The 57671-nt window shown below is 72.1% G+C and carries 53 protein-coding genes (2 of these 53 only partly in view); 12 read left to right on the top strand and 41 right to left on the bottom strand.

Going from position 1 to position 57671, the window contains the following annotated elements:
• Together lspA and NE236_RS12740 are read right to left on the bottom strand one after the other, a co-directional pair.
• Positions 1–421, bottom strand: partial view of a signal peptidase II gene (gene lspA / locus NE236_RS12745; RefSeq protein ID WP_252842120.1) — the 5' portion only. It extends 404 nt beyond the left edge of the window; only the first 421 of its 825 coding nucleotides appear in the window; its start codon is at positions 419–421; its stop codon lies off the left edge, out of view.
• Positions 422–429: 8 nt separating this feature from the next.
• Complete coding sequence (locus tag NE236_RS12740) at positions 430–840, bottom strand: TraR/DksA family transcriptional regulator (RefSeq protein WP_252842204.1); 411 nt, start codon at positions 838–840, stop codon at positions 430–432.
• A gap of 610 nt (positions 841–1450) precedes the next feature.
• Between NE236_RS12740 and ileS the strand changes: the two genes are divergently transcribed.
• Positions 1451–4642, top strand: a complete 3192-nt coding sequence (gene ileS / locus NE236_RS12735) for an isoleucine--tRNA ligase (protein WP_252842119.1) — start codon at positions 1451–1453, stop codon at positions 4640–4642.
• A gap of 503 nt (positions 4643–5145) precedes the next feature.
• Positions 5146–5895, top strand: coding sequence for a DUF1707 SHOCT-like domain-containing protein (locus NE236_RS12730; protein ID WP_308209086.1), 750 nt, complete (start codon positions 5146–5148; stop codon positions 5893–5895).
• A gap of 204 nt (positions 5896–6099) precedes the next feature.
• On the opposite strand, the gene NE236_RS12725 is transcribed toward NE236_RS12730, so the two are convergent.
• From NE236_RS12725 to ftsZ, 6 genes are all read right to left on the bottom strand, one after another.
• Positions 6100–7815, bottom strand: a complete 1716-nt coding sequence (locus NE236_RS12725) for a hypothetical protein (protein ID WP_252842118.1) — start codon at positions 7813–7815, stop codon at positions 6100–6102.
• Positions 7816–7955: 140 nt separating this feature from the next.
• Positions 7956–8891, bottom strand: coding sequence for a DivIVA domain-containing protein (locus NE236_RS12720; protein WP_252842117.1), 936 nt, complete (start codon positions 8889–8891; stop codon positions 7956–7958).
• A 50-nt stretch (positions 8892–8941) separates the two neighbouring features.
• A complete protein-coding gene (locus tag NE236_RS12715) occupies positions 8942–9223 on the bottom strand; it encodes a YggT family protein (protein WP_252783080.1) in 282 nt (93 codons plus the stop codon).
• Positions 9224–9244: 21 nt separating this feature from the next.
• Positions 9245–9763, bottom strand: a complete 519-nt coding sequence (locus NE236_RS12710) for a cell division protein SepF (RefSeq protein ID WP_252842116.1) — start codon at positions 9761–9763, stop codon at positions 9245–9247.
• 100 nt (positions 9764–9863) lie between these two features.
• Positions 9864–10562, bottom strand: a complete 699-nt coding sequence (locus NE236_RS12705; RefSeq protein ID WP_252842115.1) for a YggS family pyridoxal phosphate-dependent enzyme — start codon at positions 10560–10562, stop codon at positions 9864–9866.
• 2 nt (positions 10563–10564) lie between these two features.
• Complete coding sequence (gene ftsZ, locus NE236_RS12700; protein WP_252842114.1) at positions 10565–12004, bottom strand: cell division protein FtsZ; 1440 nt, start codon at positions 12002–12004, stop codon at positions 10565–10567.
• Between the two features lie 447 nt (positions 12005–12451).
• Here ftsZ and NE236_RS12695 point away from each other — a divergent pair, with 447 nt between their 5' ends.
• Positions 12452–13684, top strand: a complete 1233-nt coding sequence (locus tag NE236_RS12695) for an RNA-guided endonuclease InsQ/TnpB family protein (protein WP_252842113.1) — start codon at positions 12452–12454, stop codon at positions 13682–13684.
• 44 nt (positions 13685–13728) lie between these two features.
• Here the strand turns inward: NE236_RS12695 and NE236_RS12690 are convergent, their stop codons facing one another.
• The 12 genes from NE236_RS12690 to mraZ all read right to left on the bottom strand — a co-directional run bounded on the left by NE236_RS12690 (position 13729) and on the right by mraZ (position 28923).
• Positions 13729–14514, bottom strand: coding sequence for a cell division protein FtsQ/DivIB (locus tag NE236_RS12690; RefSeq protein WP_252842112.1), 786 nt, complete (start codon positions 14512–14514; stop codon positions 13729–13731).
• 70 nt (positions 14515–14584) lie between these two features.
• The gene (murC, locus tag NE236_RS12685; RefSeq protein ID WP_252842111.1) at positions 14585–15982 is read right to left on the bottom strand and encodes a UDP-N-acetylmuramate--L-alanine ligase; all 1398 of its coding nucleotides are present in this window, start codon (positions 15980–15982) and stop codon (positions 14585–14587) included.
• Positions 15979–17076 carry an undecaprenyldiphospho-muramoylpentapeptide beta-N-acetylglucosaminyltransferase gene (gene murG, locus NE236_RS12680; protein WP_252842110.1) on the bottom strand — a complete coding sequence of 366 codons (1098 nt, stop codon included), beginning with the start codon at positions 17074–17076 and terminating at the stop codon, positions 15979–15981. The genes murC and murG overlap by 4 nt, the downstream gene beginning before the upstream one ends.
• Positions 17077–17124: 48 nt before the next feature.
• Entirely contained in the window at positions 17125–18375 is a 1251-nt protein-coding gene (gene ftsW / locus NE236_RS12675; protein ID WP_372494329.1) for a putative lipid II flippase FtsW, read from the bottom strand.
• A gap of 48 nt (positions 18376–18423) precedes the next feature.
• The gene (murD, locus tag NE236_RS12670; RefSeq protein WP_252842109.1) at positions 18424–19833 is read right to left on the bottom strand and encodes a UDP-N-acetylmuramoyl-L-alanine--D-glutamate ligase; all 1410 of its coding nucleotides are present in this window, start codon (positions 19831–19833) and stop codon (positions 18424–18426) included.
• Entirely contained in the window at positions 19818–20876 is a 1059-nt protein-coding gene (mraY, locus tag NE236_RS12665) for a phospho-N-acetylmuramoyl-pentapeptide-transferase (RefSeq protein ID WP_252842108.1), read from the bottom strand. The genes murD and mraY overlap by 16 nt, the downstream gene beginning before the upstream one ends.
• Positions 20873–22270 (bottom strand): UDP-N-acetylmuramoyl-tripeptide--D-alanyl-D-alanine ligase, encoded by a 1398-nt coding sequence (locus NE236_RS12660; protein ID WP_252842107.1) that lies wholly within the window; start codon positions 22268–22270, stop codon positions 20873–20875. The genes mraY and NE236_RS12660 overlap by 4 nt, the downstream gene beginning before the upstream one ends.
• 63 nt (positions 22271–22333) lie before the next feature.
• Positions 22334–23887 carry a UDP-N-acetylmuramoyl-L-alanyl-D-glutamate--2,6-diaminopimelate ligase gene (locus NE236_RS12655; RefSeq protein WP_252842202.1) on the bottom strand — a complete coding sequence of 518 codons (1554 nt, stop codon included), beginning with the start codon at positions 23885–23887 and terminating at the stop codon, positions 22334–22336.
• 47 nt (positions 23888–23934) lie between these two features.
• The gene (locus NE236_RS12650; RefSeq protein WP_504915077.1) at positions 23935–25692 is read right to left on the bottom strand and encodes a peptidoglycan D,D-transpeptidase FtsI family protein; all 1758 of its coding nucleotides are present in this window, start codon (positions 25690–25692) and stop codon (positions 23935–23937) included.
• A 221-nt stretch (positions 25693–25913) separates the two neighbouring features.
• Positions 25914–27098, bottom strand: coding sequence for a cell division protein FtsL (ftsL, locus tag NE236_RS12645; protein WP_252842105.1), 1185 nt, complete (start codon positions 27096–27098; stop codon positions 25914–25916).
• Positions 27095–28162 (bottom strand): 16S rRNA (cytosine(1402)-N(4))-methyltransferase RsmH, encoded by a 1068-nt coding sequence (gene rsmH / locus NE236_RS12640; protein WP_252842104.1) that lies wholly within the window; start codon positions 28160–28162, stop codon positions 27095–27097. The genes ftsL and rsmH overlap by 4 nt, the downstream gene beginning before the upstream one ends.
• Before the next feature lie 329 nt (positions 28163–28491).
• Positions 28492–28923 (bottom strand): division/cell wall cluster transcriptional repressor MraZ, encoded by a 432-nt coding sequence (mraZ, locus tag NE236_RS12635; protein ID WP_252842103.1) that lies wholly within the window; start codon positions 28921–28923, stop codon positions 28492–28494.
• Between the two features lie 521 nt (positions 28924–29444).
• Between mraZ and NE236_RS12630 the strand changes: the two genes are divergently transcribed.
• The 3 genes from NE236_RS12630 to NE236_RS12620 are packed head-to-tail and all read left to right on the top strand — an operon-like array spanning position 29445 to position 34022.
• Positions 29445–30401: an AAA family ATPase gene (locus NE236_RS12630; RefSeq protein ID WP_252842201.1), complete on the top strand. Its 957-nt coding sequence runs from the start codon at positions 29445–29447 to the stop codon at positions 30399–30401.
• A 1-nt stretch (position 30402) separates the two neighbouring features.
• Positions 30403–31638: a DUF58 domain-containing protein gene (locus NE236_RS12625; protein WP_252842102.1), complete on the top strand. Its 1236-nt coding sequence runs from the start codon at positions 30403–30405 to the stop codon at positions 31636–31638.
• Entirely contained in the window at positions 31635–34022 is a 2388-nt protein-coding gene (locus tag NE236_RS12620) for a transglutaminase TgpA family protein (protein WP_252842101.1), read from the top strand. Before NE236_RS12625 ends, NE236_RS12620 begins: the two co-directional genes overlap by 4 nt.
• A gap of 261 nt (positions 34023–34283) precedes the next feature.
• Here the strand turns inward: NE236_RS12620 and NE236_RS12615 are convergent, their stop codons facing one another.
• From NE236_RS12615 to NE236_RS12530, 18 genes are all read right to left on the bottom strand, one after another.
• A complete protein-coding gene (locus tag NE236_RS12615; protein WP_308209089.1) occupies positions 34284–34694 on the bottom strand; it encodes an SCO2097 family morphological protein in 411 nt (136 codons plus the stop codon).
• A 183-nt stretch (positions 34695–34877) separates the two neighbouring features.
• Positions 34878–36149, bottom strand: a complete 1272-nt coding sequence (locus NE236_RS12610) for a DNA polymerase IV (protein ID WP_252842099.1) — start codon at positions 36147–36149, stop codon at positions 34878–34880.
• A gap of 7 nt (positions 36150–36156) precedes the next feature.
• Positions 36157–36903: a methyltransferase domain-containing protein gene (locus tag NE236_RS12605; protein WP_308209085.1), complete on the bottom strand. Its 747-nt coding sequence runs from the start codon at positions 36901–36903 to the stop codon at positions 36157–36159.
• A gap of 38 nt (positions 36904–36941) precedes the next feature.
• On the bottom strand, positions 36942–37358 hold the full coding sequence (gene nusB, locus NE236_RS12600; protein ID WP_252842098.1) for a transcription antitermination factor NusB: 417 nt from the start codon (positions 37356–37358) through the stop codon (positions 36942–36944).
• A 3-nt stretch (positions 37359–37361) separates the two neighbouring features.
• The gene (gene efp / locus NE236_RS12595) at positions 37362–37919 is read right to left on the bottom strand and encodes an elongation factor P (protein ID WP_252842097.1); all 558 of its coding nucleotides are present in this window, start codon (positions 37917–37919) and stop codon (positions 37362–37364) included.
• A 36-nt stretch (positions 37920–37955) separates the two neighbouring features.
• Positions 37956–39023: a M24 family metallopeptidase gene (locus NE236_RS12590; protein ID WP_252842096.1), complete on the bottom strand. Its 1068-nt coding sequence runs from the start codon at positions 39021–39023 to the stop codon at positions 37956–37958.
• Positions 39024–39213: 190 nt separating this feature from the next.
• Positions 39214–40260, bottom strand: coding sequence for an LLM class F420-dependent oxidoreductase (locus NE236_RS12585; RefSeq protein WP_252842095.1), 1047 nt, complete (start codon positions 40258–40260; stop codon positions 39214–39216).
• A gap of 89 nt (positions 40261–40349) precedes the next feature.
• Positions 40350–40796 carry a type II 3-dehydroquinate dehydratase gene (aroQ, locus tag NE236_RS12580; RefSeq protein ID WP_252842094.1) on the bottom strand — a complete coding sequence of 149 codons (447 nt, stop codon included), beginning with the start codon at positions 40794–40796 and terminating at the stop codon, positions 40350–40352.
• 20 nt (positions 40797–40816) lie between these two features.
• A complete protein-coding gene (aroB, locus tag NE236_RS12575) occupies positions 40817–41884 on the bottom strand; it encodes a 3-dehydroquinate synthase (RefSeq protein ID WP_252842093.1) in 1068 nt (355 codons plus the stop codon).
• Positions 41881–42381, bottom strand: coding sequence for a shikimate kinase (locus tag NE236_RS12570; RefSeq protein ID WP_252842092.1), 501 nt, complete (start codon positions 42379–42381; stop codon positions 41881–41883). The genes aroB and NE236_RS12570 overlap by 4 nt, the downstream gene beginning before the upstream one ends.
• Entirely contained in the window at positions 42378–43556 is a 1179-nt protein-coding gene (aroC, locus tag NE236_RS12565) for a chorismate synthase (RefSeq protein ID WP_252842091.1), read from the bottom strand. Before aroC ends, NE236_RS12570 begins: the two co-directional genes overlap by 4 nt.
• Before the next feature lie 70 nt (positions 43557–43626).
• The gene (locus tag NE236_RS12560; protein ID WP_252842090.1) at positions 43627–43869 is read right to left on the bottom strand and encodes a hypothetical protein; all 243 of its coding nucleotides are present in this window, start codon (positions 43867–43869) and stop codon (positions 43627–43629) included.
• A gap of 96 nt (positions 43870–43965) precedes the next feature.
• Complete coding sequence (locus tag NE236_RS12555; RefSeq protein WP_252842089.1) at positions 43966–44439, bottom strand: hypothetical protein; 474 nt, start codon at positions 44437–44439, stop codon at positions 43966–43968.
• Positions 44440–44688: 249 nt separating this feature from the next.
• On the bottom strand, positions 44689–45252 hold the full coding sequence (locus NE236_RS12550) for a prepilin peptidase (protein WP_252842088.1): 564 nt from the start codon (positions 45250–45252) through the stop codon (positions 44689–44691).
• Between the two features lie 9 nt (positions 45253–45261).
• Entirely contained in the window at positions 45262–45948 is a 687-nt protein-coding gene (locus tag NE236_RS12545; protein ID WP_252842087.1) for an SseB family protein, read from the bottom strand.
• 86 nt (positions 45949–46034) lie between these two features.
• Positions 46035–47210 (bottom strand): pyridoxal phosphate-dependent aminotransferase, encoded by a 1176-nt coding sequence (locus NE236_RS12540; RefSeq protein WP_372494323.1) that lies wholly within the window; start codon positions 47208–47210, stop codon positions 46035–46037.
• An 85-nt stretch (positions 47211–47295) separates the two neighbouring features.
• Positions 47296–48705, bottom strand: a complete 1410-nt coding sequence (locus NE236_RS12535) for an APC family permease (RefSeq protein WP_252842086.1) — start codon at positions 48703–48705, stop codon at positions 47296–47298.
• Positions 48706–48868: 163 nt separating this feature from the next.
• Complete coding sequence (locus NE236_RS12530) at positions 48869–49486, bottom strand: DsbA family oxidoreductase (protein ID WP_252842085.1); 618 nt, start codon at positions 49484–49486, stop codon at positions 48869–48871.
• A 104-nt stretch (positions 49487–49590) separates the two neighbouring features.
• Here NE236_RS12530 and NE236_RS12525 point away from each other — a divergent pair, with 104 nt between their 5' ends.
• Positions 49591–49965, top strand: coding sequence for an FKBP-type peptidyl-prolyl cis-trans isomerase (locus NE236_RS12525; protein ID WP_252842084.1), 375 nt, complete (start codon positions 49591–49593; stop codon positions 49963–49965).
• A 229-nt stretch (positions 49966–50194) separates the two neighbouring features.
• Here NE236_RS12525 and NE236_RS12520 read toward each other — a convergent pair whose 3' ends face one another.
• On the bottom strand, positions 50195–50830 hold the full coding sequence (locus tag NE236_RS12520; RefSeq protein WP_252842083.1) for an NAD(P)-dependent oxidoreductase: 636 nt from the start codon (positions 50828–50830) through the stop codon (positions 50195–50197).
• Between the two features lie 77 nt (positions 50831–50907).
• Between NE236_RS12520 and NE236_RS12515 the strand changes: the two genes are divergently transcribed.
• Positions 50908–51492 carry a TetR/AcrR family transcriptional regulator gene (locus NE236_RS12515; protein ID WP_252842082.1) on the top strand — a complete coding sequence of 195 codons (585 nt, stop codon included), beginning with the start codon at positions 50908–50910 and terminating at the stop codon, positions 51490–51492.
• 80 nt (positions 51493–51572) lie between these two features.
• On the opposite strand, the gene NE236_RS12510 is transcribed toward NE236_RS12515, so the two are convergent.
• Positions 51573–53207 (bottom strand): protein kinase domain-containing protein, encoded by a 1635-nt coding sequence (locus tag NE236_RS12510; protein ID WP_252842081.1) that lies wholly within the window; start codon positions 53205–53207, stop codon positions 51573–51575.
• Positions 53208–53401: 194 nt separating this feature from the next.
• Between NE236_RS12510 and NE236_RS12505 the strand changes: the two genes are divergently transcribed.
• Entirely contained in the window at positions 53402–54232 is an 831-nt protein-coding gene (locus NE236_RS12505; protein ID WP_252842080.1) for a polysaccharide deacetylase family protein, read from the top strand.
• A 97-nt stretch (positions 54233–54329) separates the two neighbouring features.
• Entirely contained in the window at positions 54330–55193 is an 864-nt protein-coding gene (locus NE236_RS12500; RefSeq protein ID WP_252842079.1) for a polysaccharide deacetylase family protein, read from the top strand.
• 8 nt (positions 55194–55201) lie between these two features.
• On the opposite strand, the gene NE236_RS12495 is transcribed toward NE236_RS12500, so the two are convergent.
• On the bottom strand, positions 55202–56140 hold the full coding sequence (locus NE236_RS12495; protein WP_252842078.1) for an alpha/beta hydrolase: 939 nt from the start codon (positions 56138–56140) through the stop codon (positions 55202–55204).
• An 85-nt stretch (positions 56141–56225) separates the two neighbouring features.
• Between NE236_RS12495 and NE236_RS12490 the strand changes: the two genes are divergently transcribed.
• Positions 56226–56804 (top strand): PadR family transcriptional regulator, encoded by a 579-nt coding sequence (locus NE236_RS12490; protein ID WP_252842077.1) that lies wholly within the window; start codon positions 56226–56228, stop codon positions 56802–56804.
• Positions 56805–56882: 78 nt separating this feature from the next.
• Positions 56883–57671: the 5' portion of a hypothetical protein gene (locus tag NE236_RS12485; RefSeq protein WP_252842076.1), read on the top strand. It continues 213 nt past the right edge of the window; the window shows 789 of its 1002 coding nt (coding positions 1–789); its start codon is at positions 56883–56885; its stop codon lies beyond the right edge, outside the window.

Here is a 57671-nt window from a genome sequence, read left to right as displayed (position 1 = left end):
GGTTGAACACGGGCCAGTGCGGCAGCTCGATCCAGTCCACGACATGCCCGCGCAGCGGCCCCGGGGACCGCAGCATCCGGTCGGCGAGGTTGCCCAGGGCACCGCCGAGCAGGAGGCCGAGGGTGACGGCCCAGGGCAGGCTGCGCAACCGCCGGGCGTACCGCAGGATCGCCACGACGACCCCGGTCGCGATGACGGTGAAGACGTAGGTCATGCCGATACCGATGTTGAAGGCGGCACCGCTGTTCCGGATCACCCGCAGGGTCAGCAGCCCGCCGAGCAGCTCGACGGGCGAATGGTCCTGCAGCATCGCCACGACGATGACCTTGCTGATCGCGTCGACGGCGAGGGCGGCCGCCGCGACGGCGACGAGCACGCCGATGCGCCGTGGCCGTGCGGCGACTTCTTGCTCTGGGTTCATGGCGTCGCTCAGCGACGCTCCTCGCGCTGTTTGCATCTCACACATAGGGTCGCACGCGGAAAGGCCTGCAGGCGCGCCTTGCCGATCGCCTGGCCGCACGACTCGCACACCCCGTAGGTGCCCTGATCGATCCGGACGATCGCGCGTTCGTTCTGGGCGAGCAGGTCACGCGCGTTGTAGGTCAGCGCCATCGCCTGCTCACGCTCGAACGTCTTGGCCCCCGCGTCCGCCTGATCGTCGCCCGCGCCCTCGGCGGCGTCGTGGATGCGCTCGGCGATCTGCGACTCGGCCGTCGCGATCTCGGTGGTCAGCTCCCCCATCTCCACCTGCAACCGATCGCGGACCTCGGACAGCTCGGTGCTGGTCCAGCGGTCCTCCCCCTCGCGGACCGGGAGCCGTTGCGCCGTGGCCGTGGAGATCTGCTGAGCCTTGGCCGACCGGTGACGCGGCCCGGAGCGTGATGCGCGGGGCGCCTCGGCTGTGCGATTCTTATCTCCCGCACCAGTGGTACCGTCCATGTGGGCCCCCTCGCGCTGATCTTGTTTTTCGGCAGTGCGGGCAGCATAGGTCGCGGTTCGCCAGACGGCAAATGACCAGCGGTTGTCACACTCCGCATATCGCCCATCACGCCACCAGAGCGGCACTTTCCCCTGGCGTGTCATTGCCCGCGCTTGACCTCCCCGGGCCGACCGAAACCACCCCGTGGCCGCCTCCGCTCCCTGATCGGGAAGAAGTCACCCGCCCCTGTGCGTTATCGTCGCTATCGGCAAGGCGTTGATGGGGACACCTGCCGCCGTACGCAGCCATGAGCGACCCGGAGACGGTGCGAGTCCGGGGGCCGGCGTGGCGGTCTGATCACCCCGTAGCCGCCGGCAGAACGGCCATCAGGCCCAGTAGATCCGGCAGCCGACCGCAATGAGCGGGTCGTTCCCCTTCCCAGGAGCGGCCAAGGAGGGTGGTACCGCGGGGCTGCAACGCCTCGTCCCTCCGGTACACGTGCCAGTTCGTGAACGCCGGAGGTGCACCCGAATGCCTGACGAGCCGCAGGCCACGCCCGAGACGGGGCGCGGCAGGCTGCGTACCCTTCCCACCCAGGTCGACCTGCCCGCGCTGGAGCGCGAGGTCCTGACCCGGTGGCGGCAGGGCAAGGTCTTCCAGCGGTCCCTGGAGCAGACCGAGGCCGGCCCCCCGTGGGTCTTCTACGAGGGACCGCCGACCGCGAACGGCATGCCCGGCGTGCACCACGTCGAGGCGCGCGTGTTCAAGGACCTGTTCCCCCGTTTCAAGACGATGAAGGGCTACAGCGTCCGCCGCAAGGCCGGCTGGGACTGTCACGGCCTGCCCGTCGAGGTGGCCGTCGAGAAAGAGCTCGGCATCTCCGGCAAACGCGACATCGAGTCGTACGGCGTCGCGGAGTTCAACGCCCGCTGCCGCGAGTCCGTGCTGCGCCACGTCGACGCCTTCGAGTCGATGACCGAGCGCATGGGCTACTGGGTCGACCTCGCCCAGGCCTACCGCACCATGGACCCCGAGTACGTCGAGTCGGTCTGGTGGTCCCTCAAGGTCATCTTCGACAAGGGCCTGCTCGTCCGCGACCACCGCATCAGCCCGTACTGCCCGCGCTGCGGCACTCCCCTCTCCGACCACGAGCTCGGCCAGCCGGGCGGGTACGAGACCGTCACCGACCCGTCGGTGACCGTACGGTTCCCGATCGCCGGCGGGCCCCTCGAGGGCGCCGACCTCCTCGTCTGGACGACGACGCCCTGGACGCTGGTCTCCAACACCGCCGTCGCGGTGCACCCGGACGTCACGTACGTCGTCGCCGCCCGCTCCGGTGAGCCGGGCCGCGTCGTGGTCGCCGAGCCGCTGTTCGCCCGCGTCCTCGGCGAGGGCTGGCACATCGTCTCCCGCGTCGCGGGCTCCGACCTGGTCGGCACCTCCTACCGTCGGCCGTTCGACCTGGTGGAGATCCCCGACGCGCACCGCGTACTGGGCGCCGACTTCGTCACCACCGAGGACGGCACCGGCCTGGTGCACATGGCCCCCGCCTTCGGCGCCGACGACTTCGCGGCCTGCCGGGCGGCCGGCATGCCCATCGTGAACCCGATCAACCCGGACGGCCGGTTCGACCTGTCGGTGCCGCTCGTGGGCGGCGTGTTCTTCAAGGACGCCGACGCGCGCCTCGTCGAGAGCCTGCGGGAGCGCGGCCTGCTGTTCCGCGTGGAGCAGTACGAGCACAGCTACCCGCACTGCTGGCGGTGCCACACTCCGCTGCTCTACTACGCGCTGCCCGCCTGGTACATCAAGACCACGGCCATCAAGGACCGCCTCCTCGAGGAGAACCAGCACACCAACTGGTTCCCGGAAACGATCAAGGAGGGCCGCTACGGCGAGTGGCTGCGGAACAACGTCGACTGGTCGCTGTCCCGCAGCCGCTACTGGGGCACGCCGCTGCCGCTGTGGCTGTGCGAGGACGACCACGCGACCTGCGTCGGGTCCCTCAAGGAGCTCGGCGAGCTCGCCGGGCAGGACCTGAACACGCTCGACCCGCACCGTCCGTACGTCGACGACGTCGTCTTCGCCTGCCCGGAGTGCGGCAAGGAGGCCCGCCGCGTCCCGGACGTGATCGACGCCTGGTACGACTCCGGCTCCATGCCGTTCGCCCAGTGGGGCGCGCCGCACCGGCAGAACGAGACCTTCGAGGCGGCCTACCCCGCGCAGTACATCTGCGAGGCCATCGACCAGACCCGCGGCTGGTTCTACTCGCTGATGGCCGTCGGCACGCTCGTCTTCGACCGGTCGTCGTACGAGAACGTCGTCTGCCTCGGCCACATCCTCGCCGAGGACGGCCGGAAGATGAGCAAGCACATCGGCAACGTCCTGGAGCCCATCCCGCTCATGGACAAGCACGGCGCCGACGCCCTGCGCTGGTACATGGCGGCCGCCGGCCAGCCGTGGGCGGCCCGCCGCGTCGGTGACACCGCACTCGAGGAGATCGTCCGGAAGATCCTCCTGACCTACTGGAACACCGCGTCGTTCTTCGCGCTGTACGCCAACGCGTCGGGCTGGACACCGGGCGCGCCCGCCCCCGCGCACGCCGACCGGCCGCTGCTGGACCGGTGGATCCTGGCCGAGCTGCACCGTACGGTGCGCGAGGTGGACACCGCGCTGGAGGGCTTCGACACCGCCGCCGCGGGCCGCCGCCTCGCGGAGTTCGTCGACGACCTGTCCAACTGGTACGTCCGCCGCTCCCGGCGCCGCTTCTGGGAGGGGCCCGAGGACGGCGGGGACGGCGAGAACGCCGCGGCCTTCGCCACCCTGTACGAGTGCCTGGAGACGCTGACGCGGCTCATGGCACCGATCGCCCCGTTCGTCACCGACTACGTCTGGGACGTCCTGCGGCGCGACGGAGACCCCGACTCGGTCCACCTGACGACCTGGCCGGAGGTGAACGAGACGCTGCTCGACCCCGCGCTGTCCGCTCGGATGGCTCTCGTCCGGCGCCTCGTGGAGCTCGGCCGGTCCGCCCGGGCCGCCTCGGGCGTCCGCACCCGCCAGCCGCTCGGCCGCGCCCTCGTCGGCGCCGCGGGCTGGGCGTCGCTACCCGACGAGCTGCGCGGGCAGATCGCGGACGAGCTGAACGTCCAGGGCTTCGACACGCTCGCCTCGATCGGCGGCGAACTCGTCGAGTACCAGGTCAAGCCGAACTTCCGCGAGCTGGGCAAGCGGTTCGGCAAGCAGACCCCGAAGGTCGCGGCGGCCGTCACCTCGGCCGACGCGGCCGGGCTCGTCCACGCCCTGCGCGACGTCGGCACGTTCGCCGTCGAGGCGGCCGAGGTCGGGAAGGTGGACCTGACGCCGGACGACGTGATCGTCACCGAGCGGCCGCGAAGCGGCTGGGCGGTGGAGAGCGCCGCCGGCGAGACGGTCGCGCTGGACCTGACCGTCACGCCGGAGCTGCGCCGCGCCGGTCTCGTCCGCGAGGTGATCCGCCTCGTCCAGGACGCCCGCAAGAACAGCGGCCTGGACATCTCCGACCGGATCGACCTGTGGTGGCGGACCAGCGACGCCGACCTCGCCGCCGCGCTGCGCGAACACGGCGACGAGGTCGCCGGTGAGGTCCTCGCGGACACGTGGCAGGACGGCGAGCCCGAGTCGGACCTGCCGGCCGTCCGCGACGAGGACCTGCGCCTGACCTTCTGGCTCCGCCGCTCCGCCTGACCCTCCGGCCGGCCACCCCGAGGTCGGCGCCGATCCCCCGGGACCGGCGCCGATCCCCCGGGACCGGCGCCGACTCACCGGGACCGGCGCCGACGCGCCAGGATTGGCGCCCACGCGCCAGGATTGGCGCCGATCCCCCGGGACTCGTGCGACCCGTCGGGATCCATGCCGGCCCGCCAGGACCGGGGCCGACCCACCGAGACCAGCGCCGATCTCTCCTGCGACCCGTCGGGACCCGTGCCGACCCGCCAGGATCGGTGCCGGCCCATCGGAACCGGGGCCGACCCGCCGGGCCCTCCGAACGGCCTTGGAGATCAGCGTGGCCCGGTCGGCCGGATTCGTCCGGCCCACCGGCCGTACCCGGGCGCGACCTCCACCCCAGGGCCCGGGCGCGACCTTCCGCCCGGGCCCGGCCACTCCCGCCCCGGCCCGGGGGCATGGATCGGTCAGGGAGGGGATCGCGGCGGGTGGCCGCGGCCGGTCGGGTGCGGAATGATGCTGGCGTGGACCTTCCCGACAAGCCCGTTGAGGCCGATCCCGGGCGAATGCGCGCGTCGGACGCCGACCGCGACCGGATCGCCGACCAACTACGCGAGGCCCTCGCCGAGGGGCGACTCACGCCCGATGAGCACTCCGAACGCCTCGACGCCGTGTATCAGGCGAAGACCTACGCCGAGCTGGCGCCGATAGTCGCGGATCTCCCGGCGACCGGCGGGAGCAGGCCCGCGCCCGTGGTGCGCGACGACCTGCCCGCCCCGCAGGCGGGCTCACCCAACCTAGTGGCGATCTTCAGCGGTGCCGAGCGCAAGGGACGCTGGCTGGTCGAGCCGCAGACCAACGTCGTCTCCGTGCTCGGCGGCGTCGAACTCGACCTTCGCCAAGCGGTGCTGGCGCAACGCGAGGTGAACATCAACGTCGTCGCGATCCTCGGCGGCGTTTCGATCACCGTTCCCCCGGGAGTGCGGGTGGTCAGCTCCGTGGCCTCCATCCTGGGCGGCTGCTCACTGCCGCCTGACGACGCGGTGGGCGCGGACGCCCCGGTCATCCGGCTCACAGGGATGGCGTTGCTCAGCGGGATCGACGTCAAGCGCCTGGCCGCGGACGCGTCCGCGGGCTCGGGCGAGATCGGCGGGCGCGACTTCCACACGCGGCAGCGGCATCTCCACCGGGAGTTCCGGGAGAAGCAGCGCGCGGTCCACCGCGAGTTCCGGGAGCAGCAGCGCCAGCTACGGCGTCAGCAGCGAGACCGCTGAGCGCCGCTCTCCCCAAGGTCGCCGTCAGTAGCGAGCTCGCCGACCTCGTCCCCGGGTTCAACGTACGCAACCACGCACGCTCGGCGTGGGTATTCGTCAACATGCCCCGCCCCCACATAGCCGGGGCCGGTAGATGCGCCCCCGCTACCGCAGCCGGCAATCCCCGGGGAGCCTCAGGACCAGAGCCCAAAAACCCGGGGTCGGTCAGGGCCGAGTAGTCGACTCGTCGTCGGGCTGGCAGACCAGGCACGGGGTGCAGCCGCGCTCCCGTGCCTCCTCCCGTGACAGGGTCTCCAGGTCGTCGGCGTCGTCGGCGATGTCCTCGATCAAGGCGCAGTCGGGCCGGTGGTAGCGCTTGGTGCCGCTCAGGATGCGCACGGTCGTCGTGGCCGAGGCCGAGGCCGTGGCGTCGCCGGAGTCGGCCCCCGGCTGCGCCTTCTCCTCGGCGTCCGTGTCACCGGAGGACTCCGTCGACGACGTCGAGGCTTCGGCGTCACGGCCGTCGTCCGTGGCGTCCTCGGTGCCGGTGACGTCCTCCGTGTCGGTGGTGTCTTCCGTGCCGGTGGCGTCTTCCGTGCCGGTGATGTCCACGGCCGCCGACTCGGGGGCGGCCTCGTCTTCGAGGGGCTCCTCGTGGTGCTCGTCGTCCTCGCCACGCTCGTCGTGTGCGTCTGAGGAGAGGGGCTCGGCCTCGACGGCCTCGGGCTCGGATCCGGCGGCCTCGGCGTCGTCCGCCTCGGTGTCCCGCGCCTCGGTGTCCGCGAGCTCGGTCTCCGGGGCCTGGGAGGATTCACGCTCAGAACCCGCGCGCTCGGCGGTCTCGGGCGTCGCCGACCCGGCGTCCGCGGTCTCGGCGGTGCCACCGTGCGGGTCGCCCTGCGGCTCCGCGACCTCGATCTCGTCCTCGGCCTTCGCGGGCTCGTCGTCCGGGTGCCCAGTGTCCGGGGATGCGGCTTCGACCTTCTCGTCGTTCGCCTGCTCGGCGGGCTCCCGCTCGGACTCCGCGACGTCGTCGTCGGTCTTCTCCGCCGCGGCGTCGCTCTCCACGCGCTCCACTGGCTCGAACAGCGACCGGCTGCGCCGTCTCGATCGCTCGACGAGCGACTCGGTGGCGCCTTCGTCCGTGCGGTCCGAGCTCGTCGGCTCGGCCGGCTCGACGATCGTGGACTCGGCGTCGCCGCCGTCCGTCTCCGGCTGCCCGGTCGCCCCGCCTTCGCGGGTCGTGGCCGCACCGGCCGCAAGGGCGTCGCGCTCCTCGGCGGACGGCCGCTCGACGGTGGGCGCCTCCCGGGTGACGGGGATGTCGGTCCGGGTCACCTCGACCGGTTCGAGGGCCGCGCTCTGCGGCCTGGTGTCGGTGTCCGCGGCCGCGGGCGTCTCCGCGGGCCGGTCGTCGACGGGTTCGCTGTCGGTGAGGGCCGCGCGCGCGGCGAGGGCGGTGTCGGGCAGACACGCGGTGCAGGCGGTGAAGCCTTCCTCACGCGCCTCGACGAAGGTGAGCTCTTCCTTGTCCCGGCCCGCGAGCTGACGGCAGGTCTCCAGGTGGTACCTCTTGCGGCCCGGGACGACGTAGACGGTCGTCTCGGCGGGCACGTCGGTCGCGGTCGCGGACGCCGCCGGAACGATGGGCGCGTCCTCTCCCGCTCCGACCCTCGCCTTGGCCTTCACCGGCCTGGCGGTCGCCCTGCCAGCGGACGCCTTGGCGTTCGCCGGGGCCACGGTGGTGCCGAACAGCTCCTTGCGGCGGAGGAACACCCCGACGGCGAGGAAGAGGGCGGAGACGATGCTGACCCCGATGGACACGTAGATCAGCTTCAGCCCGTCAAGACCGAGAATCTCATGCCCGGTGTTGCCCGTGACGATGCCCGTCACAAGGAGAGCGATCGCCAGGACGACGAGCACGCCACTCAGGATGATCACACAGGTCTCCCTCTACCAACCAACCGTCGTACCGGAGATGCGCAGCAACGCTAGCGCAACTTCGGCCGGTTCGGCCGCCTCCAACCGGCTACCACTTGATTTCGGCCGCAAACCACCGGCCGGAAATCCCGTGGCCTGGATCAGCGCCGGTCGTGCGGGTTGTCGGCGGTGTGGAAGCTTCCGGTGGCGCCGTGCTGAGCGTGCTGCGGCTCGGCCTGCGGCGGCTGCGGGAAGGGGTTCGCTCCGGTGTTGCCCGGGCCGACGCTCGGCTGACCGTTGCGCTGCATCTCGGGGTGCGGCGGCGGAGGGGCGACGGCGGGCTGTGCCGGCTGCGGACCCGTGTTGCCCGGCCCGACGCCGAACGGCCCGGCGTGACTGCCGGCCTCCAGCTCGCGCAGCTGGCCCTCGAGGTAGGCCTTGAGACGGCTGCGGTATTCGCGCTCGAAGGCGTTCAGGTCGTCGACCATGCGCTCGAGCTCCTCGCGCTGCTGGACGAGCGAGCCCATGGCCTGGCGGTGGCGCTCCTGCGCGTCGCGCTCCAGCGACTCGGCGCGGGCGCGGGCCTCGCTGACGATCTGCTCGGACTGCCGGCGGGCCTTGCCGAGGATGTCCTCGGCCTCACGCCGGGCACGCCCCAACGTCTCGTCGGCCTCGCGGCGGGCGTCGGCGATCGCCTGGTCGGCGGTCTGCTGCGCCAGGGCGAGCACGCGGGCGGCGGTGTCCATGTTGTCCTCGCCGGGCGTGGCCATCGGCGGAGGGGGAGCCTGCGGGACGGGCGCCATGCCGAGGCCGCCCATCATCGGCTCGGGCTCGGGCTTCGGCTCCAGCGGCTTGGGCGGCTCGGGCAGATGCGCGATCTCCGGTTTGGGCTCGACGATGGGAGCGGCCATCGCCGGGACCTTGCCGCGCAGGCACTCGGCCAGCTTGGCGCGCAGCTCCTCGTTCTCCTGGATGAGCCGGTCGAGCTCAGCCTCGACTTCGTCGAGGAACGCGTCGACCTCCTCTTCGTCGTATCCCGGCCGGAGCCGGGTTGTACTGAACTGCTTGTTCCGCACATCCGCGGGTGTCAGCGGCATCTGGTCTCCTTGGCGCGCTTGGAGTCTGTCCCCGAACGGACGGTACCCGATCAGAGCGGCTGGACAATGATGATCAAGAACCAGACCACGAAGAAGAGAACCGTGAAGCTCAGGTCGAGTGCAACGTTACCCAGCCGGACGGACGGGATGAAACGGCGCAGGAGCTTGAGAGGCGGGTCGGTCACGGTGTATGTGGCCTCCGCCAGCACCAGCACCACCCCTCTGGGCCTCCACGACCGGGCGAACGCCTGGAGCGTCTCGAAGACCATCCTGCCGATGAGGAAGAGCAGGAAGAGGTACAGCGGGATGCTCAGATAATTTCCAAGATTCACGAACACTCTCGCTTGCGGCTGTCAGCTCTGATTGAAGAACCCTCGTTCTGCCATACGGGCCTTGTCCTCGGCGGTCACCTCGACATTGGCTGGGGACAACAGGAACACCTTGTTCGTAACACGCTCGATGCTTCCGTGCAGGCCGAATATGAGACCAGCGGCGAAGTCGACGAGACGCTTGGCGTCACTGTCGACCATCTCGGTGAGATTCATGATCACCGGGGTCCCCTCCCGGAAGTGCTCTCCGATCGTGCGGGCCTCGTTGTAGGTCCTGGGGTGAAGCGTAGTGATACGAGCGAGGTCGGACACGGTTGACTCCCCAACTGGGGGCCGCCGCTCAGGACCGAACGGCTTCTGCTCCTCCTCGGCGGGCGCCTGGACTCCGGTAGGCTGGCCTGCCGAGTCGTCGGTTCCGCGTTCAAGCCGACGCCGCTCGGCGGCCTCGTCGTCATAGACGTCGTAATCATCGTAATCGTCGTCGTAGCGGTCGTCCTCCACGAGGCCGAGGTAGACCGCCATCTTGCGCATCGCGCTGGCCATACGCCCCCTCCGTCGTCCGCCGACAGGAGATCCCTGCGGGAAGCTTCCGCTCGCTGATCGTTACGTTTGAACGCGGACGCCAAGGTCCACGCTGGGGACATTACCTGACGATTGCCCGTCGTCCTCCGAGCAACGCCGTACCGACACGGACGTGTGTCGCGCCACACGCGATCGCTTCTTCCATGTCGCCACTCATTCCGGCAGAAATCATCTTCGCCTCGGGATGGGCCGTCCGCAGCGCCGCGGCGATCTCCGCCAGCCGGGCGAACGCCGCGGCCGGATCTCCGCCCAGCGGCGCGACCGCCATCACGCCCGCGAGAGTGAGGCCGGGGGCCGAGGCGATCGCGTCGGCCAGCGCCGGCATCCCGTCGGACCGGATCCCGCCCCGGCCCTCGGCGTCGTCGAGCGCCACCTGGACGAGACAGCGGATCGACCGGTCGGCACGGACCGCCGCGCCCGACAGCGCCGTCACGAGGCGCTCTCGGTCGATGGAGTGCACCACGTCGGAGTAGGACACCACCGAGCGAGCCTTGTTGGTCTGCAGCTGCCCGACGAAGTGCCAGGTCAACGGCAGGTCGCGGCACTCGGCCGCCTTCTCGGACGCCTCCTGGTCACGGTTCTCGGCGACGTCGGTGACGCCGAGCCCGGCCAGCAGGCGTACGTCCGAGGCGGGGAAGGTCTTCGTCACCGCGATGACGGTCACCTCGTCGGCGGACCGGCCGGCCGCGGCGCAGGCCTTGGCGACGCGCTCGCGGACGGCCGCGAGGTTGGCGGCCAGCTGGTCTTCACGGCTCGGCATCGCTATTTGAGGAAGTCCGGGACGTCCAGGTCGTCGTCCTCGTCGAAGACGACGGGGCGACGGCGGACCGGGTCGGTGCCGAGGCGCGCCGCGGCCGGCTCGTTGGCCGGACGCGGCACCTTAGGGCGGACCGCCGTCTCGCCCGAGGCGGGACGCGGCGGCGTCGCTCCGGTGTCGCCGTCGGCCGGCTTGCCCGCCGACGGCTCGCGCTTGGCGTCCTCCGGCTTGGGCGGGTCCGCCTTCGGCTGGTCCTGCTTCGCCTCCGCCGACTTGGCGTCTCCCACCGCCGAGGTGGGGCCGGGCTCCCGGTGCGAAGTGGACGTGGGCAGCGGGACGGGTGCCGGCGCGGGGATCGCCGCGACGCGGGGTGGCGCCGGTGGTGGCGGCGAGGGTGGGGTCACCGGCCGGGGCGGCGTCACGGGCGGGGTCGCCACGGCCGGGCGGCCCGGTGACATCCGCTTCGGCTCGGCCTGGGGCGCCGGGGCGCTCTCCGGCCTGACCTCGTCGAAGCCCGCGGCGATCACGGTCACGCGGACCTCGTCGCCGAGGGCGTCGTCGATGACCGCGCCGAAGATGATGTTCGCGTCGGGCGCGGCCGCGTTGGACACGAGCTGCGCGGCCTCGTTGATCTCGAAGAGCCCGAGGTCGGACCCACCGGAGATCGACAGGAGGACGCCGTGGGCGCCGTCGATGCTGGCCTCCAGCAGCGGGCTGGAGATCGCCATCTCGGCGGCGGCGACCGAGCGGTCGTCCCCGCGCGCGGAGCCGATGCCCATGAGCGCGGAACCGGCCCCCGACATGACCGACTTGACGTCGGCGAAGTCGAGGTTGATCAGACCGGGCGTCGTGATCAGGTCGGTGATGCCCTGAACACCGGAGAGGAGCACCTGGTCGGCCGCCTTGAACGCGTCGAGCACGCTGACCTGGCGATCGGAGATCGACAGCAACCGGTCGTTCGGAATGACGATCAGCGTGTCGACCTCGTCGCGGAGCGTCTCGATGCCGGCCTCGGCCTGCATCGCGCGCCGCTTGCCCTCGAAGCTGAACGGGCGGGTGACCACGCCGATCGTGAGCGCGCCCAGAGACCGGGCGATGTTGGCCACCACCGGAGCGCCGCCGGTGCCGGTGCCACCGCCCTCACCGGCGGTCACGAAGACCATGTCGGCGCCCTTGAGCACCTCTTCGATCTCCTCACGGTGGTCCTCGGCCGCCTTCCGCCCGACATCGGGGTTGGCGCCCGCGCCGAGGCCGCGGGTGAGTTCACGGCCGACGTCGAGCTTGACGTCGGCGTCGCTCATCAGCAGCGCCTGGGCATCCGTGTTGATCGCGATGAACTCGACACCCTTGAGCCCCTCTTCGATCATTCGGTTGACGGCGTTGACGCCGCCGCCGCCGATGCCGACGACCTTGATGACCGCCAGGTAATTCTGCGGTGCTGCCACGACGAGGGGCCCTTCCGCTCGCTCTATCGAACCGGTCGGCGTGACACCGTTCCGGTATTTCTTCCTGAATTCACGTACATTGGCGGGCCGGAACCCTCACCCTCAAGTTGAGACTTACAGTTATGTCAACCTAGGGCTGATACGGACAGTAGGGGCGCCCCACTGCAGGGTCAACTAACCCGGCCCTGAGCACACCGGCGTGTCGCGCGACACCCCAGTCATCCCATTTCATCCGATCCGGTGCGCGCCGTTCCCACCGCGCAGAGACAAGTGTCCCGCGACCGGGGATCGTTCGCCACTCGGTGATGCGGTCAGGGCCGATCGCCTCCGTACTCCTGCATCCGGCGTCCCTGCATCCCCGGACCCGGCGCCCTACCAGCCCCACCGTGGGCACGTGACGCGCCGAACCGTTTCGCCGAGATGCAGGCCGCGGTATGATGCGGCACTATGCAGTTAAGATACGCTTATCGCCTTGACCCGACCCCCGGGCAGCGTGTCGCACTGGCCCGGGCGTTCGGGTGCGCTCGGGTGGTGTTCAACGACGGCCTGCGTGCCCGGCGGGACGCCCACGCGGCCGGGCTGCCATACATCTGCGATGGGGAATTGTCCAAGCGGGTCATCACCGAGGCGAAGAAGACTCCCGAGCGGGTCTGGCTGTGCGAGGTCTCGGCTGTGGTGCTTCAGCAGGCGCTGGCCGATCTGAACGCCGCCTACCGGAACTTCTTCGCTTCTCTGGGCGGGAAACGGAAGGGGCCGAAGGTGGCCGCGCCTTGCTTCCGGTCAAGGAAGGACAACCGGCAGGCGATCCGCTTCTCCAAGAACGCCCGCTTCGCCATCACCCCTGGTGGGAAACTGCGGTTGCCGAAGATCGGTGATGTGGCGGTCCGCTGGTCCCGCTCCCTACCGGCCGAACCGTCCAGCGTGACGGTGGTGAAGGACGCGGCCGGACGGTACTTCGCCTCGTTCGTGGTCCAGGTCGGCGAGCAGTTCCTCCCGCCGGTCGAGGACGAGGCCGGGATCGACCTGGGCCTGTCTCACTTCGCGGTCCTGTCGGACGGGCGGAAGATCGACTCCCCGCGCTTCCTGCGCCGGGCGGAGAAGAAACTCAAACGGCTGCAGCGGGCACTAGCCAGCAAACAGCCCGGATCGAATAACCGGGACAAGGCTCGCTTGGCCGTGGCCCGCCAGCACGCGAAGGTCACCGACGCGCGCCGGGAGTTCCATCACCAGCTTTCCACGAAGCTGATCCGCGAGAACCAAGCGATCTACGTGGAAGACCTGGCTGTGAAGGGACTGGCACGCACCCGGTTGGCCAAGAGCGTGCACGACGCCGGCTGGTCATCGTTCCTCGGAATGCTGGAGTACAAAGCCCGTCTGTATGGGCGGAGTGTCCACCGGATCGACCGGTGGTTCCCCTCTTCCAAGCTGTGTTCGGACCGCGGTACCGCCCGGCAGTCCATGCCGCTGGACGTCCGGGAATGGGCCTGCCCGTGTGGGGCGGTCCACGACCGGGACGCCAACGCAGCCAAGAACATCCTCGCCGCCGGACGGGCGGAGAGGCTAAACGCCTCCCACATCAGTGGGCGGGACGGCGCAAGCCGTCCCGGTGGAGGGCAAGTAAGACCACCCCACCAGGTGGCACAGCCCGTCGAAGCAGGAAGCCACAGAGGTGCCGCATGAAACGGCACGGACTGAAGCCCCAGCCTTTCAAACTGGGGATCGCGTCAACTGGTGGTGACGACCTCGGGGGAGCTGACATCGATCGTCTTCACCCCGCGCTGCTGCGAGTCGCCCAGCAGGCCGTGCAGCAACCGGAGTTTGTCGGGCCCGCGCTCCGGAGCGCCCCACACGACGGTGACGCCGTCCGCCAGCCGCAACGTGACCGCCTCCGGCGACAGGACCTCCGCGCCGGCCACGCGCCGGCCGAGCCACGGAGGCAGCGCCCGGAGGACGGACAGACCGGCCCGGAGCGCCGGATCGCTCTGCGTGGGATTCGCCACGTTCAGCACCGGCAGCCCGCGCGGACGGGCGGCGGACGTGAGAACGGTCACGCCGTACCGGTCGATCTGGAGGAACCGGTTGTCGCGCTGAACCACGACGATCGGCGTGCGCTCCCGGACGACGATCCGGACCGTCGTCGGCCACCGGCGTTCGACGTGGGCGGTCTCCACCGCCTGCACCGCCTCCACACGGTCGCGGACGACACCGGTGTCGAGTCTGGCCAGGGGCTCCCCCAGGCGCACCCGTGCCGCGGCGATCACCTCGTCGCGCGAGACGAGCCGCTCGCCCGTGACGTCGATCCGCCGGACGACGAGCAGCCGTGACCCCAGCAGCACCCACGTCGCCGTGCCGAGCACCCCCGCCACGAAGAGCCCGACGAACAGCACCTTCCACCGGTTGGGACGACGCCGAGCGGGCGGCGGCCGGTCCGGCGAGTCCGTCTCCGCTCCGGGCGCACCGCCTGAGGGGGGACGGCTCCCCCCGGCCCGCGAGGTGGCCTCGGCGTCCATGGTCACGCCTCCTCACTCGCTCCAGGGCCGCACCACGGGGAGTGCGCGTGGTGCCCCCGGAGACGGCCGCTCAGGCGCCGAGCAGCCGGAGGATCTCCGGTCCGAGCCTGGTCACGTCCCCGGCACCCATCGTGATGATGACGTCCCCCGGGACGGCCATGGACGCGACACGCGCGGCCACCGCGTTTTCGTCCGGTTCGTACGTCACCCGTTCGTGGGGGACGGCCTTGGCCACCAGCTCACCGGTCACCCCGGGGATGGGGTCCTCGCGGGCCGGGTAGACGTCGAGGACGACCGCCTCGTCGGCGAGCCCGAGCGCCGCGCCGAACTCCGTAGCGAAGAACCGCGTCCGGCTGAACAGGTGCGGCTGGAAGACCGCGACGATGCGTCCGCCGCCGAGCTGCTCGACGTAGTCGCGGGTGGCGCTCAGGTCGGCGGCGAGCTCGGTCGGGTGGTGGGCGTAGCTGTCGAAGACCTTGACGCCGCGGGCCTCGCCCTTCGGCTCGAGACGGCGCCGCGCCCCGCCGAACCCGGCCAGGCCCTCGGCGAGGGCGGCCGCGTCGACGCCCAACTCGACGGCCACGGCGTACGCCGCCGCGGCGTTCTGGGCGTTGTGGCGGCCCGGCACGGTGAGCGCGAACTCCCGCCCCGCCACGGTGAACCGCGAGCCGAGCCCGCGGGGGGTGAAGCCCTCGACGCGGTAGTCGGCGTCGGCGGCCTCGCCGTAGGTCCGCACGGTGAGCCCGCGACGGGTGCCCTCCTCACCGAGCGAGCGCGCCCCGGGATCGTCGGCGCACACGACGAGCAGGCCGCCCGCCTCGATCCGCCCGACGAAGTCGGCGAAGGTCTCCTTGACCTTCTCGAAGCCTCCGTAGTTGTCGAGGTGGTCGGCCTCGACGTTGGTCACGATCGCGGCGTGGGGCGTGAACATGAGGAACGACCCGTCGCTCTCGTCGGCCTCCGCGACGAACAGGTCACCGGAGCCCTCGCCGGCGCCGAGCCCCGTGGTGACCAGCTGGCCGCCGATGCAGTACGACGGGTCGGCGCCGGCGTGCTGAAGGGCCACGGTCAGCATCGAGGTGGTCGTGGTCTTGCCGTGGGTGCCGGCCACGGCCACGGCGCGGCGACCGGCCATCAGCGACGCGAGCGCCGCGGCCCGGTGGAGCACGCGCAGGCCGCGATCGCGGGCGGCGGCCAGCTCCGGGTTGGTCTCGCGGATGGCGGTGGAGACGACCACCGTCGCGGCGTCGCCGACGTGCTCGGCGGCGTGCCCGACGTACGTCGTGGCGCCGAGCTCACGCAGCTCGGTCAGCAGGTCGGAGTCCCTGGCGTCACTGCCGGAGACCGGGATGCCGCGACCGAGCATGATGCGCGCGATCCCGGACATGCCCGCCCCGCCGACCCCGACGAAATGGACCCTGCCCAGCCGATCGGCGGGGAGGATCTCGACCGGTGCGACGAGGCTCATGCGTGCGTCCCCGGGGACTGCGCGACCACCTGGGCGACCAGGCGGGCGAGGGCGACGTCGGCGTCCCGGCGGCCCATGCGGGCGGCGGCCTCCGACATCTGGGCGACCCGCTCGGGTTCGCCGAGGATGGGGAGGACGTTGGCGCGGATCCAGTCGGCGCTCAGCTCGCTGTCCTCGACGAGCAGGCCGCCGCCGCCCTTGACGATCGGGTCGGCGTTGAGCCGCTGCTCGCCGTTGCCGATCGGCAGCGGGACATACGCCGCGGGCAGCCCCACCGCGGTCAGCTCGGCGCACGTGATGGCGCCGGCCCGGCACATGGCGAAGTCGGCGGCGGCGTAGGCGAGGTCCATCCGGTCGCAGTACGGCAGCATGATGTAGGCCGGGTCGTCGGGGGTGAACTCCGGCTCGGCGAGGTTCTTCGGGCCGACGATGTGCAGGATCTGGATGCCGGCCTGCCTGAGTTGCGGAACGGCCTCGCCGATCGCCCGGTTGAGCGAGCGGGCGCCCTGCGAGCCGCCGAACACCAGCAGCGTCGGCAGGTCCGAGCGCAGGCCGAAGTGGGCTCGCGCCTTGTCGCCCATGCCGAGCCGGTCGAGCGTGGCGATCTCGCGGCGCAGCGGGATGCCGACCACCGCGGCGTGCGGCAGCGGCGTTTCCGGCGAGGCGACCGCCACGTGGTCGGTGAAGCGTGCGCCGAGACGGTTGGCCAGGCCCGGGCGCGGGTTCGCCTCGTGGACGACGATGGGGATCTTCCGGCGGCGCGCGGCGAGGTAGCCGGGGGTCGCGACGTAGCCGCCGAAGCCGACGAGCACGTCGGCCTGCGTGCGGTCGAGGATGGCCGCCGCGGCGTTGATCGCGCCGGCGAGGCGGCCGGGCACGGTGAGCAGGCGGGGTGTGAGCGTACGAGGCAGCGGCACGGGCGGGATGAGTGCGAGTTCGTAACCCCGCTGCGGCACGATGCGGGTCTCCAGACCCCGCTCGGTGCCCAGGCAGGTCACCTGGACGCCCGGGTCCTCCCGGCGCAAGGCGTCGGCAAGTGCCAGGGCGGGTTCGATGTGTCCTGCTGTGCCGCCACCTGCCAGGACAACCCTCATGCTCGCGCTCCTGATCAATCGACTCGCTCCGTCACGGGTGCAACACCCTCAGCGCTTTGCCAGGCCCAGCCAGCTTAGAGCCATCACGGCCGGTCCCGGACCACGTGCGGCGAGGGCCTGCCGGGCGCCGGGCTCGCGTTTCGCGAACGACAACAGCATGCCCAGCACGAACAAGGTCGGGATGAGGGCGGATCCACCGTACGACACGAGAGGCAGCGGGATGCCGGTAATCGGCAGGACGCCGATCACCGCGCCGATGTTGATGACGGCCTGGCCGATCAGCCAGGCGGTCGCGCCCGCCGCGGCCAGCCGCATGAACGGATCCTTGACCCGCCGGGCGATCCGCAGGCCGGCGTACGCCAGCACGCCGAACAGGCCGAGGACGACGAGCGTGCCGATCAGGCCGAGCTCCTCACCGATGATGGCGAAGATGAAGTCGGTCTCGGGGTGCGGCAGGTAGTTCCATTTGGCCCGGCCCTCGCCCAGCCCGGTGCCGAGCAGCCCGCCCGAGGCGATGGCGTACAGCCCCTGGATGCCCTGGTAGTTGGTGCCGAGCTGGTTGCCGGACGGGTCGAGGAAGCCGGTCAGCCGCGCCATGCGGTACGGCTCGACGACGATGAGGATGGCGACCAGCACGCTGGTCACGCCGGCCATGCCGACGAAGAGGCGGCCCGGCGCGCCCACGACCCACAGCAGCGACAGGAAGATCGTCAGCAGCACGACCGTGGTGCCGAGGTCGCTGCCCAGCATGATGAACAGCACGAGGACGCCGGCGCCCGGCAGGAGCGGGATCAGCAGCTGCCGCCAGTCGGTGAGCTGACGCAGCTTCTCCTTGCGGGCCAGCAGGTCGGCGCCCCACAGCACGAGCGCCAGCTTGGCCGGCTCGGAGGGCTGCAGCTGGAACGGCCCGCCGAAGCTGATCCAGCGCTGCGCGCCGTTCGCGCTCTGCCCGAGACCGGGGGTCAGCGCGACGGCCAGGGCCAGCGCCGACAGCAGCATCAGCGGGTAGGCCACCGTGCGGAACGTCTTGGGCGGGAGCCGGGCGGCCAGCCACATCAGCGGCAGGCCGATGCCGACCCACAGGGCCTGCTTCTCGAACAGCGTGAACGCCGACCCGGTGTTCTGGTACTGACGGACGCTCGAGGCCGACAGCACCATGACCATGCCGAGCGCCAGCAGGAGGAGCGAGCTGCCGAGGACGAGGTAGTAGGAGGTGAGCGGGCGGTCGAGCAGGCCGGCCACGCCGGACGCCCAGGCGCGCGGCCCCGACCGCTGATCCTCCTCGTCGACGTAGGCCACGCTCACGGTCGGCTCCCCCTCCTCATGCGGCACGCGGAAACGCGGGACTCACCCGGCGAGCCGCCCCACGGCCGCGGCGAACGCCTCACCGCGTGCCGGATAGCCGGCGAACATGTCCATCGAGGCCCCCACCGGGGCGAGCAGCACGGTGTCCCCGGGCCGGGCGAGTCCGGCGGCCTCGGTCACGACGCGGTCCATGGCACCAGTGTCGGTGTCGGCGACGTCGACGACCGGGACATCCGGGGCGTGTCGCGCGAGTGCCTCGGCGATCCGCCCCCGGTCGGTGCCCATGAGGACCACACCGCGCAGCCGGTCGGCGCACGAGCGCACGAGGTCGTCCACGTCGGCGCCCTTGAGGAGTCCGCCGGCGATCCACACGATGGAGCGGAACGCCGCCAGGGACGCGGCCGCCGCGTGGGGGTTGGTGGCCTTGGAATCGTTGATGTAGTCGACGTCGCCGACGGTCGCGATGTGCTCGATGCGGTGCGGATCGGGCCGGAACCGGTGCAGGCCCTCGCGGACCGCCTCCGGCGGCACGCCGTACGCGCGGGCCAGCGCCGCGGCGGCGAGGGCGTTGGCGACGTTGTGCGGCGCGAACGGCCGGACGTCGGAGAGCTCGGCCAGCTCGGCCGCCTCGCGTACCGGGTCGCCGGTGAACGCCCGGTCCACGAGGAGTTCCTCGACGACGCCGAGCCGGCCGGGGCTGGGCACGCCGAGCGTGAAACCGACGGAGCGCTCGGCGCCCTCCCCGAGGCGCACGGACCACTCGTCGTCGGCGTTGACCACGGCGAGCGTGCCAGGCGCGAAGATCTTGCCCTTGGCGGCGGCGTACGCGTCGAGCGAACCGTGCCAGTCGAGATGGTCGGCGGCGATGTTGAGGACGGTCGCGGCGAGCGGCCGGATCGAGCTCGACCAGTGCAGCTGGAAGCTGGACAGCTCCACGGCCAGCACGTCGTACGGCTCCGGGCCCGCTCCGTCGCCGCCGGCGACCACCTCGACGATGGGGGTGCCGACGTTGCCGACCGCGATCGTCCGGTGCCCGGCGGCCTCCAGCATCCGGGCCAGCATCCGCACGACGGTGGTCTTGCCGTCGGTGCCGGTGATGGCCAGCCAGGGCGGTGCGTCCGGCCCGCGCAGCCGCCAGGCGAGCTCGACCTCGCCGATGACCTCGACGCCGGCCTGAGCGGCGGTCACCGGCAGCGGCGCCGTGGGACGCCAGCCGGGCGAGGTGACGACCAGCTCGGTCCCCGGCGGCAGGGTGTCACCGTCGCCCAGGCGCACCGTGACGCCCGGCACGGCGGCCTTGGCGAGCAGCGTCTCGTCGTCACGCGCGTCGACGAGGGTGACGTCCGCGCCGCGGGCGGCCAGCACACGGGCGGCGGCGCGGCCGGACAGGCCGGCGCCCGCGACGCACACGCGCAAGCCGCTCCAGGTGACCGTCATCAGTTCGGCATCCATTCGAGGTAGAACAGCGAGAGGCCCGCCGCCACGCACAGTAGCGAGATCAGCCAGAACCGCACCACGATCGTCGTCTCGGCCCAGCCCGACAGCTCGAAGTGGTGCTGCAGCGGCGCCATCTTGAAGACGCGTTTCCGCGTCAACTTGAACGACCCGACCTGGATGATCACCGACAGTGTGATGAGGACCGGCAGGCCGCCGAGGATGATGAACAGCAGTTCGGTCCGGGTCATCACGGCGAGGCCGACGATCACGCCGCCCAGGCCGAGCGAGCCCGTGTCGCCCATGAAGATGCGGGCGGGCGGGGCGTTCCACCACAGGAAGCCGACCAGGGCGCCGAGCACCGCGGAGGCGACGACGGCCAGGTCGAGCGGGTCGCGGACCGTGTAACAGGTCGGTGCCAGTGCGACGTAGAAGCAGCTGTTGCGCAGCTGCCAGTTGCCGATCAGGACGTACGCCCCGAGCACCGTGCCGACCGCGCCGCCCGCGAGGCCGTCGAGGCCGTCGGTGAGGTTCACGGCGTTCGACGTGCCCGCGATCATGATCAGCGCCCAGATCACGAAGAGGTACGGGCCGATCGACGGGCCGAAGTCGCGCAGGAACGACAGGTGCGGGTTGGCCGGGGTGGCCCCGTAGGCGTTCGGGAACCGGAGGGACAACAACGCGAACACGACGCCGACGACGATGATGCCGATCATCTTCGCGCCGCTGCGCAGGCCCAGGCTCCGCTGCTTGAAGACCTTGATGTAGTCGTCGACGAAGCCGACGACGCCCAGACCGGTCATCAGCAGCACCACGAGCAGCCCGGACACCGTGGGCGGCGTGGCCGTGACCGCGTGGGCGACGCCGTAGCCGATGAGCGCGGCGACGATGAAGACGGTGCCGCCCATCGTGGGCGTGCCCCGCTTGCTGAGGTGCGCCTCCGGCCCTTCCTCACGGATCATCTGGCCGTACCCGAGACGGCGGACCACGCGGATCCACACCGGCGTGCCAAGCAGTCCGATGATCAGTGAGAGGGCCGACGCGACAAGGATGGTCCTCACGCCTGGTGCCCCCCTTCGGGCATCTCCAGCACTGCCTGGGCGACCTTCTCCAGCCCGGCGACGCGCGAGCCCTTCACCAGCACGACGTCACCTGGCCGTAGTCTCTCGCCCAGCGCGGCCACCGCCGCGTCGGCATCCTCGACCCGCACGCCTTCTCCCGTCCATGACCCCACTTGTCCAGCACCCTTCAGCACGGACGCGGCGGTCTCGCCGATGGCGATCAGCCCCGTTAGGCCGCCCCGCGCCGCGTGGGTACCGATCTTCTCGTGCTCACTCACCGTCGCCGCACCCAGCTCCGCCATTTCGCCGAGGACGGCGAAGGCGCGCCGGTCACGGGCCATGTGGGCGAGAGTGTCGAGCGCCGACCGGACCGACTCGGGGTTGGCGTTGTACGCGTCGTTGATCACGGTCACGCCGTCGGGGCGCTCGGTGACCTCCATCCGCCAGCGGCTCGCGGGGGTCGCCTCCGACAGCGCCTCGGCGATGTCGGCGACCGGCATGCCGAGCTCGTGGGCGACCGCGGCGGCGGCCAGCGCGTTGCTCACCGTGTGCGCGCCGTACAGGCGGAGCGCGACCTCGGCCGAGCCCCCGGGGGTGACCAGGGTGAAGCGCGGGCGTCCCTCGTCGTCGAGTGACTCGTCCGCGGCGCGCACGTCCGCCTCCGGCACGCGCCCGAACAGCGTGATCCGCGCCGAGGTGCGCGCCGCCATGGCCCGGACGAGGGGGTCGTCGGCGTTGAGGACGGCCACACCCTGGGGGGACAGCGACTCCACCAGCTCGCCCTTGGCCTTGGCGACGACCTCGCGGCTGCCGAACTCCCCGATGTGGGCGCTGCCGACGTTCAGCACGACGCCGATGTCGGGGGACGCCACACGCGCGAGGTGGGCGATGTGCCCGATTCCCCGGGCGCCCATCTCCAGGACGAGGTAGCGGGTGCTCTCGTCGGCGCGCAGGACGGTGAGGGGGTGGCCGATCTCGTTGTTGTACGAGCCCGGAGGCGCGACGGCCGGTCCGAGCCGGCCGGTGAGCCGGGCGAGGAGGTCCTTGGTCGAGGTCTTGCCCGCCGACCCGGTGACGCCGATCACGGTCGTCTCGGGCAGCCGGTCCACCACCGCGCGGGCCAGCGCGCTCAGGGCGGTCAGGACGTCGTCGACGACGATCGCGGGCACCCCGACGGGACGCTCGGCGAGTACGGCCGCCGCACCGGCGTCGACCGCCCGGGCGGCGAAGTCGTGCCCGTCCGCACGCTCACCCCGCAACGCGACGAACAGCGCGCCGGGCTCGGCCTGCCGCGAGTCGATCACGACGGGTCCGCTCACGACCGTCTCAGGGGTGGCACCGTCCATCCTGCCCCGGGTGATCTCCGCGATCCTCGCGAGGGAGAGTGGGATCAAGTCTGCTCCTTGCCGGAAGTCCGAGTGGTCCGTCGTTGCGCGGGCACGCGGCGCCGCGCGCGCTCAGCGGTCATCGGGTCGCTCCCGGCGTTCGCGCAGGACACGCAGGACGCGCCGCATGACCTCCCGATCGTCGAACGGGAGGACCGCACCGCCGACATACTGCCCCTGTTCATGACCTTTGCCGGCGATGACGACGACGTCGCCGCGCCGGGCCCGGCCGGCCGCGAGGGCGATCGCCGCCGCCCGGTCGGGCTCCACGATCACATGCGCCCGTTCGCTCTCCGGCACGGTGAGTACCCCCCCGACCATAGCGGTGAGGATGGCCCAGGGGTCCTCGGAGCGCGGATTGTCGTCGGTGAAGACGGCGACATCGGCGAGGCGCGCGGCGAGTTCCCCCATGACGGGGCGTTTTCCGGTGTCGCGGTCGCCGCCGCAGCCGAGGACGACGATCAGCCGCCCAGGGCCCTCCTCCGCGTCGGCCACGAGCGGCCGTAGCGTCTCCAGGACGGCCTGGACGGCCCCGGGCTTGTGCGCGTAGTCGACCAGGGCGACGAACTCCTGGCCCTCGTCGACGCGCTCCAGCCGCCCCGGCACCCCGGGCAGACCGGCGACGCCGTGCACCGCGGTCTGCAGGGCGATCCCCGACTCGACCAGCGCGACGATGGCGCCCAGCGCGTTGGCGACGTTGAACGGGCCGGGCAGCGGCACCCGCGCCTCGGCCTCCACCCCGCCCGGGCCCACCACCCGGAAGTCGCTGCCGTCCGGCCGCAGCCGCACGTCCACCGCTCGCCAGTCCGCGCCCGGGTCGCCGGCCGCGGAGAACGTCGTCACCGGGATCCTCGCGACGTGGTCGAGCCGCCGTCCCCAGGAGTCGTCCACGTTGACGACGCCGATCCGGCTGTACTCCGGGGTGAACAGCCGCGCCTTCGCGGCGAAGTAGTCCTCCATGGTCGGGTGGTGGTCGAGGTGGTCCTGCGAGAGGTTCGTGAACACGGCGACCTCGTAGAACGCGCCGCCCACCCGGCCGAAGTCCAGGGCGTGGCTGGAGACCTCCATGGCCGCCGCGGTCACGCCGCGCTCGCGCATCAGCGCGAACAGGCCGTGCAGGTCGGTCGCCTCCGGCGTGGTCAGCGCGCTCGGCAGCACCTCGCCGCCGACGCGGATCTCGATCCCGCCGACCAGGCCCGTCTCGTGACCGGCGGCCCGCAGCCCCGCCTCCAGCAGGAACGTCGTCGTCGACTTGCCGCTCGTGCCGGTGACGCCCAGCACGATCAGGTCGCGCACCGGGTCGCCGTACACCCATGACGCCACCCGGCCGAGCACCGCGCGAGGGTCGTCCACGACGAGCACCGGCAGCCCCGACTTCTCGGCCCGGATGCGGCCCTCACGGTCGGTGAGGATCCCGGTGGCTCCCGCCTCGGCGGCCTGCCCCGCGAACACGGCGCCGTGGAAGCGGCTGCCCGGCAGCGCGGCGTACAGGTCACCCGGCAGGACCTTCCGGGAGTCGTGCGTGACGCCGGTCACCATGCCCCGCACCGGCTCGCTCCCCTCGCTCAGGCCGAGGAGGGAGATGAGCCCGGACAGCGGGCGGGCGGGAACGGTCTTGGGTCGCATGAGATCGGGATCGGGTCTGTTGGACACGGCGGAGAGGGTACCGCTGGTCAGCCGTGGTCTGGGGAGATACGGATCTTCTGTGGCCGGCCCGAGCTCGGCGGGACGCGCCGGCTCTGCAGCGCGAAGCTCATCACGTCCTTGAACACGGGAGCCGCCACCTGTCCACCGTAGTAGCCGTTCTGCGGCTTCTGCAGCACGACCTCGACGACGAGCTGCGGGGCGTCCGCCGGTGCGAAGCCGACGAAGGTCGAGGTGTAGCCACCGCCCTCGTACCCGCGGCCGTTGGGGTTCACCCGCTGGGCGGTGCCGGTCTTGCCCGCGACGCGGTAGCCGGGGATCTGCGCGGCGGGCGCGGTGCCCTCCTTGGTGGTGACTCCTTCGAGCATCTTGGTGAGCTCGGCGGCGGTGGTGCTGCTGATGACCCGGCGCTGGGCCGGCTTGGCCGCGGGCGTCAGGTTGCCGTGGTCGTCGGTGGTGCCGGCGATCAGGTTGGGGGTCACGCGGACCCCGTGGTCGGCGATCGTGGCGTAGACGCTGGCGACCTGCAGGGCGTTCACCGACACCGACTGCCCGAACGCGATCGAGTAGCGGTCGGTGCCCCACCACTGGTTCGGCGGCTTGAGCAGTCCGCGACTCTCACCCGGCAGGCCGACGCCGGTCTTCTCGGCGTAGCCGAAGGCCCGCATGTACTGGTAGAGCTGCGTCGGTGTCAGCTTGTCGCTGGCCATGATGGTGCCGACGTTACTGGATTTGGCGAGGACGCCGCCGAAGGTGAGGCGCTCCGTGGAGTGCCGCTCGGAGTCGTGGAACGTCCGGTCGAACTTCGTGATGTGGTCCGGCACGGTGAACACGGTGTCGGGGGTGACGTGGCCGACCTCCAGCGCCGCCGCCGCCGTGACCACCTTGCTGGTGCTGCCCGGCTCGAAGCCCTCGTCGATCGCCCGGTCGCCCCAGTCCGTCGACTTCCAGTACGCGGACGGGTCGAAGGTCGGCGCCGTGGCCATGGCGAGGATCTGCCCCGACCGCGGGTCCATGACGATCGCGGTGCCGCTCTGCGCCTTGGTCGCCTTGACCTGCCGGGCGATGGCCTCCTGCGCCTTCCACTGGATGTCCTGGTCGAGGGTCAGCCGCAGCCCCTTGCCCGGGACCGGCTTGCTCTGCTGGTCCTCGCCCATGGGGATGCGCTGGCCCTTCTCGCTGACCTCCACCTTCTGCCAGCCGCTGCGCCCCTTCAGCAGCTTGTTCATGCTGGACTCCAGACCCGCGCCGCCGTCGCCCTCGGCGTTGACGAAGCCGGCGACGTTGGCGGCCAGCGAGCCGCCCGGGTAGATCCGGCGGTACTCCTGCAGCGTGCCGATGCCGGTGAAGTCCATCGCGGTCACCATGCGGGCCTTGTCCGGCTCGACGTGGTGGATGAGCTCCCGGTAGTGGTCCATCTTCGATCGGGGGGCCAACTTCTGCAGCAGTGTCGCCGGGTTCAGGCCGAACATCGACGCGAGCGTCGTCGCGATCTTGTTCCGGATGTTCGTCCTGTTCTTCTGCTCGTACTGCTGGATCAGCGTGGGGTCGGCGTAGATCACCCGGGCGTCGACCGTCATCGCGAGCCGCTGTCCCTGGGCGAAGGTGATGTCACCGCGGACCGCCGGCAGGTCGATCCGGCTCAGCCGCTGGCGCACGGCCGCCTCGGCGTATCCCTTGGACTCCAGCCCCTGCAGCTGGACGAGGCGCCCGGCGAACAGCGACAGCACGAACGCCACGAGCAGCAGGCCGACGTTCAGCCGCTTGATCGGGTCGCGGCGGACGATGCGGCGCCTCAGAATTGCCCGTGGCGGCCGCGCGGCCGGCTGACGGCCGCCTCGAACGCGCCGGGCGGCCTGCTTGGCACCGCCGGCCCCCCGGCTGCCCGAACGCGCGGAGGATGCCTGGCCACGGCCGTTCTGACCACGACCCACCTGGCCCGGGCCGCTCGCGCGGCGCGGGCCTCCGGGCGGGGAGGGTGCGGCCGGCCCGCGGCCGCGCCGGGCGGTCACCGCGTGCCGCCTCCCTGCCGCGGAGCCGCCGTCTTCGCGTGCGGCGCGGTGCTCCCCCGCCCCGTGGTGGCCTTCTGCCCCGGAGCGGTGGTGTTCTGCCGCGGGGCGGTGGTGTTCTGCCGCGGAGTCGTGCCGCCCGCCGGCGGAACGAGCGCGCCGGGCGCACCCGTGACGGCTCCGGCCGCGGCGGCGGCCACGGCCTCGTCGGACACGCCCTGCGGCCGGACGCCGCCTTCGGTCACCTTCCCGGTGCGCGGGTCGATGAAGGCCGGCCCCTGCGAGTCGACCATGCCGAGGCTGCGGGCCTTCTGGTGGAGGACCTCCGGGTCGCTCTCCCGGGCGATGTCGGCCTGGAGAGCGTCCTTGCGCTCGGCCAGTTGCCGGTTGTCGCGCTGCAGCTCGCTGAGCGTGAAGGCGTCCTGCGCCAGGACGGTGTTGAGCAGCAGGAGGCTGACCAGCGCTCCGCCGAGCAGTCCGACGATGAGCAGGACGAACGGCGCGCGGGCGCGCGGCGGCGCGGGCCGCCGGGGCGCCTGTCGCGGCGGCCGCGTCGCGGCGGTGGTGCCGGCGGGGCGCCGCGTCGTCGTCCCGGTCGTCGCCATCGTGGTCGTCGTCCGCGCTCCGGCGGCCTTCGCCGCCGTGCGGGCCTTCCCTGCCGCCTTGGCGCCCGCCGCGGCCCGGCCCGTCGTCGCGCGCGTGCCCGTCGATGACGCCGTGGTCTTCGCCCTCGTCCGCGCGGCCTCGGTCTTCGTCCTCCCGGTCTCCTCGGTCTTCGCCTTGCCGCGCCCACCGGGCGGCGTGGCCTTCGCCTTCGCCTTCGTCTTGGTCTTCGTCTTGGTCTTCGTCTTCGCCGAGGCGGCCTTCCGCGTCGTCGCCGTGGTGGCGACCGGGGTCGCCCGCGCGGCGTCGCCGGCCCGGCCGGCCCGCGACCCGCCGCGCTCGGCGGTGCCGGTGGCGGCCGTCCTCTTCCGGGAACCGCGCCCGCCGGTCACCGCGTCCTTGGCCTCCTTCGCCGCCTTCGCCGCCTTCGCCGAAGTGTCCTTCGACGGCGCCTTGGCCGCGGTGCGCTCGTCCCGCGGAGGGGCGGCCGTACTCTTCTTCCCGGCATCGCCCGCCCGTGTGGGCGCGTCGTCGCGCCGGAGGCGGCGCCGCCGGGTCTCCGGCGGAGTCGTGATGGTCATGCGATGCCTCCTGCTCCACTCCGCCCGCTCGGCGGCTCTTCACCGAGGGGCATCGCGCCGATGCCTCGCGGACGTCGCTCCTCCCGGATCCGCTCGGCGGCACGCAGCCGTGCCGAGGCGGCCCGCGGGTTGGTCGTGGTCTCCTCGTCGGACGCCTGCTCCCCGCCTCGGGTGAGGAGGCGGAACCGGGGCTGCAGCTCCGGCAGCGGCACCGGAAGGTCCGGTGGTGTCGTGTCGGTGGTGCGCGCGGCCAGCGCGCGCTTGACGATCCGGTCCTCCAGCGAGTGGTAGGACAGGACGGCGATGCGCCCGCCGACGGCGAGGGCGTCGAGGGCGGCGGGCATCGCGCGCTCCAACGCGGCGAGCTCGCCGTTCACCTCCATCCGCAGCGCCTGGAACGTGCGCTTGCCCGGATGGCCTCCCGTACGGCGCGAGGCGGCGGGGATGGCCCCGCGGACCACGTCGACGAGGCGTGCCGTCGACGTGAGCGGGGCGCGCCCCCGCTCACGGACGATCGCCTCGGCGACGCGCCGTGCGAACCGCTCCTCGCCGTAGTCGCGCAGGATGCGCGTCAGGTCTGCGACCGAATAGGTGTTGACCACCTCTTCGGCGGTGAGCCGCTGGGTGCGGTCCATCCGCATGTCGAGCGGCGCGTCGTAGGAGTAGGCGAAGCCGCGCTCGGCCTCGTCGAGCTGGGGGGACGAGACGCCCAGGTCGAACAGGACGGCGTGCACCCGGGCGACGCCCAGGTCGTCCAGGACGCCCGGGATCTCGTCGTAGACGGCGTGCACGAGCGTGAATCGGCCGGTGTACGGCTCCAGCCGGCTTTGGGACCGCTCGAGCGCGGTGGTGTCACGGTCGAGCCCGATGAGCCGTGCCCGCGGGTGCGCGGCCAGCACGGCGATGGCGTGCCCGGCCAGGCCGAGGGTGGCGTCGACGTAGATCGCGTCCTCATCGGAGGGCACCGACAGGGCCGGGGCTAGCAGTGCCAGGATCCGGTCGAGCATGACCGGCACATGGCCCTGCGCGCGCGAGCCCTCCTCGCGCTCATCGTCGCCGTGCATGAAATCCCCCTCAGGACGCCACTGCTCGCGGACAGCGCTGACACCGCGCTCGCTGTCGCCCGTCACCCCTGAGAGAGAAAATCGATCAGGAACGATTGAGGCGGCCGGTGTGGCCGTCTGCCCCGTGGAAGACGCCACCCCTCCTGCTCGGCGGCTCACCGCTCAATGGCTTAACGCCGGCCCCCGTCGGGATTTCGCCCGGCCAGGTCCCCATCCGCTGCTCCGTGAGGAAGAGAATCGTGCAACGGCCATCTGGCACCGGGGAAGGTGCGCCAGCTGGGAGCGGGTGGAGACCTCGCCGAACGAATCCGATCACCGGCGATGGTGCGTCAGAGAATCCCGGGCAGCACCTCCTCCGACAGATCGGAGAACTGCTGTTCCTGGTCGGCCAGGTAGGTCTCCCACGCGATGGCGTCCCAGATCTCCAAGCGCGTGTTGGCCCCGATGACGGCGCAGTCGCGGGTCAGGCCCGCATAGCGCCGCAGCGCCTGCGGAATGGTGATCCGGCCCTGCTTGTCGGGGACCTCGTCTGAGGCGCTGGCGAAGAAGACCCGGCTGTAGTCCCGCACTGCCTTGGCGGTGACCGGTGCGGTGCGAAGCGCCTCGGTGATGCGCTGGAACTCGGCCTCGGGGAAGACGTAGAGGCAGCGTTCCTGGCCCTTCGTGATCACCAATCCCCCTGACAGCTCCTCGCGGTACTTCGCCGGCAGGAACAGTCGTCCCTTGTCGTCGAGGCGCGGTGAGTGAGTGCCGAGGAACATCGGCCCCCACCTCCCGCTTCGCGGGGGGCGTTGCACCATCCCCCACGGCGCCCCACTGTACTCCACTCTCCCCCACGGTCAACGACCAAAACACCGGTCAAACGGCATCTCGCCGCGCGTCTGGCCAGGTCAGAAGAGGGCGTCGCCGTGGGGCGCCGAAGGGGCCGTCAGAGCCGCCCGGCGCGTCGGTGACGGCACCCGGACGGCCCCGGGCGCGGGACCGGGGAAGGGCGGTGGGGAGAAGTGGAGGAGCCAGAAAGATCACTGCCCGTCACCGGTGGAGCGCGGACCGCTCCACAGCGGCCGAACATCCCCGCGAACGGGCCTTCCGCTGCCGCCAAGACATCGCCGGGGAAGGGCCCGACGACGTACTGTCAGTACGACATGGATCAGGTATGACCTGTAACAGAACGATATATCGGGTGGAGTGACCATCCACGGGCGGTGGAGAGGGCCGCGTGCCGCGCACGCCGTTCGGGTGGTCCGAGGAGGGGTTAGTGGCAGTAAGCACGCACGGCGACATCGGCCGGGGACTGGACGGACTGGCCCAGATCTCGACCAAGATCCTCGGAGCCATCGAGTCCGTCATCGAGGGCAAGCCCGACGTCGTACGCCTCGCGCTGACCGTCCTTCTCTCCGAGGGCCACCTGCTCATCGAGGACGTCCCCGGTGTCGGCAAGACGATGCTGGCCAAGGCGCTCGCCAAGTCGATCGACTGCTCGGTGCGGCGCGTGCAGTTCACCCCGGACCTGCTGCCGAGCGACATCACCGGGGTCAGCGCCTACAACCAGGAACGCCGGGAGTTCGAGTTCAAGCCGGGCCCGGTGTTCGCGAACATCGTGGTGGGCGACGAGATCAACCGGGCGTCGCCGAAGACGCAGTCCGCGCTGCTGGAGTGCATGGAGGAGCGCCAGGTCACGGTCGACGGCCACACCTACCCGCTGGACGCCCCCTTCATGGTCATCGCCACGCAGAACCCGGTGGAGATGGAGGGGACCTATCCGCTCCCGGAGGCGCAACGCGACCGGTTCACCGCCCGGATCGCGATGGGCTATCCGGAGCCGAGCGCGGAACTGGAGATGCTCGACGTGCACGGCGGGCCGTCCCCGCTGGACCGGCTGCAGCCCGTCGCGCACGCCGGCGACGTACGGTCGATGATCGAGGTCGTGCGCGAGGTGCACGTCGCGACCGCGCTGCGCGCGTACGCCATCGCCCTCGTCACCGCCACGCGGGAACATCCCGAGCTGCGCCTGGGCGCCTCGCCGCGCGCCACGCTCCAGCTGGTCCGCGCCGCCCGCGCCTACGCGGCCCTGGACGACCGGGAGTACGTCCTCCCCGACGACCTGCAGCGTCTCGCCGTGCCCGTGCTGGCGCACCGGCTGCTGCCGACGGCCGAGGCGCAGGTCGAGCGCCGGACTCCCGAACAGGTCGTCGCCGAGCTGGTCGAGCGCGTCGCGATTCCCGATCACCGGCGCTGACATGGCCAGGACGCTCAGCGCGCTGACGACCCGGGGCCGTTCGTTCATCGCGGCGGGGATCACCGCGATCGTGTGCTCCTTCCTCCTGGGCGAGCGCGACCTCCTCCGCGCCGGGCTACTGGTCCTGGCCCTGCCGCTGCTGTGCGTGCTCGTGGTCTCGCGGACCCGCTACCGGCTGACCTGTTCGCGCCGGACGAGCCCCGCCCGCTTCCCCGCCGGGCGCGAGGCACAGGTGAACGTTCTGCTGGAGAACGTCTCCCGGCTGCCCACCGGCATCCTTCTCATCGAGGACCAGGTGCCGTACACGCTCGGAGGCCGGGCGCGTTTCGTCATCGACCGGATCGAGCCGAACGGCGCCCGGGAGATGGCCTACCGGGTACGCGCGGACGTCCGTGGCCGCTATCGCGTCGGCCCGCTCACCGTACGCCTCGCGGACCCGTTCGGCCTGGTGGAGCTGGCTCGGTCGTTCTCGGCCGCGGACGTCGTCACCGTCACCCCGCCGATCGTGCCCCTCCCCCCGGGGCGGCCGGCGGGCGCGTGGACGGGAGGTGGCGAGAGCCGGTCCCGGATGGTGGCCGGCGCGGGAGAGGACGACGTGGCGCCGCGCGAGTACCGGCACGGCGACGATCTGAGGCGTGTGCACTGGCGGTCGACGGCGCGCCGCGGCGAGCTGATGGTGCGCCGCGAGGAGCAGCAGTGGCAGACCAGCGGAACCCTCTTCCTCGACACCCGGCGGACGGCGCACTGGGGCGACGGGCCCGGCGGCTCGTTCGAGCAGGCGGTCTCCGCGGCCGCCTCCATCGGGCTCCAGCTCGGCCGTGAGGGACTCGGCCTGCGGTACGTCACGGATGACGGCGTGACGCTCGCCCCGTCGGCGACGTTCGAGGGGGCGCTCCTCGATCTGCTCGCGGTCGTCCGCACCTCGACCGGCCGGTCGCTGCGGCCGGGCCTGGCGGCCCTGCGCGAGACCGCGAACAAGGGGGACGGCCTGATCGTGGGCGTGTTCGGACGGCTCACGCCGGAGGACGCCCGCGAGGTCGCCGGGGCCAGGCGCGGCAGCGCCGCGTGCGTCGCGGTGATCATCGTCGGGGACGGGAGCACTTCTCCCGCGACCGTCCGGATCCTGCGCACGGCGGGATGGCGCGTCCTCACCGTGTCCTCGGCCGCCGCTCTGCGTACCGCCTGGCTCGACGTCGAGGGACGACGTGGAGAGCCGGAGCGGGCGGAGGCGCCATGAGGATCCGTCTCACGATCGCGGCCTGCGCCGCGACACTGCTCGCCTCGATCGCGCTGTACCCGCTGTTCAAGACGGCGGCGTGGTTCGGCAGCGGACTGGGCGCGGTGCTCACCGTCGGCGTGGCGGGCCTGCTCACCCGGAGGTTCCACCTGCCCCTTCCGGCCTGTCTCGCGATCGGCCCGGCGGCGTTGCTGATCTACCTGACCGCGCTGTTCGCGCCCGGCAAGGCGCTGCTCCTCATCGTCCCCACGCCCGGGTCGATGTCCTACCTGACGGACCTGGTCGCCGACGGCTGGCAGGATTCGTTCCGCTACGCCCCGCCCGTACCCGTGCTGCCGGGGGTCGAGTTGCTGAGCACCGGCGGCATCGGACTCGTCGCGCTCGTCGCCGATCTGCTGGCCGTGCGCCTGCGCCGGGCCGCCCCCGCCGGTCTGCCCCTGCTGGCGATGTACGCCCTGCCGGCGAGGTTCCGGCAGGAGAGCGCGGGCTGGCTGGTCTTCCTGCCGGGCGCGGCCGGATATCTCGCGCTCCTCGTGGCCGACGCCCGTGACCGCCTCTCCGGCTGGGGCCGTCCCGTCTTCACCCGGCACTGGACCTCCGAGCGCTCCCTCCACGACCGCCCCGACTCGAGCACGCTCGCCGTCACTGGACGGCGGATCGGGCTGACCGCCGTCGCCCTGGCGATCGTCGTCCCGCTCGCGATGCCCGACATCCACCCGCGCTGGCTGCCCGGCGCCGGTGGCACCGGCGAGGGCGGGCTCACCACGGTCACGACCCCCGATCCGCTCGTCAGCCTGAAACGCCAGCTGGTGCGGGCGGACGACGCCGTCGTCCTCACCTACCGCACCTCCGACGACGTGTCCCCGGACTATCTGCGGATGTACTCCCTGGACCGGTTCGAGGGGGACGGATGGACGTACTCCGCCATGCACGGGGACAAGAACGCACGCGTCAACGGCAAGACCCTGCCCTCGGCGCCGGGCCTGAACCTGGACGCCGCTCTCCTCCGCCCGGCGACCACCAGGATCACCGTCGACTCGCACGTGCGCGGCATGAGCGTCCTGCCGACGCCCTACCCCCCGACCAAGGTGGCGATCAAGGGCGACTGGCGGGTGGACGCCCCCTCACTGATGATCTTCTCGCTGCACGAGTCGGCCGGCGGCCGGACCTACACGGTGTCGAGCCTGCGTCCGGCGCTCACGTACCAGCAGCTGGAGGCCGCGGACCCGGTTCCCGCCGACATCGCGTCGCGTTACCTCGCCGTTCCGCCCCCGCTCTCGGTCGGGAAGGACGTCGTCGCCCTGGCACGCAAACTGACCGCGACGGCGTCGACCCCGTACGACCGGGCCGTCAAGCTGCAGCAGTGGTTCACCCGGCCCGGGAACTTCACCTACAGCCTCGACGCGCCCTCCCCGCGTAACGTCGGGGCGCTCCGCGACTTCCTGTTCACGAGCCGGACCGGGTACTGCGAACAGTTCGCGGCGTCGATGGCGCTGCTCGCCCGGATCGTCGGCATCCCCGCGCGCGTCGGCATGGGGTACACCGCCGGCACCCGGCAGCCGGACGGAAGCTGGGTCGTGCGGACCAAGGACACCCATGCCTGGCCCGAGCTGTACTTCGCCGGCATCGGCTGGCTGCGGTTCGAACCGACCCCCGCGGGCGGTGGCGGCCAGGGCAGCGCCACACTGCCGGACTACACCAACCCGCAGTTGCTGCCCGGCGCTCCGACCGGAGGGTCCACGAACCGTCTGCCCTCGACGGCGCAGACGCCCGGCGGTCGCTCGGCCACCGGCTCGGGGTCGACCCCACGCCACCGCACCGACCCGCTGGACCGAGGCGGGGCGGCCGGAGTCTCCCCGCCGCACCACGGGGCCGTCCCGATCGGCTGGCTGCTGGCGCTGCTGGCCGTCGCCGTGCTGCTCGCGGTGCCCGCGACGCTGCACCGCCTCGCGCGGGTCCGCCGATGGAACCGCCCGGCCTCCGACGCCGACGCCGCACACGCGGCATGGGACGAGCTGAGGGTGGCGGCAGTGGACTTCGGGCTGCCCTGGCGGGCGGGTGACAGCCCACGGGCCGCGGGCCGCGGGCTCACCGAGGCGCGGCCTCTCGACAAGACGACCGCGGAGGCACTGGCCCGGCTCGTACGGGCCGAGGAACTCGCGAGGTACGCGCCGGCACCCGGCCCCGCCACGGGGCTGCGCGATGACGCGCGTTCGGTCCGCGCCGCGATCGCCGCCGGGGCGGGGCGACGCGGCCGGTTGCGGGCCCGGCTGCTTCCGCCGTCCGCGACGGCCCTCCTGCGTCACGCGGGCGGCCGGATCCTCGACGCCTTCGACCGGCTGGACTCCATCACGCTCCGCCGGCGCCGCCACTCCCCCGGGTGATGACCGGGCCGGGAGCGGCGGTCGGGGTGTCGCTCCTCGGATCAGGCCGCCGCCGTGCCCGACGGCCCAGAGAGTCGGCTCTCCGCGCCGCTCCGGGGCCCGAGAGCCTCACCCGACAGCCCAGGGAATCGGCCCTCAGCACCGTCCGGGGCCCGAGCGCGTCACCCGACAGCCCAGGGAATCGGCCCTCCGCGCCGCTCGAGGCCCGAACGCGTCACCGCCCGGCGGCCGGCCGGGCGGTGACGTGGGTGGTCTGGGGGCTCAGAGCTCTCCGTGGCGGCGGCGCCAGCGCTCTTCCAGTCGCTCCATGAACCCGCCGCTCTTGGCCGATTTCGACCGCTTGCCCGACCGCTTGCCCGACCGCTTGCGCGGCGCCGGATCGGCGACCCCGTTCATCCGCTTCCAGCTGGTCAGCCCCCACGCACAGCAGGTGACCATGAGCAGGAAGCCCGCCACACTGATCACGATGCTGATCGGCATGGTGTTCACGATGACGCCTGCCAACACCACGAACAGGCCCAGTGCGGAGCCGATCGCGGCCTTCCAGATCCTGCGCCTGTAATGCACCTGCGGATCGGTCGAGCGGACCGCCGAAGCGAACTTCGGATCCTCGGCGTACAGCGCGCGCTCGATCTGGTCGAGCATGCGCTGCTCGTGGTCAGAGAGCGGCACGGCGCCTCCCAAAGACAGCCCCGCGAGGGGGAATCCCACGCCGGACGGGGACATGGCTATCGGTGATATGCCCAGAATACGAGGCATGACGACCGGGGGAAAGAAAACGTTCGACTGGGGATAGACGGATCGTCAAGTCAACACCCCTGGTCACTACAGGTAGTCACGGTGATCACACTGGGCTCAGTGGTCATCCGGCGTCTCCCGACCGTGGCGATTATCACGCTCGCGGTCCGCGCGGACCAGCGCGGCGGGGCGTACGGCACCCGCGCCGAACCGGCGGGCGGCGCGGTCCATGGCCGCCTCGGCCTGGCGCCAGCCGGTCTCCGGCTCCCCCAGGGCGAGCTGCCGGGGCATCGTGCCGGAGGGCGCGAGATTCTCCATCCGCACGCCCACCAGCCGCAGGGGAACGCCCTCGAGCCCCGACGCCTCGTACAGCGCGCACGCGGTGGCGTACAGGTCGCGGGCCAGGTCGGTCGGCTCCCCGAGAGTGCGGGCGCGGGTGATGGTGGTGAAGTCCGCCCTGCGGAGCTTGACCGCCACGGTGCGGCCCGCCTGGCCGCTGTCGCGCAGCCGCGCGCCCACCCGGTCGGAGAGCCGTAGCAGCTCGCGCCGGATCGCCTCGGGGTCGGCGATGTCATGGTCGAAGGTCTCCTCCGCCCCGATGCTCTTGTCCGGAACGCCGGCCGTCACCGACCGCGGGTCCCGGCCCCAGGCCAGGTCGTGGAGATGGCGGCCCATCGCCTCACCGATCTCGCGCCGGAGCGTGTCGATCGGGGTGCCGGCCAGGTCACCGACCGTGTGCAGACCGAGGCGCTGGAGGATCCGCTCGGTGCGCTCCCCCACGCCCCACAGCGCCGCGACCGGCAGCGGATGCAGGAAGTCGACGACCTTGTCCGCGGGCACGACCAGCAGGCCGTCCGGTTTGCACCGGGTGGACGCGAGCTTGGCCACGAACTTGGTGCTCGCGATCCCGACCGAGCAGGTGATGCCCTGCTGCTCGGACACCTGCTCACGGATCATCCGGCCGATCTCGGCGGGCCGGCCGAGGCGGCGCAGCGCCCCGGCGACGTCGAGGAACGCCTCGTCGAGCGCGAGCGGCTCCACGGACGGCGTGATCGAACGGAAGATCTCCATCACCCCCGCCGACACGGCGGCGTACTTGTCGTGACGCGGCGGCAGCACCACCGCCTGCGGGCACAGCCGCCGGGCCCGGCTCATCGGCATCGCCGAGTGCACCCCGAAGGCCCGCACCTCGTACGACGCGGCGGCCACGACGCCCCGCGGCCCGGCTCCGCCGACGACCACAGGACGGCCGCGCAGCTCCGGCTGCTCGAGCAGCTCGACGCTCACGAAGAAGGCGTCCATGTCCACGTGCAGGACCGTGCACCCGGTGTCGTCCCCGGGCGGCCCGGGCGGCGGCCCGGGACGGTGCAGTTGCTGCTTCCTGCTCACCGGTCGCTCATCGTCGATAAGCCAGGGCGTGGAGCTGGGTGGCGACGTCCTTCAGGACGGGGTGCATGGAGACCGCGCGCTCCAGGGCGACGAGCTCGTCGGCGGCCCCCCGCTCACCGTCGATGATGCCGCTGGGCACGAGGTCGGAGAACACCCGGACCCCGTGCACCGGCCCCGCCCGCAGACCAGCGGCCTCGATCAGCTCGGCCAGCATCCCGGAGGTGAACCGGCGCGGAACCGGATCGCGGTCCCCCCAGTGGCCCTGCGCGCTGGACAGCACCCGGCGGGCGTCCTCGAAGTGCCCGGCGAGCGCCCGGTGGAGCACCGCGGCGACCTGGTTGGCGGCCAGCACGCTGACCGCTCCGCCGGGCCGTACGGTGCGGGCGACGGCGGCCAGCGCCGTGGCCGGGTCGTCGACGTACTCCAGCACGCTGTGGCAGATGACGAGGTCGGCGCTGTCGGGCCCGACGACGTCGAGCAGGCCGTCGGCGTCGCCCTGCACGGCACGGACCGTGACACCGGCCTCGGCCGCGCGGCGCTCGAGGCCGGCGAGGGCGTCCGGGCTGGCGTCGACCACCGTCACCCGGTGCCCGAGCTCGGCGAGCGGCACGGCGAACCCGCCCGTGCCGCCGCCCGCGTCGAGGACGTCGAGGCGGTCACGCCCCGACTCCTTGGCGGTCTCGTCGAGGACGTCGCGCAGGATCTCCCACACGACGGCGGTGCGCATCGACCGCGATCGCGGACGATCGGTCACGGCTGCCCCCTCCCGGCTCCTGCGCCCACACTAGACCTCTACAGGGACAACGACGGTTTCAGCTCCAGCAGCCGCGACAGCAGGCCGTTGACGAACCGCGGCGACTCGTCGGTGGACAGCTCGGTCGCCAGGGCCACCGCCTCGCTGACCGCCACGCCGTCGGGGACGTCGTCGCTCCACAGCAGCTCGAACGCGCCCAGGCGCAGGATGTTGCGGTCGACCATGGGCATCCGGTCGAGGGTCCAGCCGACGGCGTACGTCGCGATCAGCTCGTCGATGCGCTCGCGGCGCGATGCCACTCCCTCGACGAGCCGCTCGACGAAGTCCTGCTCGGCGAGCCGCTGCTCGGAATCCCGGGTGCGCCGGTCGAGGACCTCGATCGGCGAGTCACCGCGCACCTCGGCCTCGTAGAGGATCTCCAGGGCGCGTCTGCGTGCCTTGCTGCGTGCGGCCACGGATCAGGCACGACCCAGGTAGTCGCCCGAGCGGGTGTCGACCTTGATCTTCTCGCCGGTCGTGATGAACAGCGGGACCTGGATCACCGCGCCGGTCTCGACCGTCGCCGGCTTGGTGCCGCCGGTCGAGCGGTCGCCCTGCAGACCGGGCTCGGTCTCGGTCACCTCGAGCACCACGGCCGCGGGCAGCTCGATGTAGAGCGGGGTGCCCTCGTTGAAGGCGATCACGGCGTTCTGCTCCGGCAGGAGGTAGTCCGCCGCGTCGCCGACCGTCGCGTCCGGGATGTGGGGCTGGTCGTAGGTCTCGGTGTCCATGAAGATGAAGTCCTCGCCCTCACGGTAGAGATACTGCATCTCCCGCTTGTCGACGTTGGCCACGTCGACCTTGGTGCCGGCGTTGAAGGTCTTGTCGACGACCTTGCCGGACAGGACGTTCTTGAGCTTGGTGCGGACGAACGCGCCGCCCTTGCCAGGCTTGACGTGCTGGAACTCCAGGACGGTCCACAGCTGGCCGTCAAGGTTCAGCGTCATGCCGTTCTTCAGGTCGTTCGTCGTCGCCACTGTGTGTCGTTCTCCCGCTTCGGCGGTCTGCCGCGTCTAGATGACGAGCAGGTCCTTGGTCGTCTTGGTGAGCAGCTCCGGACCATCCGCACGGACGACGAGCGTGTCCTCGATGCGGACCCCGCCGCGACCGGCGACGTAGACGCCGGGCTCGACGGTGATGGGAACTCGATCCGTCAGTTTACCGGTCTTGTCATACCCCATGAGCGGTGCCTCGTGGATCTCCAGGCCTACGCCGTGTCCCAGCCCGTGCGGGAAGTCGTCGCCGTGCCCGGCCGCCTCGATGAGGTCACGGGCGGCGGCGTCGACCTCCTTGGTCACCGCCTCCGGGGCGGCGGCCGCCACGCCCGCGGCCTGGGCCGCGGCGACGAGTTCGTAGATCTCGCGCTCCCAGGCGCCGGCCGTGCCGACGGCGACCGTACGGGTCATGTCGGCGTGGTAGCCGCCCTGGCGGGCGCCGAAGTCCATGGTCACGAGGTCACCGTGCGCGATCGCGCGACCGGACGGGACGTGGTGCGGGATGGCGCCGTTCGGGCCGCTCGCCACGATGGTCGCGAACGCGGGCTGTTCGGCGCCGAGGTCGACCATGGCCCGGTCCAGGGCGACCGCGATCTCGCGTTCGGTGACGCCGGGCCGGATGGTGGGCAGCACCGCGTCGAAGGCCCGGTCGGTGATGGCGCAGGCCTCCGAGAGGAGGGCGATCTCCGCCTCGTCCTTGATCATCCGTAGTTCTTCCACGGCACGCCCGAGGGCGACCAGGTCCGGCGCGTCCGGCTCCGCGGCCAGCGCGTCGTGCGCCTCGACGGTCACGTCGTGCGCCTCGAACGCCAGCCGGCCCGACGCCCGGGCGGCCAGCACGCCCGCGGTGGCACGGTCGATGACGCATTCGAGCTCCGGGCAGGCCCGCGCGGCCGTCCCGGCGTACCGCCCGTCGGTCGCCAGCACGGCGGTCCCGTCGGCGCGTACGAGCAGGGCGGCGTTGGAACTGGCCAGCCCGGTCAGGTAGCGGACGTTGACCAGGCGTGTGATCAGCGCCGCGTCGGCGTCACGGGCAGCGACGAGCCCGGCCAGCCGCGCCCGGCGGGCCTCGTGGATCTCCGGCATGCCCCGACTCTACGCCCGGCCCGACACCCGGGCCGACGCGGCACGGCCGGTCCCCGGGCACCCGGCTCCGCACGCCCGGTGCCGCCCGGTCGGCCCGGCGCGCCCCGCCCGCCGGTCCGGCCCGCGCCGTCGGCCACAGCGGCCGAACCCGGCCGGGGATCCGCTCGGCCGGCGCCGCCGCGCCGTACCGTCACGCCGAGGCGGCAAGCTCCCGGATCTTCTCGATCAGCTTGACGCGGGACTCGTGGTCGCCGGCCAGCGGCGCGACGTTGAGCGTCGTGACGCCGGACTCCTTCAGCGCGGCGAGACGGTCGCGGACGAAGCCCTCCGAGCCGATCAGGGAGGTCTTCTGCAGCAGCTCGTACGGGACCTTCTCGGCGGCCTCCTGCTTCTTGCCGGCGAGGTAGAGGTCCTGGATCTCCTCGGCCTCCTTCTCATAGCCGTAGCGCCGGGCGAGGTCGTTGTAGAAGTTGCGGCCCTTGGCGCCCATGCCACCGATGTACAGCGCGGCCATGGGCCGGCCGAAGTCGAGGAGGCCCTCGACGTCGTCCCCGATCGCGAGGAACGCCTGCGCGACGATGTCGAGCTCACCGAGCGAGGGGTCGCGCTTGGCCTTGCCGCGGGCGAGCGCCTCGCCCCAGACGTCGCCGGCCTTCTCGGGCACGTAGAAGATCGGCTCCCAGCCCTCGGCCAGCTCGGCGGTCATCTCGACGTTCTTCGGGCCGAGGGACGCGATGAAGATCGGGATGCGCTCGCGGACCGGGTGGTTGATCAGCTTGAGCGGCTTGCCGAGGCCGGTGCCCTCCTCGGCGGGCAGGGGCAGCTTGTAGTACTTGCCGTCGTAGGCGAGGCGCTCGCGGCGCCACACCATGCGGCAGATCTCGATGATCTCCCGGGTCCGTCCGATGGGCGCGGAGTACGGGACGCCGTGCCAGCCCTCGATGACCTGCGGGCCGGACGCGCCGAGGCCGAGCACGAATCGCCCGCCGGAGACGTAGTCGAGACCGGCCGCCGTCATCGCGGTAAGGGTCGGGGTCCGCGAGTACAGCTGGAGGATGCCCGAGGCGATCTGGAGGCGCTCGGTGCGCGCCGCGATGAAGCCCATCTGGCTGACCGCGTCGAAGCTGTACGCCTCCGGCACGAACACGATGTCGAGGCCGGCCTTCTCATAGTCCGCCAGCTCGTCGACGGTCTCCTTGAACCCGCCCGCGTAGTTGAGGGACATCCCGATGCGCATGTCACCGCACCCCAATCCTGACCTTGACCGCCGAGTAACCGAATCAGATTCAGTCTTACCGTACCGGGGCGCCGCCGACCGCGCTCCGGTCAGTCCGTCTTCTCGGCGAGGAGCTCGGCGATCGCCTGCAGCGCCAGCACGTAGGAGAGGAGGCCGAAGCCGGCGATCGTGCCGGTGGCCACCGCCGCGACGACCGAGGTGTGGCGGAACTCCTCGCGGGCCGCCGGGTTGGAGATGTGCACCTCGATCAGCGGGGCGGTGCGCTGGGCGATGGCGTCGCGCAGCGCGTACGAGTAGTGGGTGAACGCGGCCGGGTTGAGCACGACCGGGATCCTGCCGTCGGCGGCCTCGTGCAGCCAGGAGACCAGCTCGGCCTCGTCGTCGGTCTGGCGTACTTCGGCGTGCAGGCCCAGCCGCCGTGCGGTGTCCCGGCACAGCGCGGTCAGGTCGTCGAAGTTCGCGGCGCCGTAGACGTCGGGTTCGCGGCTGCCCAGCCTGCCGAGGTTCGGCCCGTTCAGGACGAAGACCTCGCTCATCGACCGCTCGCCTTCCTCTCTCAGCGGGTGACCCGCTCGTACGCCCGTACGAGCAGGTCTTCGTCCGGGTCCTCGAGCCGGCCCGGCGCGGCGATGCCGTCCAGGACGACGAACCGCAGCCGTGCCCCGCGCGCCTTCTTGTCCACGCGCATGGCGTCGCGCAGCGCCGGCCACACGTCGGGCAGGTAGGAGGTGGGCAGGCCGACGCCGGAGAGTATCGCCCGGTGCCGGTCGACCTCCGTGTCGCCGAGGCGGCCGGCCAGGCGGGCCAGCTCGGCGGCGTACACCATGCCGATGGCGATCGCGTCGCCGTGCCGGAAGCGGTACTCCTCGACCTTCTCGATCGCGTGGCCGAGCGTGTGCCCGTAGTTGAGGATCTCGCGCAGCCCGCTCTCCTTGAGATCCTCGGACACGACCCGAGCCTTGACGGCGACGGCGCGCTCGATGAGCTCCAGGGTGTGCGGCCCGTCCGGGCGGCCCGCGGCCTCGGGGTCGTCCTCGACGAGGTCGAGGATCACCGGGTCGGCGATGAACCCGGCCTTGATCACCTCGGCGAGGCCGCTGACATAGTCGGCGCGCGGCATCGTGACGAGCGTCGTCAGGTCGCACAGGACCCCGGCGGGCGGGTGGAAGGCGCCCACGAGGTTCTTGCCCTCGGGGATGTCGATCGCGGTCTTGCCGCCGACCGCGGCGTCCACCATGGCCAGCAGCGTGGTCGGCAGCAGCACGACCTTCACGCCCCGCAGCCAGGTCGCGGCGGCGAATCCGGCGAGGTCGGTGGTCGCTCCCCCGCCCACGCCGACGACCACGTCGGTGCGGGTCATGCCGAGCCGGGCGAAGCCCGACCAGAGGCCGGCGAGCACGGCGACGTCCTTGCCGGCCTCGCCGTCGGGGACGGGCAGCGCGTGGACGTCGTATCCGGCCTCGGCGAGCGCCCCGCACACCGGACGGGCGATCTCCGGCAGGCCCTCGGCGTGCACGACGGCGACCGTCCTGGCCTCGCCGACGAGGGCCGGGAGCTGCCGGAGCACCCCGGTGCCGATCACGACGTCGTACGGCGCGTCACCGCCGACGTGGACGCGGGTCACGCGAGGCCCTTGACGATCTCGTCGGCGACGTCGGCCGGCTCCCGGCCGTCCGTCGTCACCGTGAGCACGGCGAGGCGCTCGTAGATCGGGCGCCGCTCCTCCATCAGCTTGCGGAACTGGCTGCGCGGGTTCAGCACGAGCAGGGGGCGCGCGGACGCCAGCCCGACCCGCTTGACCGCGTCCGACAGCCCGACCTCCAGGTACACGACCTGGTGGCCGGCCAGGTCGGCCTGGGTGCCGGGGTCCAGGATCGCGCCGCCGCCGAGGGCGATCACGCCGTCGTGGGTCCCGAGGGCCTCCTGGACGGCCGCGCGCTCCAGCGCGCGGAAGCGCTCCTCGCCGTCGTCGACGAAGATCTCCCCGATCGGCTTGCCGGCCGTGGTCTCGACGTCGTGGTCGGTGTCGCGGAACGGGACGCCGAGTCGCTCGGCGAGGATCCGGCCCACGGTGGTCTTGCCGGAGCCGGGCGGACCGATGACGACGACCTTGGAATTCACTTGATCACCAGAGATGAGAGGTAGCCCTGCAGATTACGTGCGGTCTCCTCGACGGAGTCGCCGCCGAACTTCTCGACCGTGGCCTCGGCCAGCACCAGCGCCACCATGGCCTCGGCGACGACCCCGGCGGCGGGCACCGCGGTGACGTCGCTGCGCTGGTTGATCGCCTTCGCGGGCTCCCCGGTCGTCACGTCCACCGTGTCGAGCGCGCGGGGCACGGTGGAGATCGGCTTCATCGCGGCGCGCACGCGCACCGGGTCGCCGGTCGTCATGCCGCCCTCGATGCCCCCGGCCCGGGCGGTGCGCCGCCGGATGCCCTCAGGGGTGTTCTCGATCTCGTCGTGCGCCCGCGAGCCCGGGCGGCGCGCGGTGGTGAACCCGTCGCCGACCTCGACGCCCTTGATCGCCTGAATCCCCATCAGGGCGCCGGCGAGGCGGGCGTCGAGCCGCCGGTCCCAGTGCACGTGGCTGCCGACACCGGGCGGCAGGCCGTAGGCGAGGACCTCGACGACGCCGCCCAGTGTGTCGCCGGCCCTGCGCAGGTCCTCGATGTGGGCGACCATCGCGGCGCTCGTCTCCGGATCGGCGCAGCGCACCGGGTCGGCGTCGATCCGCTCGAGGTCGTCCGGGCCGGGCACCACGCCGTCCGGGACGCTCACCTCGCCGAGGGCCACGACGTGGCTGAGGATCCGGGCGCCCACCGCCTGGGCCAGGAACGCCTTGGCGACCTCGCCGATCGCGACCCGCGCGGCGGTCTCGCGGGCGCTGGCCCGCTCGAGGATCGGCCGGGCGTCGTCGAAGCCGTACTTCTGCATGCCGGCCAGGTCGGCGTGGCCGGGTCGGGGCCGCGACAGCGGCGCGTTGCGCGCTTGGGCGGCCAGCTCGTCCGGGTCGACGGGATCGGCCGACATGACCATCTCCCACTTCGGCCACTCGGTGTTGGCGATCTCGATCGCGACCGGGCCGCCCTGGGTGCGGCCGTGCCGGATCCCGCCGACGATCGTCACCCGGTCCTGTTCGAACTTCATGCGGGCGCCTCGCCCGTGGCCGAGACGGCGGCGGCGCAGCGCCTCGGCGATGTCGCCAGAGGTCACGCGCACACCGGCGGGCAGCCCTTCCAGGATCGCGACGAGGGCCGGGCCATGAGACTCCCCCGCGGTCAGCCAGCGCAGCATGTGGTGAATCCTTTCATCCCCACGGAAGGCTACGCGCATACGTCCGCAGCGTGAGACGACCCGCCAGTGATCACAGCCGATCTTCGTACGCGAGCGAACACAACTCGCTCCACGCCGCCGCACGCACCTCGGGCTGGAGCCCCTCTCCGCCGACCGAGACGTCGGGGAGGACGTAGCGACGCTCCTCCCCACGACGCGCCAGGACCGCCCGCAGTCCCTCGTCGATCAGGGAGTCGAGCGTGGTGTCCTCCTCCTGGGCCATTCGACGAACCTCTCGCACCAACTCAGCAGAGATGTCGACCGTCGTCTTCATATGGCGCACCCTATCGAGGGGAGAATCAGATCGTGTCCGGAAAGGTGCGTGAATCACCTTTCCGGACACGATCCGGACTCGTCGTCGACGCTCCGATCAACGGACGTGCCTGCGGCGACGGAACCGGTCGTCGTCGAAGAAACGATGACGGCCGCGGACCCGCGTGTGCGCGAAGATGGGCGGCCGTACGGCCGTCTCGATGCAGACGACGCGGCGGCCATGGCGGTCGGCGCCACGGAAGTCCGGATCGAAGAAGCAGCCCATGGCGACGTCCGGCCATCCGATCGCCCCGGTGAACTCCAGGTGCCGGCGGGTCTTGAAGTTCCCGTCGTCGAATCCGTCGTCGAAGAAGTTCCTGTTCCGGTCGTCGTTCTCGGGGGCGATGGTCACGGTGTCCCCGGCGCCATTCGCCACGCCGGCGACGCTCGGGGACGGCTGAACGCGAGGGTGGGTGCCCTGGTGTCCCGGCCGGCCGTCGGCCGTTCCCGGCGCCCGGTACGCGGCGGCGGCCGGTGCCGGATTCCACGACGTCGCCGCCGCCAGCACCCCGGCCGATCCGGCCGTGATCACGACGATCCACGTACGAAGACCGGTGATCGGGCTCTTTGTCCGCCCATTAGCGCGAGGAGTCAATTGTTTCCCCAAATCTGTTCGGCCCGATAAGACGGGTTTCTTTCGGAGCACGCCGAGGCGTACCGCGAATTGAATACCCGTTTCCGGTCGACGAGGAATCGCGACTCACGTCGGGATAAGGCAAACAGCGAGGAATGATATTCCGGCGCCCGGACATCATTCGTTCTTCGGGCGCGAAATGGCCGCTCAGGCGTAGACCAGCACCGCCGCCAGGACTCCGGCGAGCATGAAGGGTCCATAGGGGATCTGCGACTTGAGCGTCGCCCGCCGGCTCGCCAGCAGCCCGATCGAGTACACCGCGGCGAGAACATATCCGGCGCACACCCCGGCCACCCACGCGGAGAGGCCGAGCCATCCGAGGTAGAGCCCCAGCACGCCCGCCAGCTTCACGTCGCCCAGGCCGATCTGGTTCGGCGCGATGAGCCACTGCAGCGCGTAGAGCGCGAACAGCGCGACCATGCCCGCCAGCGCGTGAGCGAACCGCACGCCGCCGTCGTGGGTGAAGAGCGCCGCCATCCCGAGCAGCAGCAGGCCGACGGCGTACGACGGGAGCGTCACCGGGTCGGGCAGGCGCTTCAGCGCGATGTCGATGAACGTCAGCGCGACACCGGCCACGGCGAGACAGACGAACGCCGGGAGGTCGGGGGCCGGCCCGACCCGCCAGGTCACCAGCGCGAGGACGACCACGGTGGCCGCGATGACGCCGAGCCGCCGCCGGATCACCGGCTCGGCCCAGTCGGGGGTGGTCACCCCGGCACTCTATTCGCGGACGATCCCGATCTCGACGCCTCCGGCGACGTGGCCGCGGAGCCGCTCGGCGAGGCGGTCGGCGGCGGCCCGCACCTCCGGGCCGCCGGCGCTCTCGGCCAGCCGGAGACGCACGGCGAGCTCGGCCCGTTCGCCGGGCTCCACACGCACCCCGGTGATGCCGGGCAGACCGTCCACGGCGGCGTGGACGGCCATGAGGACATCGGGGTCCTCGTGGGGGGCGGTGATCGCGCCGCCGCTCGCGAGCACCCGCAGCCGGGCGCCCTCGATCGCGTACGGCACGGGGCCCGCCACGTCGACGACCACCGCGTCGGCGGACTCGTCGACGGCGGCCCGGCACGCCTCCCGGGCGTGCACCGCGACGGGCCGGGCGTCCGGGCGCCAGCGGGCGAGGCTGTCGGTGGAGGTGAAGGCGAGCACGGCACGCCTGCCGTCGTCCCCGACGAGGGTGGGGAGCGCCATCTCGCTCTCCTTCTCGCGCCGCAGACCGTCGACGGTCTCGTCCTCGGTCAGCACCGCGACCACAGGAACCAGCAGGCGGGCGCCGGCGAGCGCAGCGAGCACGGCCCGCTCATCCGCGCGGCCCCCGGCGTAGTCGCTCAGAACCCGCTCGACCTCGGCGGGGGCACCGCCGTCGTCGTCGGGGAACTGCGGCTGCGGGATGCGGTGTCCGGACACGACAGACGAGCGTATCCGAGCGCCGCGCCGGGCCCGCCAGGGCGTGTCCGACACGTTCGCCACGAACGGGATTCGTCAGACACGGCCTACAGCCGGCGGAGTCGTTCGACGGCCTCGTCGATGACCTCGTCGCGCTTGCAGAAGGCGAACCGGACGTACGGGTCGCCGGCGCCGGAGTCGTAGAACACCTGCGTCGGGATGGCGACGATGCCGGCGCGCTCGTGCAGGGCGCCGACGAACGCGCGGCCGTCGCCGAAGCCGAGCGACCGGACGTCCGCCTGCGCGAAGTAGGTGCCCTGCGGCCGGAACGTCGTGAGCCCGGCGGCGGTGAGGCCGTCGCTCAGCCGGTCGCGTTTGGCCCGCAGGGACACGCGGAGGCCGTCCACCCACTCCTGCTCCTCGCGCAGGGCGTAGGCGACCGCACGCTGGTACGGGGCGCTCGCGGTGAAGGTGAGGAACTGCTTGACCGTCTGGACCGCCCGGACGAACCGCGGGGGCGCGGTGATCCAGCCGACCTTCCAGCCGGTGACGGAGAAGGTCTTGCCGGCCGAGGAGATCGCCACCGTGCGCTCGCGCATGCCGGGTAGGGTGGCGAGCGGCACGTGCGCGCCGCCCGGGGCGTCGTCGTAGGTGAGGTACTCGTAGACCTCGTCGGTGACGGCGACGAGGTCGTGCTCGCGGCACACCTCCGCGACGACCTCCAGCTCCTCGCGGGTGAAGACCGTGCCGGTCGGATTGTGCGGCGAGTTGAGCAGGAGCACCCGGGTGCGCGGGGTGACGGCGGCGCGTAGTTCGGCCGGGTCGAACGTGAACCTTCCCGCGTCGGGACGCAGGGTGACCGGCCGTCGTACGCCACCGGCCAGCGCGATGATCGCCGCGTACGAGTCGTAGTAGGGCTCGAACACGACGACCTCCTCCCCCGTCTCGACGAGAGAGAGGATCGCCGCCGCGATCGCCTCCGTCGCCCCGACGGTCACCAGCACCTCGCCGGTGGGGTCGTACGCCAGGCCGTACCGCTCCGCGCGCTGCGCGGCGACGGCCTCGCGCAGCTCCGGGAGCCCAGGGCCGGGCGGGTACTGGTTGGCGCCGTTCATGATGGCCTCGGCCGCGGTCTCGAGCAGCTTGGCGGGGCCGTCGGTGTCGGGGAAGCCCTGGCCGAGGTTGATCGCCCCGGTGCGGACCGCCAGCGCCGTCATCTCGGCGAACACCGTGGTGCCGAATCCCTGCATCCGCGCGACGAGCGGGTCGATGTTCGGTGTCACGGGGCTCAGCGTAGCCAACCGGGTCCCGGCCGGAACGGCGGCGTTCGGACGTCCTCACCCGCCCGGCCGAACCCGGGGCGCCCGCTCAGGAGCGGCGCGACGAGGAACGGTTCCCGCCGGGCACCGGCTCGCGGCCGACCGGGCCGTCCGCACCGTCCGCGCCGGGCGTCGTGGCGCGGGGTCCGCGGCGGCGCTGGAGGGCGACCACCACCAGCCCGGCGGCGAGCCAGACGCCGCCCACGACCTTCGCCATGGTGGTCGCCGACACGATGATCCAGATGGACACGGCGGCGCCCGCGGCCGGCACGAGCAGGTGCGGCAGCCACGCCCGGCTCCGGCGGCGCACGACGAAGTACCCGGTCACCGACGCGTGCAGCAGGGTGAAGGCCGCGAGGGCGCCCATGTTCACGACGGAGACGAGCACGTCGAGGCCGTCCGAACGCCAGGCCGCCCACACCGAGACGACGGCCGCGACCGCCGCCGTCGTGAGGAGCGCCGCCCGGGGCACGCGGGAGCGGGCATCGACGGTGGCGAGCGCCTTGGGCAGGCCGTGGTCGCGGGCCATCCCGTACATCAGCCGGGACGCGGCCGCCACCGCGGACATCGCGGAGAACGCCGGTCCGATGCCCTTGACGACGACGAACGCCAGGTGGAGCCAGGACCCGAACGCCGAGTCGGTCATGACGTAGAACGCGGTGCCCTGTTCGGCGGGCGCCGACGCGAGGTGCTGCGGGCTCACGGGCATGAGGAGCCCGGCCAGGTACGTCTGGACGACGAACAGCAGCCCCGCCAGGCCGAGGCAGAACAGCACCGCGCGCCCGATCTGGCGCTCGTCCCCGGTGTTCTCCTCGGCGAAGGAGGCGATCCCGTCGAAGCCGAGAAAGGACAGCACGGCGACCGAGACGCCCCCCATGACGGCGCTCGCGGTGGTCCCGCCGGTGCCGGTGAACGGCGACGCCCACGGCCGGGCCGGCCCGTGCGTGATGAGGACGACGACCGCGGCGACCACGAAGACCGCGAGGAGCAGGATCTCGACGACGAGCACGACGAGCCCGACGCGCGCCGCGACGCGCACACCGGCCAGGTTGAGGGCGGTGGTCAGTACGAAGGCGACGACCGTGAAGATCCAGGCGGGGACCGAGGGCACCTGGGAGTGCAGCGCGATCCCGCAGAACAGGTACGCCACCGCGGGGATCAGCAGGTAGTCGAGCAGCGCCATCCAGCCGGCCAGCAGGCCCGCCGGCCGGCCGAGCCCCGCGCTGGCGTAGGCGAACACCGATCCGGCCTTCGGGACCTTGCGCGACATCTGCGCGTAGGACAGGGCGGTGAAGCCCATGGCGATCGTCGCCACCACGTAGACGAGGGCGACCGCCCCGGTGCTCTTGGCGTCGAGCACGCCGAAGACGCCGACCGGGGCGAGCGGCCCGATGAACAGCAGCCCGTAGACGATGAGGTCACGCAGTGACAGGCTGCGGCGGAGTGCCTGCGGCTCCAAGGGGGATCTCCCGGGGAATCGGATGTATCCGTAGGTCGGAATGTATCCGTCCGAAAAACGGAAAACCAAAGCCTTTTACCAGGTCAGAGGGTTTCCGTGACCCGAGAGCGCCCCACTGTTCACACCGGCCTCAGCGGTCCCCGCAGCGTGTACGGGCGGTGGCTCAGGCGATCTTGGCCGCCACCTCGGCGAGCGCGTTCTCGAAGAACTCCCGTGACTGCGCGCCGGACACCGCCCACGTGCCCTCGAAGACGAAGAACGGCACACCGGTGACGCCGACGCCGCGCGCGACCTCGAGCTGGGCGGTGACCGCCGCGTCGCCCTCCCCGGCCGCGAGGCGCTCCCCCACGCCCGCCAGGCCGGCCTCGGCCGCGAGTTCGGCGAGCGTGCCGTGGTCGTTCAGGTCCCGGCCCTCGGCGTGGTGCGCCTGGAACAGCCGGCCGACGACGGCGTCCTGCACACCCGCCTCATCGGCCAGCGCGATCACCCGGTGCGCGTCGCGGGTGTTCGCCCGCAGCGCCTTCTCCGGCGCGTACGGCAGACCCTCGGCCGCCATCAGCTCCCGCATCCGCGCGTGCGCCTCGGCGACGCGATCCGGCCCGCCGAACTTCTCGGCGAGGCTCTCGCTCATCAGCCCGCCCGCCGAGGCATCGGGGTCGAGCTGGTACGGCCGCCAGGCCACGTCCACCTGGCCGCCGAAGCTCCGGACGGCGGCGGCGAACCGCGCCCGGCCCAGGTAACACCACGGGCATACGACATCGGAGAAGATCTCAACGTTCACGCCAATGCCAACAGGCACCACCGGAGCCGCATTCCTGCGGGTCGGGGGTGTCACGGGTGGATACGCTTGGGTGTTCGACATCACCGACGATGAGAGAAATTCCCATGGCGCTTGAGCGACCTGAGATCGACTTCCCCGAGGGCAACCCGCCCGCCGACCTGCAGATCACCGACATCACGGTCGGCGACGGCGCCGAGGCCCAGCCCGGCTCCACCGTCTCGGTGCACTACGTCGGCGTGTCCCACTCGACCGGCGAGGAGTTCGACGCCTCGTGGAACCGCGGCGAGGCGTTCAGCTTCCCGCTCGGCGGGGGACGCGTCATCCAGGGCTGGGACCAGGGCGTCGCCGGCATGCGGGTCGGCGGACGCCGCAAGCTGGTCATCCCGCCGCACCTGGGATACGGCAACCGCGGCGCGGGCCGCGCGATCAAGCCGGGCGAGACGCTGATCTTCGTCGTCGACCTGATCGGCGTCGGCTGACCGTTCGCCGGAGGGCCTGATCGACGGCCCCGCCGCCGACCCGTCGGCGGCGGGGCCGTCTGTCGTCCGCACCCGACCGCCCAGGCACGCCGCCCGGACGTCACCGACCCGGCAGATCCGTCCGGCCGTCACCGCCCGATCCCCCGCCGCCCGGTCGCCGCCCAGTTGTCGCCCGCCACCCCGTCGTCCGGTCGTCACCGCCTCGGCGGCCGGGCCGGAGCGCCGGCGGTCAACGCGCGATCGAGACGTGCCGGCGCACCACCGAGTCGTCGGGGACGAGGTCGAGGAGGCCGGTGGCGAGATCGGCGCGGGAGATCTGGATGCCGCCCCGGACGTTGAGGTCGATCGCCGTCCGGTATCGCCCCGTGCCCTCCTTGTCGATGAGCCGCGGCGGCCGGACGATCGTCCAGTCGAGGTCGCTGTCGCGGACCTCCTCCTCCGCACGGCGCATGTCGGCGAAGGCGTGCCGCAGGATCCGCTGCAGGATCGGTTTGGCCACGTAGCGGGTGACGGGGCCGTCGCCGGCGTCGGTGACGAATCCCGCGGCGCTGACCATGAGGAAACGGCGGACGCCGGCCTTGGACATCGCCTCGATGATGCTGCGCGCGCCGTCCTGGCACACGGTCGTCGGGCCGGTGTCGCGGTGGCCGAGCGCGGAGACGACGGCGTCGGCTCCGGCGACGGCGGGCTCGATGGCCGCCGGGTCCATCACGTCCGCCGTGACGACGGTCAGGCGATCGTGGGCCGGGACGGCGAGCCGTGCCGGATCACGGACCACGGCCGTCACCTCGTGGCCCCGCTCCAGCGCCTGCCGGACCAGCCGGGTCCCGGTGCCTCCGCTCGCTCCGAAGATCGTAAGTCTCATGACGCGTCACCCCTCCGTGGTTAGTGAGTACTCACTAACCACCATAATGGGAGAACGCTCGACGACCAAGGGGGATCGTGGGAACCCGGGATCGCATCCTCGACGCCGCCGCCGGCCTCATGCGCGAACGCGGCGTCACGCGCACCACCACAAAGGAGATCGCCAAGGCCGCGGGCCTGTCCGAGGCGGCCCTCTACAAGCACTTCACCGACAAGACGGAGCTTCTGCTCCACGTCCTCCGCGAGCGGATGCCCGGCTTCGCCCGCGTCGACGCCCGTCCCGGCGACGGCAGCGTCGCGGGCACGATCGCCGAGCTCACCCGCGCCACCCTGGACTTCTACCTCCAGACCCTGCCCATGCTCGGCTCACTGCTGGCCGAGCCGCAGCTGATGGCCGCCCAGCGCGAGGCGATGCGCAAGTACGGCGCCGGGCCGGAGCACGTCGTCCGCCGGTTCGCCGACTACCTGCGCGCCGAACGCGACCTGGGACGGATCGCCGCCGACGCCGATCCCGACGCGGCCGGCGCCCTGCTGGCCGGCGCCTGTTTCCAGCAGGCGTTCCTCAAGTACTTCGCCGAGGGTCCGGCCGCCAAACCGGTGCCGGACGAGACGGTGACCGCGCTGAGCGCCACGCTGATCCGCGCCCTGGGCGTACGCGGCTGACGGACGCGACCGCGGCGCGCGCTCTCCGGGACGCCCGCCGCGGCTCCGAGGTCATCGCGAGGTGGGCCGGTGGCGGTGGGTCATCCGACGCCGACGAACAGCGTGACGTCCGATCCGGGACAGGCGCGGGTTCCGGCGGCCGGGTGCTGCGCGACGACCTTGCCGATCCAGTAGTCGCTCCGGCGCCGCTCGAGCGTGACGTGAAGGCCGTTCCGCTCGAGCACCTTGCGGGCCTGAGCCACCGGCCAGCCCTTTCCGTCCAGGACCGTGACCGGCGTCCCGCCCACCACCACGTCCACCGCCGTGTGCGCGGCGGCCGTCGTACCCACGGCGGGAGCGGCGCGCAGGACCGTCTTCTGACGGGACGCCGCGCAGTCCACCGTGACGCGCCCCATCGTCAGCCCGGCTCCGCGGAGCCGGGCGGCGGCGGCGCTCTCGGACAGCCCGGCGATCTCCGGCACGCGCACCGGCGCCGCATTCGCCGGTACCGCGGGTGAACCGGGGGTCGAGGCGGCCCGGGCGTTCGCGGTGGCACGGGCACGGGTCGAGCCGCCCGGTTCCGCCGCGTTCGCGGCCAGGACGGCGCCCGAGGCGGCCACCGCGACCGCCACGGGAATGAAGACCTTGCGCAGCCGGGACCGCCGTGGCCCGTCGGCACGCCCGGTGGACCGCGGGGAACTCTCGGCCGCGTCGTTCGCGGTGACTCCGGCGATGTTCCCGATGGTCTCGGCGGAGCCCGCGATGGTGTCCGCGGCCGCGAGTTCGGCCGCCGCCGACAGGAGGGGCGTGTCCAGGGAGGTCGGCGCCGGCGAGGCCGAGACCCGGCCCGGCGCGGCGTCCGGCACGGGGAGGACCGCTCCCCGGCCGGTGTCAGCGGCCGGGGCGTTCACTGCGGCCACCGGCGACCCCGCCCCGCCGAGGAGCCGGAGGAGCACCTGCCTCGCCGATGGACGCCGTGCCGGATCCTTGACCAGGCACGATTCGACGAGGCCGCGCACCGGTTCGCGCAGCCCGGTCAGATCCGGGGGCTCGTTCAGGATCCGATTCAGCACGGCCGGGATCACGTCATCACCGAACGGCGGGCGCCCGGTCGCCGCGTACACCATCGTCGCGGCCCACGCGAAGACGTCGGCGGCCGGGCCGCTGCAGGCCCCGGAGAAGCGTTCGGGCGCCATGTAGGAGGGGGTTCCGATCACGCCCTGGGTGGCGGTCCGGGTGGTGTCGAGGGCCCGCGCGATGCCGAAGTCGATCACGCGCGGCCCGTCGGAGCCGAGGATCACGTTGGCCGGTTTGAAATCCCGGTGGACGATGCCCGCCTCGTGGATGGCGGTCAGCGCGGTGACCGTCCCGATCGCGAGCCGTTCCAGCGACCCGTCGGCGAGCACGCCCTCGGAGTCGACGCGCCGTTGGAGAGACGGGCCGTCGATGTACTCGCTGACGATATAAAGCCGCTCCCCCGCCATCCCGGCCGACAGGACTCCCGCCGTGCAGAAGCGTGCCACCTGCATGGCCAGGTCGGCCTCCCACAGGAACCGGCTCCGGGCCGCGTCGTCACCCCACAGATCGCCGCGCAGCAGTTTCACGGCGACCGCCGCGCCGTCGGAGGCCTCCCCTCGATAGACGATCCCCTGGCCGCCCTCGCCCACCCTGCCGGTCAATCGGAAGTCCCCCACCTGCCGCGGGTCGTCCGGGTACAGGGGCGTCGTGTTCGGCATCGGTCCTCCTTCGGCGCGTTTCGCCGGGTATTCGGAGCCGGTGCCGGGCCGGATTGGTGCCGGGCGGGCGAAGTTTCGCGATTTTCCGCGCCGCGCGGCGGAAACAAGCCGAGATTGCCCGAACCTGGCCACCACATCCCAGCATCAACCTCTATGAAGAGACTTAAGATCCACTGAGGGGAAGCTGGGGATGGATGCGCGGAATACGGTTGATCGCCTCGTGCGTGCTCGCGGCGCTGCTCGGAGTGGCCTCCGGCCTGTGGCCTGACGTCCGGACACGGATCCACCACTCCGGCGCGCACGCGGCCGGTCCGCCCGCCATGGCCGAGGTCATGGCGCCTCCCCGCTGGCCCGTTCCGAAGGCGGGCACCTGGCGGCTGTCGTACCAGCGGAGCGGCGACGGCCTGCCGCCGGTGGTCGACCGGGTCGTGACGCAGGACAAGGTCGTCTTCATCACCATCGACGACGGCTGGGAGCACGACACCCGCTTCGTCGACGTCGTCCGGACGCAGCGCGTGCCGATCCTGGTCTTCCTCACGGACCAGGCGGCCCGGACCGGCTACGAGTACTTCTGGGCGCTGCAGCACGCCGGCGCGCCGATCGAGGACCACACGATGGACCACGCCGCGCCGTTCAACGACATGCGACGGCTGTCCTCCGCTGCGCAGCACCGGCAGATCTGCCAGTCGGCCGACATCGACGCCCGCCAGTACGGACGGCGGCCGCAGATCTTCCGGCCGCCCGGCGGATCGTACGACCACGTCACCCGGACGGCGGCCCGCGACTGTGGCATGAAGTCGGTCGTCGTCTGGTCGGTGGAGTTCTACAACGGCCTGTCCGGCCGGCTGGCCCGGATGGACGGCGGCTCGGACCTGCGGCCCGGCGACATCATCCTGATGCACTTCCGGCGCGGCCTCGCCGGGGACTTCGAGCGCCTGCTCACCTGGATCCGCCAGGCGGGACTGCGGCCCGCGGCGCTGGAGAACTACCTGCCCCGTTCTCTCGGCGGCACAGCGGCGGGGTGACCCATCCCACGTTCGCGTTTCGCTAAATCAGGTTGATCGACCGCCAGATCCGGACAGCTTGATAAATGACCGGACCGTCGTTCCTAGGGGATATCCGATGGCCCTTCGCCCACAGCTCCGCACCCTCACCGCAGCCGCCGTCGCGGTGCTCGCCGCGGGAGGCCTGGCAGCCTGCCACCCGGGCAGTCCGCACGAGCGGACCGCGGCGCCGGTGGCGTCACGGGGACCGGGAGGCGGCGCTCCGAGCGAGACGCCGGCCGGCGGCCCTGCCACGTCGGCCTCGGTGTCACCGTCCGCCTCCTCCTCCCCGTCGCCCACGCCGAGCGCCTCCGCCTCGTCCGGCACGCCCTCGGCGCTACCGCGCTCGCGCCACGGCCTGCCTCCGGTGATCAGCGACATCCCGGTGCAGGACAAGGTCGTCTTCATCACGATCGACGACGGCTGGGAGAAGGACGCCGACTTCGTCCGGCTGATCCGGGACCGGCAGATCCCGGTGACGCTCTTCCTGGCGAACATGGCCGTCAAGAAGAACTACGGCTACTTCCGCGAACTGCAGCAGGTGGGTGCGCTCGTCGGAGATCACACGATGACGCACCCGTACCTGCCCCGGCTGTCCTACGCGCGGCAGAAGCAGGAGATCTGCGACGCGGCCGCCATCTACACCACGCAGTACGGCTCGCGCCCGACGCTGTTCCGCGCACCGTACGGGGCGACGGACCACGACACGCTGCGCGCCGCGCGGGACTGCGGGATGAAGGCGATCTTCTTCTGGCGGGAGGTCGTCAGCAACGGACGGATCGCCTACCAGCGGCCCGGCGGCCTGCACCGGGGCGACATCCTGCTGGTGCACTTCAACCCGAACATGACCGCCGACTTCAAGAAGATGCTCCGCACCATCCAGAAACAGGGTTTCCGCCCCGCCGCGATGCGGGATCACCTGCCGGCCGAGTTCTTCCAGTAGGCCTCCGGTCAGGGGTGCAGGGCGGTGCGCAGCGCCCGGAGCCAGTGCGCGGTCGTCGCCTCGGCGATCGCGCTCTCGGGCGCGAACCCCTCGAAGAAGTGCCAGGCGCCCGGCACGTGGTGAAGCTCCACCGGCACGTCGGCCTCGATGAGCCGCCGGGCGTAGTCGACGCCCTCGTCGCGGAGGGGGTCCATCCCGCAGGTGAGGACGTACGCGGGCGGGAGACCGCGCAGGTCCTCCGCACGGGCCGGCGCGGCGTACGGCGACGCCTCCCCGCGACCCGGGCCGAGATAGTTGTCCCAGGTGCGGGCGACGCTCGGGCCGTTGGTGATCCTCCGGTCGGTGAGGCTCCGGAAGGAGACGGTCTCGCCCCGGTCGTCGAGACACGGGATGAGCAGGCACTGGTAGGCGATCGAGGGCCCCTGCCGGTCCCGTGCCATGAGAGTCATCGCGGCGCTCAGGGCCCCGCCCGCCGACGCACCGGCGACGGCGATCCGGTCCGGATCGACGCCGAGTGCGGCGGCGCGGTCCGCCATCCAGCACAGCGCCGCGTAGCAGTCCTCGACCCCGGCGGGAAAGCGGTGCTCCGGCGCGAGCCGGTAGTGCACGTCGACGACGACGGCGCGGGCCCCGGCGCAGGCGTCGCGCGCCATCGGGCTCGGGCCGTCCAGTTCGCCGTAGGCGAAGCCGCCGCCGTGGATGTAGACGACACCCGGCAACACCTCACCCTCGGCGGCGTCGGCCGGCCGGATGACCTGCAGCTCGATCGCGTTGCCGTCCGGTCCTTCGATGGCCGTGCCCTCCACCGTGACGCGGGGGTCCGGGCCCATCCGCGGGGCCATCAGCGCGCGGAAGTGGGCGCGTGTCGCCTCGATGTCGGCGTAGGGGTCGGCCGGGCGCTCCGGGAGCGCGGCGAAGATGTCGGCCAGTTCGGGATGGACGTACATGAGCTCTCCACCGATAGTCTCATTGATACGGTCTCAATGGGATGAAAGTATGGTCTCGGCGAGGCGGTGTCAACGGGAGGTGCGCGTGGAGTTGAGCATGTCGGCGTACGTCGTGCTCGGGCTGATCGCCCGCCACGGCCCGATGACCCCGTACGAGCTGAAGGCGCGCGTCGAGGAGAGCATCGCCCCTTTTTGGCCGATCCCGCACGCGCAGCTGTACCGCGACCCGCCCCGGCTGGCGGAGATGGGCCTGCTGACCGAGGAGACCGAGGAGGGCGGGCGGCGCCGCCGCTTCTTCCACCTCACGCCGGCGGGCGAGAAGGCGCTACGGGAATGGCTGGCGACTCCAGAGGTCCCTCATGCGGAGTTCCGCGACCCCGCCCAGCTCAGGCTCGCCTTCGCCGACCTCGGCGACCCCGACGACCTCGCGCGTCTCGCGCGGACCCAGGCACGGCAGCACCGGGAACTGATGGAGCTCTACGAGCAGCGGCGCGCCGAACTCGACCCCGCGGACACCGGCACCGTCTCCCGCGAGCGCATGCTGTCCTACGGGATCCTGCACGAGCAGGCCCACGCCGCCTTCTGGGAGACCATCGCCTCGGCGGACGAGGACCCGGACGACCCCTTCGAACCGACCGCCAGGGACCGCTGGCAGCACAACTGACGCGCACGCCTGGCTCGACGGAACGGCACACTCAGAAATCCCTGGTGGAGACGTCCCGACCCGAGCAGGATGAAGCACATGGGGCACCCTGCGAACTTCATCCTGGTCGACGCCACAGGCCGGCGGCTGTACTACGACCACTGGGCCGCGGACACGATCGGCGACGTCCTGATCGCCGGCCCGCGGTCGGCGACCCGGTACGTCACCGCTCAGCGCGTCTGCGAGGAGCGGGATGACGAATGGCTGGAGGAGGCCTCGGCCGAAGGGGGCGCCACCATCGACCACCGTGCCCGCCGGCTCGTCTTCTTCGGCGATGACCTGATGCGGGAGATACCGGCCCGGCGCGCCTTCCTGCGGCTGCTCGCGCTGACCTGGCCGGGATGGGACGTCCGGTGGGCGTACGACGGCCTCGGCGACGTGGCCGACCACGCCGGCCTCGGCCGCGCGGCCGTCCGGCGCGATCTCGGTGGCGAACGCACCATGCCGGAGGGCCTGCTGCCCGGCGGCGAAGAGGACCGGGTCGCGCACCTGGTGACCCTCCGCGATGAGACCGGCGTCCTCACCGCCTATCCGTTCGCCCGTGCCGACGCGCACAGCGCCTGGCAGGGGCCGGAGCTCCTCCACCGGCTGCCCGAAGGCGGCCTGGCGCGGCTCAGGCTCCCCGCGGTGCCCGGAAGCGGCCTGCACGTGGACGTCCGTACGCGTACCGCCGACGTATGGACGGCCGCGGCCGTACCCGGTCTGCAGCCGGTCCTGGCGGAGCTGTGGCCGGGCTGGCGGGTGCGGTTCCGGGACGATCAGTACGAGGAGCAGATGCGCCGCTGCGCCGACGCGGTGACGTTCCCGCCGCTCGACCTGGTCGCCGGC

This window comes from Actinoallomurus purpureus (genome assembly GCF_024055795.1).
GTDB lineage: Bacteria > Actinomycetota > Actinomycetes > Streptosporangiales > Streptosporangiaceae > Actinoallomurus > Actinoallomurus purpureus.
Note: the sequence above shows the minus strand (reverse complement) of the source record. Positions and strands in the feature narration are given on the sequence as shown.

Bases quoted from the DNA above. Each gene is read 5' to 3' on its own strand.
- ileS (WP_252842119.1), top strand. From the start codon at position 1,451: ATGCCTGACGAGCCGCAGGCCACGCCCGAGACGGGGCGCGGCAGGCTG.
- NE236_RS12720 (WP_252842117.1), bottom strand. From the start codon at position 8,891: ATGCCGCTGACACCCGCGGATGTGCGGAACAAGCAGTTCAGTACAACC.
- NE236_RS12710 (WP_252842116.1), bottom strand. From the start codon at position 9,763: ATGGCCAGCGCGATGCGCAAGATGGCGGTCTACCTCGGCCTCGTGGAG.
- NE236_RS12705 (WP_252842115.1), bottom strand. From the start codon at position 10,562: ATGCCGAGCCGTGAAGACCAGCTGGCCGCCAACCTCGCGGCCGTCCGC.
- NE236_RS12695 (WP_252842113.1), top strand. From the start codon at position 12,452: ATGCAGTTAAGATACGCTTATCGCCTTGACCCGACCCCCGGGCAGCGT.
- NE236_RS12690 (WP_252842112.1), bottom strand. From the start codon at position 14,514: ATGGACGCCGAGGCCACCTCGCGGGCCGGGGGGAGCCGTCCCCCCTCA.
- murC (WP_252842111.1), bottom strand. From the start codon at position 15,982: ATGAGCCTCGTCGCACCGGTCGAGATCCTCCCCGCCGATCGGCTGGGC.
- murG (WP_252842110.1), bottom strand. From the start codon at position 17,076: ATGAGGGTTGTCCTGGCAGGTGGCGGCACAGCAGGACACATCGAACCC.
- murD (WP_252842109.1), bottom strand. From the start codon at position 19,833: ATGGATGCCGAACTGATGACGGTCACCTGGAGCGGCTTGCGCGTGTGC.
- NE236_RS12655 (WP_252842202.1), bottom strand. From the start codon at position 23,887: ATGCGACCCAAGACCGTTCCCGCCCGCCCGCTGTCCGGGCTCATCTCC.
- ftsL (WP_252842105.1), bottom strand. From the start codon at position 27,098: ATGACCATCACGACTCCGCCGGAGACCCGGCGGCGCCGCCTCCGGCGC.
- rsmH (WP_252842104.1), bottom strand. From the start codon at position 28,162: ATGCACGGCGACGATGAGCGCGAGGAGGGCTCGCGCGCGCAGGGCCAT.
- mraZ (WP_252842103.1), bottom strand. From the start codon at position 28,923: ATGTTCCTCGGCACTCACTCACCGCGCCTCGACGACAAGGGACGACTG.
- NE236_RS12625 (WP_252842102.1), top strand. From the start codon at position 30,403: ATGGCCAGGACGCTCAGCGCGCTGACGACCCGGGGCCGTTCGTTCATC.
- NE236_RS12620 (WP_252842101.1), top strand. From the start codon at position 31,635: ATGAGGATCCGTCTCACGATCGCGGCCTGCGCCGCGACACTGCTCGCC.
- NE236_RS12590 (WP_252842096.1), bottom strand. From the start codon at position 39,023: ATGCCGGAGATCCACGAGGCCCGCCGGGCGCGGCTGGCCGGGCTCGTC.
- NE236_RS12585 (WP_252842095.1), bottom strand. From the start codon at position 40,260: ATGCGCATCGGGATGTCCCTCAACTACGCGGGCGGGTTCAAGGAGACC.
- aroQ (WP_252842094.1), bottom strand. From the start codon at position 40,796: ATGAGCGAGGTCTTCGTCCTGAACGGGCCGAACCTCGGCAGGCTGGGC.
- aroC (WP_252842091.1), bottom strand. From the start codon at position 43,556: ATGCTGCGCTGGCTGACCGCGGGGGAGTCTCATGGCCCGGCCCTCGTC.
- NE236_RS12560 (WP_252842090.1), bottom strand. From the start codon at position 43,869: ATGAAGACGACGGTCGACATCTCTGCTGAGTTGGTGCGAGAGGTTCGT.
- NE236_RS12525 (WP_252842084.1), top strand. From the start codon at position 49,591: ATGGCGCTTGAGCGACCTGAGATCGACTTCCCCGAGGGCAACCCGCCC.
- NE236_RS12520 (WP_252842083.1), bottom strand. From the start codon at position 50,830: ATGAGACTTACGATCTTCGGAGCGAGCGGAGGCACCGGGACCCGGCTG.
- NE236_RS12510 (WP_252842081.1), bottom strand. From the start codon at position 53,207: ATGCCGAACACGACGCCCCTGTACCCGGACGACCCGCGGCAGGTGGGG.
- NE236_RS12505 (WP_252842080.1), top strand. From the start codon at position 53,402: ATGCGCGGAATACGGTTGATCGCCTCGTGCGTGCTCGCGGCGCTGCTC.
- NE236_RS12500 (WP_252842079.1), top strand. From the start codon at position 54,330: ATGGCCCTTCGCCCACAGCTCCGCACCCTCACCGCAGCCGCCGTCGCG.
- NE236_RS12495 (WP_252842078.1), bottom strand. From the start codon at position 56,140: ATGTACGTCCATCCCGAACTGGCCGACATCTTCGCCGCGCTCCCGGAG.